Consider the following 57,143-nt stretch of genomic DNA (forward strand, 5'->3'; position numbering starts at 1 on the left):
GCCTACCTGGCGGCCGCCACCTGGCGCACCGGGTGGGACCTGCGCTCCGCCGTGTAGATCTTCCCCGGGGGCGGGCCCGGGGCCCCCCGCGGGCGCCGGGCCGGCCCTCCCGCCTCTTCGCCCCCCATCTCCACCCCCCATCTCCTCCCCCTCCTGAACTCCCACCGAGAGGTGAACACATGAGCAGCGCGGTGCCGCCCGGCGGGGCGGGCCCCGGCCTCGACGACCCGCGCGGGACGGTCGAGGCCCAGGCCGCCCGACTGGCCGCGTCCGGCCTCGACACGCCCGGCCCCTACCTGATCGGGGTGCGCCACCACGCGCCCTCGCTCAGCGCCGTCGTGCCCGCCCTGCTCGACGCCGCCGCACCCGAGGTGCTGCTGGTCGAGCTCCCCGCCGAGTTCCAGCCCTGGCTCGGCCTGCTCGCCGACGAGGCCACCACGGCCCCGGTCGCCCTCGCCGCGGCTCCCGCCGCCGACCGCTCGAACGAGGACGCCGACGGGATCGGCGCCGAGGCCGGCCACGGCACCGGCCTCGCCTTCTACCCCTTCGCCGACTTCTCGCCCGAACTGGCCGCCCTGCGCTGGGCGCGCCGCCACGGCGTCGAGACCATCGCCTGCGACCTCCCCCTCGCCGTCCGCGACCGGTACCGCGAGCGCGAGCACCACCACCCCGACGGCGAGGCCCGCCCCGGTGTCGCCGACGCGCTGCGTCACCGCCTCACCGGGCGCGACGACGACGAGGACCTCTGGGACCGCCTCGTCGAGACCGCCGCCCCCGGCTCCACCCCGGAGGCCGTCCGGCGCGCCGCCCTGCTGGTCGGCTGGGCGATGCGCCAGGACGCCGAGGACGGCCGCGGCGTCGACCCCTACGACCTGCGGCGCGAGGCCTGGATGCGCGAGCGCATCCGGGAGGCGGGCGCCGGCGGCCGCCGGGTCGCCGCCGTCATCGGCGCCTTCCACGCCCCCGCGTTCACCGGGGACGGGCCCGCCGCGCCGGCCGAGCACCCGGCCGAGGCCGCCCCTGACGCCCGGCACGTGGTCTCCCTGATCCCGTACACCTATCCGCTGCTCGACGCCCGCTCCGGCTACCCGGCCGGCATCCGCGACCCCGAGTGGCAGCACACCGTGCTCGACGCCGGGGGCGATCCGGACCGGCTCGCCGAGGCGCTCGTCCGCACCGCCGTGCGCATCTGCGAGGCGCTGCGCTCCCAGGACCACCCCTCCGGCCCGGCCGACGCGCGCGAGATCGTCCGGCTCGCCGGTGACCTCTCCCGGCTGCGCGGCCTCGCCGCCCCCGGGCGCGGCGAACTCGTCGAGGCGGTGCAGACCGTCCTCGCCCAGGGCGAACCCCTCGGCCGCGGCCGGGCGGTGGCCCGCGCGCTGGAGAAGGTCCTGATCGGCACCCGCACCGGCGAGCCCACCCCGGCCGCCCCGCGCAGCGGGCTCGCCCCCGCCGTCGAGCGGCTGCTCGCCGAGCTCGGCCTCCCCGGCCCCGGCGACACCGCCGAGTCCGCCCCCCGTGAACTCCGCCTCGACCCGCTCCGCTCGCCCCTCGACCGGCGCCGCGAACTGCTCCTCCACCGCCTCGGCGCGTGCGGCGTCCCCTACGCCGAGTCCGTCGAGACCACCGGCGCGGGCGGCACCGAGACCCTCACCACCCGTTGGCGCGTCCGCTGGACCCCGGCCGTCGCCGCCATGCTCACCGTCGCCGGAACCCGGGGTGTCACCCCGGCCCAGGCCGCCGAGGGCGTCCTGCGCGAACGGCTCCGCCGCGAACAGCAGGCGGACGGCCCCACCGCCCGCGAAGTCCTCCGAGGCCTCGCCGACGCCGCCGCCTGCGGCCTCCCCGCCCTCACCGGCACCCGCCTCACCCAACTCACCGCCGTCCTCCCCGCGAGCGGCACCCTCCCCGACCTCCTCGACGCCCTCGCCCTCCTCGACCGCCTCACCGCCACCCACCACTCCACCCACCCCGACACCCCCACCAGGACCGCCCTGCCCACCGGCACCGGAGCCGCCACCTCGTCCGCCGTGCCGCAGGTCCGGGCGGGCCTGTCCGCCGGTTCGGGGGCCGGCGACACGTCGGCTGCGTTGCAGGTCGGGACGGACCCGCTTGCCGGTTCGATCCCGTCCTCGGGTGGCGCGTCGTCCGCCGTGCCGCACGTTCGGACGGCCCCGTCCGCCGGTTCGGGGGCTGCTTCTGCCGCGTCCTCCGGCGGGGTGCCGCCGGGCGAGGTTGCCGCGTCCTCCGGGGGAGGGGCTGCGGGGATGGCCGGCGAGGGATTCCCGGACGGGGCCGGTGGCCCCTCCGCGCAGCCGGGCCCGGACGAGGACCCGGCGCTCGCCGTGCTGGCGGCGGCGGCCGAGGTGGTGACGGTGGCGGCGGTTCGTCAGCTGGAGGGACTGGGCGGGTCCGACGAGGCGGACGACGCCCGGGCGCTGGTGGAGCTGGCGCGGCGGGCGGACCTCTCGGGAGGCGTGCGCCTGCGGCACACGCTCACCGAACTCGCCGACGGCGGAAGCCCCTTGGTGCGCGGTGCGGCCGGGGCGGTGCGGGTGCTGCTGCGGCAGGAGGATCCGGCGGTGTTCGGCGACCGGACCGCCTCCTGGGTCGACGGCGCCACCGGGCCCGAGGCCCGGCACGCCCTCGGGCGGTCCCTGGTCGGGCTGCTCACGGCGGCGGAGGGACTGTTCTCGACCGCCCCCGAGGTGCTCGAACCGGTGCTGGAGCGGGTGGTCGGCCTCCCCGACACCGCTTTCCTGGACCGCCTGCCGGCACTGCGCGGCGGGTTCGACACGCTCAGCCCGGCCGCCCGCGACCGGTTGCTGCACCTGGTCGAGGAACGCCTCGGCACCCGGTTGGACACCCTCCCCGCGGAGCTGCCGCCCGCGCTGCTCGCCGACTGGTCCCGCGCCGACCTGGCCGCCCGCGCCGCGCTCGCCCGCCGCGGACTGCTGCCCGCGCCGCTCCCGGCGCCCACGACGGACGCGCCCACGACGGACGCGCCCACGACGGACGCGCCCACGACGGACGCGCCCACGACGGACGCGCCCACCACGGACGCGCCCACGACGGACGCGCCAGCCCACACCCACGAGCACACCGGCACCCACGCCCTCGGCCCGGCCGAGCGCTGGCGGCTGCTGCTCGGCCGACCGGGCAGCGGCGGCCTCGGCGGCCGGGCCTCGCGCCTGGCGATCGCGCTCGACGAGCTGTACGGCACGGGCCACGGCGAGGGCTCCGGCCCGGGTCTGGACGGCCGCGGCGGTGCGGGCGGCAACCGGGGCGGGCGCGAGGCGCCGTACCCGGGCGTGCGCGAGTGGTCCGAGGAACTGGAGGCGCTGTTCGGGCCGGGCCTCCGCGAGGAGGTGCTCGCGGCCGCCGTCGCCCAGGGCCGCGGGGACGTGCTGGAGGCGGTCGACCCGGACGCCGTCCGCCCGTCGGTCGACCTGCTGCGGGCCGTCCTGGAGCACGCGGGCGGCCTGCCCGAGGCCCGGTTGGCGGCGCTGCGTCCGCTGGTCCGGCGCCTGGTCGACGAGCTGAGCCGGGAGCTGGCGACCAGGCTGCGCCCCGCCCTCACCGGAATCAGCGTGCCGCGCCCGAGCCGCCGCCCCGGCGGTGGTCTGGACCTGCACCGGACCATTCGCGCCAATCTCGCCACCGCCCGCCCGGTCGACGGTGACCCGGGCGCGATGACGATCGTGCCGGAGCGCCCGGTCTTCCGGACCAGGGCCCGGCAGGCGTCCGACTGGCGGATGATCCTGGTCGTGGACGTCTCCGGCTCGATGGAGGCGTCGACCATCTGGGCGGCGCTGACCGCCTCCATCCTGGCCGGGGTGCCCTCGCTGAGCACCCACTTCGTCGCCTTCTCCACCGAGGTGGTCGACCTGACCGACCGGGTGACGGACCCGCTGGGCCTGCTCCTGGAGGTCCAGGTGGGCGGCGGCACGGACATCGCGGGCGGACTGCGGTACGCGCGGAGCCTGGTGACCGTGCCGTCCCGCACGCTGATCGCGGTGGTCAGCGACTTCGAGGAGGGCGGTCCGGTCGGCGGGCTGCTCGCGCAGACCCGGGCACTGGTCGGCTCCGGCTGCCACCTGCTGGGCTGCGCCGCACTGGACGACACCGGGAACGCCCGGTACTCGAAGGCGGTCGCGGGCCAACTGGTCGCGGCCGGGATGCCGGTGGCGGCGCTCAGCCCGCAGGAACTGGCCCGCTGGGTGGGGGAGAAGGTCCGATGACGGAGGTGGCAGGGGCAGTGACGGTGACGGGCACGGACGCGCAGTGGCCGGCGGTGCGGCCGGAGGTGGTCGCCGAGGTGGTGGCCGGGCTGTCGGCACGGTTGCAGAAGCGCCTGGACGGCGCCGCCGCCAAGCTGGCCGGGCGGCCGGTGGAACGGGACGGCGAGGACTGGCGGATCGCCGTCGACGAGGAGACGGTGCTCGTGCTGCACGCACCGGGTGGGGTGCTCGCCGACCAGGCGGACGTGCGCTGCGGCTGTCTGCTGGCGCCCGCCTGTGTGCACCGGGCCGCGGCGGTCACGGTCTGCCCGCTCGCGGACGACGAGCCGCCCACCGAGCCGCCCGCCGAGCTGCCCACCGAGGCGCCGTCGCCCGACCGGACGGACCGGGAGAGCTCGACGGACCGGACGGCCACGGCACCCGAGCCCGGCCCCGCCCGGCCCGCCGGGGCCGCGACCGCCGAGGCCCCCACCCCCGCCGAACGGGCCGCCGCCGAGCACCTGCACCGGGTGGGCGCCGCCGTGCTGGCGGCGGGCGTCGGCGGCGCGGGCGCGGTGCTCCAGGCGGAGCTGCTGCGGGCGGCCCACCGGGCCCGGCTGGCGGGCCTGTACCGGCCGGCGGCCGCGGCGGTGGCCGTGGTCACCCGGATCCGCGCCGCCCGCTCGGGCGAGCCGGACCACCGGCTCGCCGACCTGGTGGCCGGTCTGCGCGAACTCCTCGGTCTCAGCACGGCGCTGGCCCTCGCCGCCACCCCGGACGCCGGGCCGGCCGTCGCGGAGCTGCGCGGCACGGCCCGCCAGAGCTATGCGCCGGCGGGCGGCCTGCGGCTCTACGGGTTGTTCTCCGAGCCGGTGCTGACGGCCACCCACGCGGGGGTGCTCACCTGGGCGGTGGACGCGGGCGGCGGGCTGCACACGATGGCGGAGATCATGCCGCACAGCGACGCCGCGGCGGCGGCGCCGCAGGCCGTGGGCGCCGGGAACCGCACGGTGCGGCTGGGGGACGCGATGCTCAGCCACCGCGAGTTCACCCGGGCCGGGCTGGCCGTGCAGGGGGCGACCAGGTCGCCGGCCGGACGGCTCGGGGCGGGCGCCTCGGTCCGGGCGGTCCGCGCGGCGGGCGCGGCCTGGACGGCGGAGCCGCTCGCGGGGCTCTGGGGCGAGCCGCGGGCCGCCCAGGTGGCCCGGGCCCTCGCGGCGGGGGCGCTGCCGCCGGAGGCCCGGCCGGCCGGGAGCGAGCTGCTGTTCCTGGACGTCACGCTGCTCGGCGCGGTGCCGTACGGGCCGGGGGGAGAGGCGCGGCTGCTGGCGGAGTGCGAGGGGGTGGTGCTGGCGCTGCGCGCCGCGCACGACCACCCGGGGCTGGCGCACCGGGGCAACCTGGCGCTGCTCGCCACCGCCCCCGGCCTGCGGCTGCGGGTGATCGGCCGGCTGGAGCGCTCGGCCCGCCCGGAGCTGCGGCTGCTGGCCGTCGGTCTGCCGCCCGCGTCCGCGACCCCGGAGGAGCCCTCCCTCGCGCTGCCCGCCGACCGCGCGGGCCGGGTCAACCTGGGCCTGGAGCGGCTCCAGACGGCGGACCTCGTCCTTCCGCCCGCCACCGGCCCCGCCGACACCGGCCTGCCCGCCACCGGCCCGACCGGGTCCGTACCGCCGGCGCCGTCCGGGGTGCCGGCGGCCGGTGAGGCCCCGACCACCCCCGTGCACCTGCTCGCCCGCCGGGTGGAGCAGGCGGTGACCGGCGGCCGGGCCGCGCTGGCGCTCGGCTCCCGGGCGACCGGGGGCGACCGGGCCCGGCTGCGTTCGGCGGGGCTGGCCACCGGTGCGGCGCTGCTGGACGGGCTGCTCGCGGCGGCGGCGGACCAGCCGCGCGACGTGTTCGGCCGGGTGGTCACGGACGACCACGGCGCCTTCGCGGCCGCCTGGCTGGCGGCGGCCTGGTACGAGGAGGAACTGGCCTCGGCGCTCTGCGTGACCGGTTGGGAGCCCGGAGAAAACTAATTGCACAAGCAGGTAAGCCGCGCTGAGTGGCATAATCGGGCAGAGAAGGACGTTCCACCGCGTGAGCGGAACCGACCACAGAGAGGCGAGCCATGGGGATCCAGGACGACGCCGCCGAGATCCGCGCCGGCGGCTGGCGGACGCTCGCCGCGCTTCACGGGCTGATCGACTCGGCGCTGGAGAAGACGCTGCAGGCGGAGCACCGGCTCTCGGTGGTCGAGTACACCGTGCTGGAGGCGCTGTCGCGGCAGGACGGCTGGCACATGCGGATGCAGCAGCTGGCCCGCGCGGCCGCGCTGAGCAGCAGCGCGACCACCCGGCTGGTGAGCCGGCTGGAGGAACGGGGGCTGCTCAGCCGCTACCTCTGTGCGGACGACCGGCGCGGCATCTACACCGAGCTGACCCCGCAGGGGCGCGAACTGCTGGCGGCGGCCCGTCCGACGCACGACGCGACCCTGGAGGCGACGCTCACCGAGGCCGCCGACCTCCCCGAGCTGGCGCCGCTGGTCCGGGCCCTGTACGAGCTGGAGCTGGCCCCGACGGTCCCGGCCACGTCCTGACGGGCCGGCCCTCCCCGGGGCCCCGGCCCGTCCGGGTCGCCCGGGTCGCCCGGTTTCACCGGTGCGCGGCGAGCGCGTCCCGGTGGACCCGGTCGAGCAGGGCGAGCAGCAGTTCCTTGCTGGACGCGCGCTCCCGGACGTCGCAGAGCACCACGGGGACGTCCGGGTCCAGGTCCAGCGCGCGTCGGACGTCCTCGGGGGCACAGTCGCGGCGCCCGTAGAAGCAGTTGACTCCGACGGCGAAGGGGATGCCGCGCTGCTCGAAGAAGTCCACGGCGGCGAAGCTGGACTCCAGCCGCCGGGTGTCGGCCAGCACGATGGCACCGAGCGCGCCGAGCGCCAGGTCGTCCCACATGAACCAGAAGCGGAACTGTCCCGGGGTGCCGAACAGGTAGAGCACCAGGTCCTCGCGGACGGTGATCCGCCCGAAGTCCATCGCCACGGTGGTGGTCGACTTCTCCTGGACGCCGTCGAGGCTGTCGACCCCGATGCTGGCGCGGGTCATCCGCTCCTCGGTCTGCAACGGCTCGATCTCGCTGACCGAGCCGACCATGGTGGTCTTGCCGACGCCGAAGCCGCCGGCGACGAGGATCTTGACCGCGCCCGGCACCAGGCTCTGGGTCGTCACGTCGGGTCTCCTGAAAGGGGGAACGGGGCGGGGCGAGGGGTAGCGGGGGCGGCCGAGCGGGGCGGCTCAGAGCCGCCGCACGCCCTCGATCACGGCCTGGATGAGCGCGATGTCCGGCGCCTCGGCGAGCTCGACGGGCGCCCGGGTGAGGATCATCCGGGCCTCGGCGAGGTCGTCGAGCAGCACCTTGACCACGCTCACCGGGAGATCCAGGACGGCCGCGATCTCGGCCACCGCGAGCGGGCGTTCGCGGCAGAGGTCCAGGATCGCGGCCGGCTCGGGCGTCATCCGGCTGGTGTCCGTGCGCGGGTCGGCGGTGACGACCAGGGTGATCAGCGCGAAGCCGTCACGGACCGGGCCGGTGCGCCCGTTGGTGATGGCGTAGGGGCGGACCAGGTGGCCGGCCTCCTTGTCGAAGAACCAGGCCTCGGCGGCGTCGACGGTCACGCACCGCCACCCGCATCCGGTTGGCCGGCGTCGCTGCGCGGCGCTGCGGTGAGGTACTGGCCGACCTGCTTGACCAGCATGTTGATCTCGTAGGCCATCAGCCCGGCGTCGACCGCCTCGCTGGTGAGCACGGCGAGCCGGGCGCCCTGGCCGGCGGTCGTGACGAACAGGAACAGCTGGTCCATCTCGATCACGGTCTGCCGCACCCGCCCGCCGCCGAACCGCTGGCCGGCGCCGCGCGCGAGGCTCTGCAGACCGGAGGCGACGGCCGACAGGTGCTCGGCGTCGGCCCGGTCGAGGCCCTGGGAGAGTCCGACCAGCAGGCCGTCCTCGGAGAGCACGATGGCGTGCCGGGTCTCCGGGACGCGTGCCACCAGCTGGTCCAGCAGCCAGTTGAGGTCGCGCTCGGTGTCGGTGTGCTGCGTCGTCATCGCTGTTCCTTAGCTGTGGGGGGCGCGTCCGGGTCGGGTGTGGCGGCACGGGCCGTGCGGGTGCCGTGCTGGATGGCGGCCATGGTGGCCCGTGAGCGCTGCGGCGAGGGGTCCTCGCCGGGCTGCGCGGGGGAGCCGGGCGGTCCGTACGGGGCGGTGGGGGACGCCTGGGACTCGCGCAACTGTTCGGCGAGGCTGGCGTTGCGGACCCGCCGGGGCAGGACGCGCGGGGTGCGCAGCTCGCCCTCGGGCCCGTACTCCGCCAGGGCCTCCTCGGGACGCTGGTGCGTGGGAGCGGGAGTGGGTGCCGGCGTGGGTGCCGGCGATCCGGTCTGTGCGGCCGACGGCTCGCCGGTCCCGCCCCAGAACCCGGCCCCGCCCCCGAGGACGTCCGGGCCGGGCTCGCCCGCCGGGTCCTGGAACGGCCGGGGCCGTCCGGGCCGGGCCACGACCACCGCGCCCGGCAGGCCGGGGATCGGGGAGCCCACCGGCAGACCGCCGTTGACCGCCGGATCGCCCTCGTCCTGCGCGCCGCCGTCCCGTGCACCGCCGTTCGCGGGGTAGTGCGCGACCAGCTCGCCGATCACGACACCGCCGTCGACCGCCCCGCCACCACCGACCCCTCCGACCCCTCCGACCCCTCCGGCCTCGGGGGAGACGGCCGGCCCGGGAACGGCCACCCGGCCCGATGCCGCCACCGGCTCCGCCACCGGCCCGGGCAGCCCGTCGCGCACCCCGGAGAGCGCACCCGGCACCTCCCGGCCGCCCGCACGCCCGCCCGGCGCGAGGCCCGCGCCCGAGCCGCCGTCCGTCCCGGCGCCCGTGCGGCCCGTTCCGACGCCCGTCCCGGCCCCCGTCCCGATCCCGGCCCCCGCCACCGTGTCCGCCCCGGCCCCCGGCCGCAGGTCCGGCACCGGCGAGCGGGTGACCCGGGCGCCCGCCGGCAGTCCGCTGAAGGCGCACGGCGGCTCGGCCTGCTGCAGCAGCACCGCCGGTACCAGCACCACGGCCCGCGTCCCGCCGTACGGCGAGGGCCGCAGGGTGACCTGGACGTCGTGCCGGGCGGCCAGCCGGGCAACCACGAAGAGCCCGAGCCGCAGGTCGTCGCCGAGCGCGGAGACGTCCAGCTCGGGCGGGTTGGCCAGGTAGTCGTTGAGCCGCTGGTACTCCTCCTCGACCATGCCGAGGCCGCGGTCCTCGACCTCCACCACCAGGCCCTTGGGCACCTCCTGCGCGGAGACCTGCACCTGGGTGTAGGGCGGGGAGAAGGTGGTGCCGTTCTCGATCAGCTCGGCGACGAGGTGGATCACGTCGGCGACCGCCTGACCGCTGAGCGAGGTGCGGGGCACGCCCTGGACGACGACCCGCGAGTAGTTCTCGGTCTCGGAGACGGCGCTGCGCAGCACGTTGACCATCGGCACGGCGTTGCGCCAGCGCCGGGCGGGCAGCGCGCCGCCGAGGATGACCAGGTTCTCCGCGTTGCGCCGCATCCGGGTGGCGAGGTGGTCGACGGCGAACAGCTCGCGCAGCAGGTCGGGTTCCTCGTGCTCGCGCTCCAGCGCGTCCAGCATGCTGATCTGGCGGTGGATCAGGATCTGGGTGCGGCGCGCGATGTTGAGGAAGACCTTCTTCGTCCCCTCGCGCCCCTGGGCCTGGTGGACGATGGCGGCGACGGCGGCCTGCCGGATGCCGGCGAGGCTGTCCGCGGCCTGCTGGAGTTCGTCGCCGCCCCGCCGCGGCGGGGTCCGGGCGGGGGGCGGCACGGGGACCGACTCGCCCGCCCGCAGCCGGCCGACGACCCCCGGGATCTCGTGCTGGGCGAGCGCCAGGGCGTCGACGTGCAGGGCGGCGATCCGGGCCGGCAGGGTGCGGGCGGTGCGCAGACCGCGCACCAGGCTCCAGAGCAGGACCACGCCGACCGCCGCGCTGCCGGCGTACAGGGCGGTGCGCTCCCCGGCGTCGCGCAGCAGGTAGGCGGCGTAGCCCCAGACGGCGGCGAGGCCGAGGCCCGGGACCAGGGCGAGGGCGAGGAGCGAGCTGCGTAGGGAGCCGGACCGGCCGGCGCGGTGGCCCGTCCGGGGGGCCGATATGCCTGGCATCTGATTCCTTGTAGCAGGGCGAACGGCGGGGTGTCCGTGTGCGGTCCGGCCGGGGCTGCTGGGGTGCCACGGCCGACGGTGCCCGGAGGGTTGCCGGAGGTGGTGACCCGTGGGGTCACCGTCCGGACGGATGCAGCACGGCCGCCGACTTCAGGCACGCTACCAGCCCCGGGTGCCCTTCGGGCAACATCAACTGACCATATGTGAACGCCTGATGACAGCGTGTCGGGAACACCGGAGGGTGTCCCTCCGGGCATTCGCACTGGTCAGCGAAGTGCGGCGACTGCCGGGGGAGCGCCTGACGGCTTTCCGGCGGCCGGATCCGGCCGCCGGAAAGCCGTCAGGGACAGGTCAAGGAATGGAATCCCGCGGTCAGCCCGCCAGCGGCATCCGCAGCACGGCCGCCGACCCGGCCTGGAGCTCCGCCTCCGCGTGCGCCTCGCGTTCGGCCGCCTCGCTCCACGCCCAGCCCGCCAGGCCGGCGAGTTCGGCCGACCACTGCTTGCCGTAGGTGCCCGAGGCCACCTGGCCGAGCCGCAGCCGCTGGACGTCCGAGGTGCCGGCCGGCGGGTAGGTGTGGGTGGCGTCGCGCAGGTAGCGCTCGATGTGGAACTCCGCCTGCAGCCCGCGGGCCGCGTGGATCTCCATGGCGTTGCGCGCCGAGTCCATCGCGTACTCGGTGTTGATCAGCTTGGCGTTCATCAGTTCGGCGTCGCAGGCCTTGCCGTGGTCCAGCAGGTGCGAGGCGTGGTACGCGGCGAGCTTGGCGGTCATCAGCCGGGACTGCATCTCGCCCAGCTTCAGTGCGATGTTGGGCAGTTGGGAGAGCGGCTTGCCGTAGAGCATCCGCGCCTCGGCGAACCGCACGGTGTCCTCCACGATCGCCACGTGGAGGCCGAGGGCGACCGCCGCCAGGTTCAGCCGCCCGTACAGCGTGGACGAGGAGTAGGCGACGTCCAGGCCCTGGCCCTCCCGGCCGAGCAGGTTGCCGGCCGGGATCCGGCAGCCCTCGAATACCAGTTCGCCGAAGCTGAAGCCGTGCAGGCCGCTCTGCGAGCCGAGGGCGCCGGTGCGGAAGCCCGGGCGGTCGCTCTCCACCAGGAAGGCGGACAGGCCCCGGCTGCCCTGGCCGGTGCGCAGCACCACGCCGTGCACGTCGCCGATGTGGGAGTTCCCCACGAACCACTTGCGGCCGTCGAGCACGTACTCGTCGCCCTCGCGCCGGGCGGTGCCGCTCATGCCGAGCACATGACCGCCGGACTCCGGTTCGGTGACGGCGATCGTGGGCAGCGCCGCTCCGGAGGCGAACCTGGGCAGCCAGTAGCGGCGTTGGGCGTCGTTGCCGAAGTGGATGACCTTGGCGACGCCGAGCTGCGAGGCCTGCGCCACCGCCCCCATGGCGCCGCTGACGCGGGACAGCTCCTCGACGATGACGGTCTTGGCAAGATGCCCCAGCCCCAGCCCGCCGAACTCGCGCGGGATGGTCACTCCGATCCAGCCCCGGCGGGCGATCTCCCGCGCGAGTGCGAACTCGACCTGGCGCTCGGCCTCCATTCTGGCCACCTGCGGGCGCACTTCCTTCTCCGCGAACTCGCGCACCTCCGCACGGAGGTGCTCGTGTCGTTCGTCGGTGAAGTAGTCCATCGCCATGCCCCGGTCCTCTCGGGTTCGGTTCGTTCGGTGGAAGTGCCTCCGTCCGTGCAGCCGATCCGCTCGGCCGCCGAGGGCGTGGGGGAGGTGACGGTGGCGGCCGGGTGCCCCGTTGCATCCGGGTGCGCGCGGAGTGCCGGCGGTGGCCCACGCTGCCCATGGGGACCGCCGATTTTCGGCAGGGCTCATTGTCATATGTGTGTCGAAAGTGCTCTACGGAGGATCTTGGATTGGCGCGATCGGGTCGTTCGGGGACTGCCGAGGGTTGAAACGCCGGAAGAAGGGGATACGACGTTCCCCCGATTCCCGGATCCGCCGGAGCCGAGGGTTCCGCTTCCGGTTCCCCTCCCGTTCCCGTCCGGAGGTCCGCCCGCCGTCTCGCCGTCCGCCGTGTGGCTTTGACGGAGCATCAACAGACGCGGTGGCGCGGACGGAGAAAGCCGAAGGTGCCGGATGTCTGATTACATGTGCGCCATGACTGATGTGATGAGCACTCAAGGCCAGTTCCCGGGTGCCGCCGGGGAGTCGGAGCGGGCCCGCAGGCTTCGCAGCCTGGGCCTCGACGAGCCCACCGCGGACGAGGCCTTCGACCGCTTCGCCCACCTGGCCGCCAGCATCACCCGCGCCCCCATCGCGATGGTCAACTTCATCAACGACGAGCGCCAGATGTTCCGGGGGCTCTACATTCCGCCAACCTCCCCCGACATTCCGGCCGACGAGGGCTCCTCCTGGGCCGACCGGGGCATCGCTTTCGACCTGCCGACCCGTCAGATGCCGCTGAGCCACGGCTTCTGCCCCCACGTCGTCGCCCAGCGCTCCCCCCTCGCGCTGGACGACATCCTCGCCTACCCCCGGTTCTCCGGGAATCCGGTCGTCGACGAGCTGGGCGTGCGCGCGTACCTCGGCGCCCCGCTGGTCGACGACACCAACACCGTCATCGGCACCGTCTGCGTCCTCGACCGCGAACCCCGCCAGTGGGGCCGCGAGCGCCTGCGCGACATCCAGCACCTCGCCGAGGCGCTGCTCTCCGAGATCCGGCTGCGTGACAACCTGCTCGCCCAGCAGCAGGAGATGTTCGCGGCCTTCGACGGCTCGCCCTTCCCGATCATGCTCACCGACGGCCCCGGCCAGGAGATCCGCTACGCCAACGCCCAGCACGCCGAGGTCTTCGGCGCCCCGGCGGCGTACGGCACCATCGGCCAGGCCTACCCCCAGCTCGGCGCCGCCGGCCTCCAGCAGGCGGTCTCCGAGGCCTACCGCACCGGCCGCGCCACCGTCCTCAACGACGTGCGCGTCCAGTCCCTGCGCCCCGATGCCCAGCGCGGCCAGCAGATCTTCAGCTTCACCAGCAGCCCGCTGCGCGCCGTCCGCACCGGCCAGGTCAGCGGCGTGCTGACGGTCGGCATGGACGTCACCGCGCAGTCCCGCACCGAGGAGGAGCTCGGCACCCTGGCCGCGCTCCTGGTCGACCGCCTCCAGCAGAGCGGCGGCGCCTCCGCCGTCCGCCCGGGCACCGGCGGCGGCGACACCGGGCTCGTCCTGCCGGCCTGAGCACGGGCCGCCCGGACCACCCGGTCCGGTCTCCCACCCGTTCTCGTGGTACCGCTCGACCCTGCACCACCCGGCACGACCCAGCACCACCCAGTACCGCCCAGCACCACCCGGTACCGCCCAGCACCACTCGGAACCACCCGCTCCACCCGCTCCACCGCGTCCGCGACGGCTCCCGCCACCGCGGCGGGGCGCCTCTCACCCCCGAGGAGAGGCCCCCCGCCACGGTGCAGTCCCGCCGGACGCCGTCCGCGTCGAACGCCGTCCGCGTCGACGCCCATCGGGTGAACGCCCGCCGTCGCTCCGCCGTCCGGGTGAAAGCCGTCCGGGTGAACCGCCGGGCGCCCTCCCGCCGCACCCGCCCGCACGGCACGGCCGGTGGTAGGCATGGGCCGCATGCAGTGGTTCGCCGCCCCCGAGTACTGGCTCAGCAGACTGCTCGTGCAACGGCTGCTGGCCGCCCTCTACCTCACCGGCTTCCTCGCCGCGGCCCTCCAGTTCCGCGCCCTCCTCGGCAGCCGCGGCATGCTCCCCGTCCCCCGCTTCACCGCCCGGGTCCCGTTCCGCCACGCCCCCGGCCTCTTCCACCTCCACTACAGCGACCGCTTCTTCGCCGCCGTCGCCTGGAGCGGCGCCGCCCTCTCCGCCGCCCTCGTCGGCGGCCTCGGCGACGTAGTCCCGCTGTGGACGGCCATGCTCTGGTGGGCGGCGCTGTGGGCCCTCTACCTCTCGATCGTCAACGTCGGACAGACGTGGTACTCGTTCGGCTGGGAGTCGCTGCTGCTGGAGGCGGGCTTCCTGGCCGTCTTCCTCGGCAACGCCGACACCGCCCCGCCCGCCCCCGTGCTCTGGCTGCTGCGCTGGCTGGTCTTCCGGGTCGAGTTCGGCGCCGGGCTGATCAAACTGCGCGGCGACAGCTGCTGGCGCGACCTGACCTGTCTGCGCTACCACCACGAGACCCAGCCGATGCCCGGCCCGCTCAGCTGGTTCTTCCACCACCTGCCCGACCCGCTGCACCGCGTCGAGGCGGCCGCCAACCACCTCACCCAACTCCTCGTGCCGGTCGGCCTGCTGCTCCCGCAGCCGGTCGCCACCTACGCCGCCTGCGTCGTCGTCGCCACCCAGCTCTGGCTGGTCGCCTCCGGCAACTTCGCCTGGCTCAACTGGCTCACCATCGCCCTCGCCCTCGCCGCCGTCGACCCCGCCCGCCTCGGCCTGCCCGTCCACCCGCGCGCCTACGCCGCCACCCCCGTCTGGTTCGAGGCCCTGGCGCTCGCCCTCACCGCCGCCGTCCTCGTCCTCAGCTACTGGCCGGTGCGCAACATGGTCTCCCGCCGCCAGGTCATGAACCGCTCCTTCAACCGCCTCCACCTGGTCAACACCTACGGCGCGTTCGGCAGCGTCAACCGGACCCGTCAGGAGGTCGTCGTCGAGGGCACCGACGACGCGGTGGTCACCCGGCACAGCGTGTGGAAGGAGTACGGGTTCAAGGGCAAGCCCGGCGACGTGCGCCGCCTGCCGCGCCAGTACGCCCCGTACCACCTGCGGCTCGACTGGCTGATGTGGTTCGCCGGCATCTCGCCCGGCTACGCCCGGCCGTGGTTCCTGCCGTTCGCCGCCCGGCTGCTGGTCAACGACCCGGACACGCTGCGCCTGCTGCGCCACAACCCCTTCCCGGACGGCCCGCCGACCCACGTCCGGGCGACCCTGCACCTGTACCGGTTCACCGATTGGCGCGAACTGCGGCAAACCGGCGCCTGGTGGCACCGCACGGCGCTCTACGAATACCTCGCGCCGGTCGACCTCGCGACCCTGGCCCGCGCCGGCCACCGGCCGCCGCCCGCGCAATAGGCGTACGGCGACCGCCGGTGTACGGCGACCGGCCCACGGACGACCACCCGACCGGCCCTCCCGGGTGGCGTCCGGGCGGGCGGTACGGCACGCCACACCGGCCCGAGGGGCGGTGGGTGCGTGCATGGCTCGAACGGGCACCCGTATTCTTGGCCTCCGACCGGCAGCCCGACCGCGCGCCCCCCGGCCCTCGCTCCGAGACCCACCGCGCACCCGGACCGCCACCCCCTCGCCGCCCGTCCACGCCCCCGCCGCAGCCGCCCAGAACCGGACCTCACATGACAGTGCTTCACTCCCGCAACGCCGACGCGGCCGACGCAGCCGGCTCCGCAGACGTCAAGGACACCACGGACACGGACACGGACACCAAGGCAGCCACGGAGACCGCCGACACCACGGACACCTCGGACACGACGGACACGACGATGGACACCACGCACACGACGGACGTCGCGGACACCGCGGCCGCGGCCGACACCGACCTCCGCGAGGACCTCGGCCGCTACGCCGAACTCGGCGCCTTCACGCTCACCACCGAGGCCCACCCCTGGTACGCGGCCCTCGACACCGTCGCCACCCCCGAGGACGCCCGCGCCGCGTCCACCGTCCTCGCCGAACTGCGCGGCCACGACCTCCAGCAGGTCTGGGAGGACGTCACCACGCTCGCCGCCGACGTCAAGCTCGACGCACCGGACACCGTCGGCAAGACCGCCGTACTGGTCGAGATGCTCCAGCTCGTCCGCCGCACCTCGGCCGTCCTCGCTCCCGCCGCGTACGACGCCGACCTCGAATCCCTGATCGCCGCCACCGCCGACCGCAACTGGCGGCGCGAGCGCGGCGTCAAGCTCTCCTGGCTGCGCGGCCGCTCCCTGCGCAAGCAGGCCGCCGCCCTCGCCGCCACCAGCACCGGCCGCCCCCGCGCGCAGGACCTCCACGAGGCCCTTGCCTCCGCCGAGGTCGAGCGCCGCGCCTGGACCGCCCTGGCGCCCTCCGGCACGCTGCCCACCGCGCCGTCCGACGCCGACCTGGCCCACCGTACGGCGCAGACCTTCGAGGCCGTCAACACCGGAGTGCGCGAACTCGCCCGCCTGCTGCCCGGCCAGGACCTCGACGCGCTGTCCTTCCCGGACCTGATCGACCTGGTCGAGCGCCTCGCCGCCGACGAGGGCACCCTCTACCGCCTGCCCACCCTCCGCGGCCTGCGCACCACCCTGGAGGAGGCCGGCCTCGCCGAGCTCCTCACCGAACTCGCCGCCTCCCACGCCGACCGCCGCGCCGCCGAGGCCGCCTACACGGCCCGCCAGGCCCTGGCGGGCGGACAGCGCGACGGCCTGACGCCGGAGACGGCGGAGGAGCCGGAGGCGGTCGCCACCGGGACGCCGGCCGAGGCGGAGGAGGAGCCCGAGGCGAAGGCCGAGGCGAAGGCGGAGCCGGAGACGGCGGACGCGGAGACGGCGGCGGAGAACCCGGCCGAGGAGCAGCCGCTCACCGTCACCCTCCCCGCCCCCTCGCCGGCCGCCGACGACCTGGTCGGCATCACCACCGCCCCGCCGGCCCAGCCCTCCGCCCCGGACGCCGAGACCATCGACCCCGCCGAAGCGGAGGCCGAGGAGACCCTCGAGCCGGCCGTCGCCGCCGTCGCCGTCACCGCCGAGGACGACAGCGCGCCGGAGCCGGTGGCCGCTGCTGCCGAGGTGGAGGCGGAGCCTGCCGCGAAGGCCGAGGCCGAGCCGGTTGCCGAGGTTGCGGTCGAGGTTGTTGCGGAGCCGGTGGCGGAGGCGGTCGTCGAGACCGAGCCCGCCGCGAAGGCCGAGGCCGAGGTCGTTGAGGATGTTGTGCCCGAGACGGTCACCGAGGCACCCGTCGAGGCCGAGCCGGTGACCGAGGTTGCCGTCGAGGATCTTGCGGAGCCCGTTGCGGAGGAGACCCCCGAGCCGGTGGCCGCTGCTGCCGAGGTGGAGGCGGAGCCTGCCGCGAAGGCCGAGGTCGAGCCCGAGGTCGAGCCGGTTGCCGAGGTGGCGGTCGAGGTTGTTGCGGAGCCGGTGGCGGAGGCGGTCGTCGAGACCGAGCCCGCCGCGAAGGCCGAGGCCGAGGCCGAGGTCGTTGAGGGTGTTGTGCCCGAGGCGGTCACCGAGGCGCCGGTCGAGGTCGAGCCGGTGACCGAGGCTGCCGTCGAGGATGTTGTAGAGGCCCCGGTCGAGGAGCCGGCCGAGCCGGTGGCCCTTGCCGCCGAGGTGGAGCCGGAGCCCGTTGCGAAGGTCGAGGCCGAGCCCGAGGCGTCGGTCGAGCCGGTTGCCGAGGTTGCGGCCGAGGTTGCTGCGGAGCCCGTCGCGGAGGCCCCGGCCGAGGATGACACCGCGCCGGAGCCGGTGGCGGAGGTCCCGGCCGCCAAGGCCGAGGCCGAGCCCGAGCCCGAGCCCGAGCCGGTGGCCGAGGCCGTCGTCGAGTCGTCGGCCGAGCCGGTCACCGAGGACGCCGTCGAGGTCGCTGCGGAGCCCGCCCCCGAGGCCCCGGCGGCAGCCGAGACCCCCGAGCCGGCCGTCGGGACCGCCCCCGGGGCCGGTGGGCGGACGGAGAAGCCGGACTTCACGCCGGGGCGGCCGGTGACCGCGTACTCGGCGGAGGAACTGCTCGCGATCGTGCGCTGGGTCGACGGCGACGGGGTCGAGCGGAGTGACGAGGAGCTGCTGCGCGCGGCGATGAAGGAGCTCGGCTTCGCCCGCCTCGGGCCGCGCATCAAGGAGGCGCTCGGCGGCGCCGTCGCGGCCGCACGCGGCTGACACGCACGACGGAAGGCTCCGGGTGGCACGGTCGTTCACCGGCCGCGCCGCCCGGGGCCTTCCCGCGTGTCCACCCACCGAAATCCGATTGCCGCACAACCGTGGGCCGTTGAGACTCGGCGAGGGTCGGCCGGTCGGACGGGCGATCCGACCGACCCCGACCGAGCGGAGCCCGCCCGTGCCCGACGTCCTGCGCCCCCGCGCCCTCGCCCCGGGCGACCTCGTCGCCGTCGCGGCGCCCGCCGGACCGCTGGAGGCCGACGCCGTCCCGCTGCTGGAGCGCGGCGTCGCCACGCTCACGGCCATGGGGTTCCGGGTGCGCCGCACACCGCTGACGGAGCCGGGGCGCCGCCGCTGGTGGGCGGCGGACGGGCCCGACGCGCAGGCCGAGGAGTTCAACCGGCTGCTGCGCGACCCCGAGGTCCGGGCGGTCGTCGCGCACACCGGCGGGCAGGCCACCGCCGGCTGGCTGGACCGGGTGGACGTCGACGCCGTGCGCGCCGACCCCAAGCCGGTGCTCGGGTGCAGCGACGTCTCGCTGCTCCTGCTCGCGCTGCACGCCCGCACCGGCCTCGCCGCTCTGCACGGCGACATGGCGACCTACGGCCTCGGCGGTTCGTGGCACGCCGCCCCCGGACCGACCGCCGCCACGCTCACCGGTCTCTACCGCCGCGCCCTCACCGACCCGGCGGTGCCGCTCGGACCGCTCCCGGAACTCCGCACGTCCGGCGACGGCCGGGAGTGCTGGCGGCCGGGACGGGCCTCCGGGCCGCTGCTCGGCGGCCTGCTCGGGCGGCTGGTCGCGCTCCAGGCGACGCCCTGCGCGCTGCCCGCCGAACGCTTCGACGGGGCAGTGCTGTTCTGGGAGGAGGTGGAGCGTCCGCTCTCCGCCGTCTGGCAGGACCTCCACCTGCTCCGGATGTCCGGCGTGTTCGACCGGATCGCCGCCATGGTCGTCGGTGTCCCGCACCTGGTCACCACGGCCGGCTGCGCGGACGACGCACCGGCGCCGTCGCTGCGCGAGGTCGTGCTCGACGTGCTCGGCGACCGGCCGCTGCCGGTGCTCGGCCGGCTGGAGCTCGGGCACGCCGGCCCCAACCTGCCCCTGCCGCTCGGCGTCCGCGCCACCGTCGACGCCACCGCCCGCACCCTGAGCCTGGACGAGCCGGCCGTCGCCCCGCGCCGACCGAGCCACCGGGGGCTGTCCGGACTGTCCTGAAGGCGTGGCGGTCTGGGAGCATGGGGCGATGGATCACGATCGACAGACGATCTCCTCGGGCTCGCCGCTCGAACCTCGGATCGGATTCTCCCGGGCGGTCCGCAAAGGGGCGCACGTCGCGGTCGCCGGGACCGCTCCCCTCGGGGACGACGGGACGACCGTGGGGCCGGGCGACGTCCACGCCCAGACCGTCAGGTGTCTCGACATCGCGGAAGCCGCGCTGAAGGCGGCGGGCGCCTCGCTGGGGGACGTCGTGCGGACCCGCATCATGCTCACCGACGTGACCCGCTGGAGGGAAGCCGCGCGGGCGCACGGCGAGCGGTTCGCGTCCGTCCGCCCGGCCTGCACCTTCGTCGAGGTCTCACGCTTCATCGATCCCGAGTGGCTCGTCGAGGTGGAGCTCGACGCCATCCTCGACTGACTCCCGATCACGCCTGCCCCGATCACGTCTGCCCCGATCACGCCTGCCCCGACCCCGAGCCGCCCCGCCCCACCCCGAGCTGCGCCGCCAGCACCGTCGGGGCCTCCACCAGCGACGGCCCGTACCAGGTGAGGTGGCGGCCGCTCACCAGGGCCGCCGGGACGCCGGGGAAGGCCTCGGGGCCGTCGTCGGCGGTGAAGCGGTAGGGCTCGTCCGGCAGGACGACCAACTCCGGCCGGGCGGCGAGCAGTTCGGGAAGCGGGACGGCAGGGTAGCGCTCCGGGCGGGCCGGGTCCTCGGCGTGCGGCAGGTGCAGGCCGAGGCGGCGCAGCAGGTCGCCGGCGAAGGTGTCGTGGCCGAGCACCATCCAGGGGCGGCGCCAGATCGGCACCACCGCCCGCCGGGCCGGACCGGGCAGCGGGCGGACCGCGGCCCAGGCGGCCTCGGCGGCGTCCAGCCAGGGCGGGCGGGGCAGGCCGCAGCCCGCGGTGAGCAGCCGGTCCAGTGAGCGGACCGCCTGGTCGAGGGTGCGGACGTCGGTGACCCAGACCGGCAGGCCGGCCGCCCGCAGGGCGTCCAGGTCGGGGCGGCGGTTCTCCTCGTCGTTGGCGATCACGAGGTCCGGGGCGAGTGCCACGATCCGGGCGACGTCCGGGTTCTTGGTGCCGCCGATCCGGGGCACGTCCAGGTCGGCGGGGTGGCTGCACCAGTCGGTGGCCCCGGCCAGCAGCCCGGGGGCGGTGGCGGCGACCGCCTCGGTGAGCGAGGGCACCAGCGACACCACCCGGCGCACCGGCCCCGGGCCGAGCGGCACCGCCGACCCGAGGTCGTCGACCGCCGGGGGACCGCCGGGCGCGTGGAGGGACGTCATCGCACCACCCTAACCACCCCGGCCGTCATCGCACCGTCACCCGACCGCTTCCCGGATGCCGCCCGTACGGGCAAACTCACGGGAACCGGCCGGGCACAGTGGCCGACTACTGGTCCGGGTTCACCGGACGGACCCGAGCACAACCATTGACCAGGAGAGTTTCTGATGCGCCCTCGCGTCTTCTGCGGTATCGCGGCCGCCGTCGCCCTGTTCACGACGGCCTGCTCCGGCGGTGGTGACGGGGCCGGGGACGCCGCGGGGGGCGGCGGGAGCACGCAGCAGGCGGGGGCCGGCGGCGCGTTCCCGGTCAAGGTGGCCGACTGCGCCGGCAAGGAGACCGGCGTCAAGCAGGCACCGCAGCGGATCGTCACCAGTGACGCGGCCGGGCTGGAGATGCTGCTCCAACTCGGCGTCGGCGACCGGGTCATCGGCACCGGGTTCCCGCCCGGGAAGGGCAGCCTGCCGGCCGCCGTGGCCGACCAGGGCGCCAAGGTGCCGGTGCTGGGCGACACGCTGATCCCGAAGGAGAAGCTGCTCGGCTCCGGCGCCGATCTGTACGTGGACACCTTCGGGCCGATGCCGGGGATGGGCGCGGCGGGCGCCGGGCCGAGCGAGGAGGAGCTGAAGGCGGTCGGCATCCAGCACGTGCTGCTGCTCTCCACGGCCTGTGCCACCGGCCCCAAGGCCGCCCAGGGCCCGCGCACCGACCTCGCCGCGGTGGAGGAGGACGTCCGCCGCCTCGGCGCGGTCACCGGGACGGCCGCCCGGGCCGAGGAACTGGTCGGTGCGATGGAGAAGCAGATCACGGACGTCAAGAACGCCACCGCGGGCGTACCGGAGGCGCAGCGTCCCGGGTACTTCCTCTTCGACTTCGATGCCGGTACAAAGCAACCGATGGCCGTCTGCGGCAAGCAGGTCGCCAACGCCGTGATCACCCTGGCCGGGGCTCGCAACGTGTTCGCCGACTGCGACGCCGACTTCCGGCCCGTCTCCTGGGAGGACGTGGTGGCCAAGAACCCGGACTGGATCCAGCTCGCGGTGCGCAACCGCGGCAGCGAGGAGGCGACCCGCAAGGCGTTCGACGAGGCCGAGGCGTTCCTCAAGGGATTCCCGGCCACCCAGGGGCTGAAGGCCGTGCAGGAGGGGCACCTGCTGCGGATCGGTTCCGAGGCCACCACGATCGCCGGGACCCGCACCGCCGACACGGTGCGGCAGATCGCCGCGGCGGTCCACCCGACGCTCGTCAAGAACGGGCAGTAGCCGATGGCCGGGGCCACCACCGCCACCACCGGTGCCGCGGGCACCGCCGTGCGGCGCACACGCGTCCGGGCGCTGCCGGCCGGACCGCTCGCCGCCCTGCTCACCGTCGCCCTGGTCGTGGCCCTGACCGCCGCCGTGTCGCTCGGCGCGGTGGACATCCCGCCCGGCGAGGTGTGGGAGGTGGTCGGGCGCCGGATCACCGGGCAGCGGCCGGCGGCCGGCACCCGGGACCTCATCGTCTGGCAGCTGCGGGTGCCACGCGCCCTGCTGGCGGCCGTCGTGGGGGCCGGACTCGGTGTGGTCGGCACCGCCGTGCAGGCGCTGGTCCGCAATCCGCTCGCCGACCCGTTCCTGCTCGGCATCTCCTCCGGGGCCTCGCTCGGCGCGGTCGGCGTGATCGTGCTCGGGGCCGGCCTCGGCCTGGAGCTGACCATCGGCGGGATCGCCGGGATCACCGTCTCGGTGGCGGCCTTCCTCGGCGCGCTGGCCGCGTTCTCGCTGGTGTGGCTGCTGGCCCGGCGCGGCGGCGGGTTCTCCCCGTTACGCCTGGTGCTGGCCGGCATCGGCATCGGCCAGTTCCTCACCGGCCTCACCAGCTACCTGGTGCTGCAGACCGGCGACGAGCAGCAGACCCGGGGCGTGCTGTTCTGGCTGATGGGCAGCCTGAGCGGGGCCACCTGGGGTCAACTCGCCGTGCCCGCGGTGGCCGTGGTCCTCGGCACGGTCCTGCTCCAGGGCCGCGCCCGGGGGCTGAACGCGATGCTGATGGGCGACGAGACGGCGGCCGGCCTCGGTGTGGACGTGGCCCGGCTGCGCCGCGAGATCTTCGCCGTCACCAGCGTGCTCACCGGTGTGCTGGTCGCCGTCTCCGGGGCGATCGGCTTCGTCGGACTGATGGTCCCGCACGTGTGCCGGATGCTGGTCGGCGGCGACCACCGCCGGCTGCTGCCGCTGTCCGCCCTCACCGGCGCGGTCCTGCTGGTGGTCGTCGACCTGCTCGCCCGCACCGCGCTGGACGGCCAGGAGGTGCCGATCGGCGTGGTGACCGCCCTGCTCGGCGCGCCCACCCTGCTCTACCTGCTGGACCGACGACTGGAGCGGAATTGAGAATCGCCGTCGAAGACGTGAGCGTCGCCCTGGCCGGGCGGACCGTGGTCGCCGGGGTCCATCTGGTGGCCAAGGAGGGCGAGATCGCCGGCCTGGTCGGTCCCAACGGCAGTGGCAAGTCCAGCCTGCTGCGCACCGTGTACCGGCATCTGCGGCCGAGTGCGGGGCGGGTGCTGCTGGCGGGGCGGGAGCTGTCCGGGCTGAGCCCCGCGCAGTCCGCCCGGCACATCGGAGCGCTGCCCCAGGAGCGCGGCGGGGACTTCGAGTTGACCGTCCGCGAGGTGGTCGCGATGGGCCGCACCCCGTACAAGCGGGCGTTCGCCAAGGACGACGCCGAGGACCACCGGCTGGTCGCCGAGGCGCTGGAGCGGGTCGGCATGGCGCACGCGCCGGACCGCCGGTTCGCCCAGCTCTCCGGCGGCGAGCGCCAGCGGGTGCTGCTGGCGCGGGCGTTGGCCCAGCAGCCGGACGTCCTGGTGCTGGACGAGCCGACCAACCACCTGGACGTCCGGCACCAGGTGGAGCTGCTGGCGCTGCTGCGCGAGCAACGGCGCACCACGCTGGTCGCGCTGCACGACCTGAACGCGGCCGCCTCGGTGTGCGACCGGCTGCACGTGCTGCACCGCGGCACGCTGGTCGCCTCGGGGGAGCCGCGCGAGGTGCTGACCGCGGAGCTGCTCGCCGAGGTGTTCGGGGTGCGGGCGGCGGTGGTCGACCACCCGTTGACGGGTGACCCGTTGATCGCGTTCGACCACCGCACGCCGGCCGGGGCGCCGGAACCGGTGAACACCCCCGGTCCCGGCGGCCCCGGGGCGGGGGACCGGGTGTTCACCGAACTCCCGGTCGCCGCCGCCCCGGTCCGTACCGAGTGTCAGGAGGTCTCGTAGTGGCTCGGGCGGCCGTTGCGCTCGACCAGCCGGCCGGTCTTCGCGGCCTCCTCGCTGCGCAGCAGCTCCCAGCCGCCGTCCTGGCGGTGCAGCACCGAGGAGTGCCACGGCGTCATCCACATGTCCGCGTGCTCCAGCAGCCGGATGCCGAACTTCAGCACACCGACCTTCTGCGGGTGGATGGAGAGCCGGAAGGAGCGGGGGTGCTGCTCGGCGATGAGGTCGCCCCAGGCGCGGCTGCGCTGGATGACGCCGTAGGCGCGCTGGCGGCAGTCCTTCTGCAGGGCGGACTTGGTGCCGGTCCAGCCGAAGGTGTCCTCGGTGAGGAAGCGGGTGATGCCGCGATAGAGCTTGGCGGTCTCCTCGTCGGTCAGCACCTGCTCGCGCAGCTCCTCCTTGGTGGGCGCGTACTGGGCGTGCACCCGGGCGCGCTTCTCGTCGAAGGGCAGGTCGCCGAGGACGGCCCGCAGGTCGAAGGTGTCGAGGTGGGTCAGGCCCTCGCGCTCGATCAGCGCGGACAGCTCGTCGGAGTACTGGTCGATGTGGTCGTCGGGGACGTGGATGAGGTCGCCGAAGATGTGGCCGTCGGAGCAGATCAGGATCTTGGCGCCGGGCTCGTAGATCTTGCCGATCTGCTGGGCGAGGCCGTTGAGGAAGGTGAGCGAGAGCCGCTCGCCCTCGTCGGGCAGGTGGCCGAGCACCTTGGCGAGGTTGGGGGACTTGCAGGGGAACCCCGGCAGGGTGAACAGGATCGGGTCGCCGGCCGTGATGAAGTCCGCCAGCTGCTCCATCTGGAGCGGGAAGTCGGCGGGCACGGCGTCGACCTCGGGGTCGGAGGCGCGGCGGTGCGGGAGCAGCAGGTCGAGGATCTCGGCCGAGAGCCGGGTGACGGTCTGCTGGTCGGGCACGGTGTACCCGGTGGTGCTGTGCGCGGTGGTCACGTTGCTCTCGTGGCTGTCGGCCTGGGAGTTGCTGGAGTCGGTGGTGACGGTGCCGGCGCGCGGCATGGTGGTCCTCCATGGAACGTCGAACGGGCTTCGGGCAGGCGGAGCCACGCCCCGGCGGTGTTCGCCGGGACGCTGTGGTGGGTGCAGGGAGAGGCGTGGTCGGCCCTTCGGAGGTGCTCAGACCCGCCGGTCGTAGGCGACCGGGAGCCGGTTCACCCCGCGGGCCAGGACGGCGGGCACCCAGGCGAGCGCGTCGATGCGCTCGTCGTCGGCGACCGAGGGCCGCAGCCCGGGCAGCCGGGTGAGCAGGGTGCCGATGGCGATCTGGAGTTCGGCCCGGGCCAGGGCGGCGCCGGGGCAGAAGTGGATGCCGTGGCCGAAGGCCAGGTGGGCGTTGGGGGAGCGGTCGAAGTCCAGGACGTCGGTGTCCGTGAACTGCTCCTCGTCCCGGTTGGCGGCGCCGAGCGAGACGATCACCGAGTCGCCGGCCGGGACGGTGGTGCCGTGAAGGTCGCTGTCGGTGGCGAAGAAGCGCCAGGTGGTCAGCTCGAACGCGCCGTCGTAGCGGAGCAGTTCCTCGATCGCCCGGGTGAGCAGGCCCGGCTCGGCGCCGGGGTTCTCGGGGTCGAGGGAGGCGCGCAGCCGGTCGAGCTGCTCCGGGTGGCGCAGCAGGGTGATCAGCATGGTGGTGATCTGGTTGGTGACCGGCTCCTGGCCGGCGACCAGCAGCTGGAACACCATCGAGTCGAGCTCCTCGGGGCTCAACTCGCCGGCGTCGCAGGCCGCGACGAGCCGGCCGAGCAGGTCCACGCCCGGCCCGGCGGGGTCGTGGGTGGCGCGCTTGTGGGCGACCACGTCGGCGATGTAGGTCTGCAGGCCGCGCAGCCGGCCCTCGTACGCCGGTCGGCCCGGGTCCTGCGGGCCGACCGGTTGCACCACCTTGCCCCAGTCGCGGTCGAACTTGACCGCCAGCTCCTGCGGGAGGCCGATCACCTCGGCCAGCACCCGGAAGGGGTAGTGGGCCGCGAATCCGGCGACCAGGTCGCTGCCGCCGGCCGGGGCGGTCGGCGGAAGCTCGTCGACCAGGGCGTCGGCGAGCTCCTGGATGCGCGGGCGCAGGGCCTCCACCCGGCGCGGTGAGAAGGCCTCCAGGACGAGCTTGCGCATCGTGGTGTGCTTCGGCGGGTCCTGGTGCAGCAGGTGGACCTGGAGCTGGGAGTGCTGCGGCTCGGGCATGATCGAGGCGAGCCGGCGCCACTCGTCGTTGCCGAGTTCGTGGTTCTTGCCGAGCCGGGGGTCGTTGAGCGCCTCGTGGGCGGCCTTGTAGCCGGTGACCAGCCAGGCGCCGACGCCGCTCGGGAAGGTCACCCGGTGGACGGGGCCCGCCGCCCGCATCCGCCGGTACAGGGGGTAGGGGTCGCTCTTGTACTCCGGGCCGAACAGCGGCACGGGGTCGGGGAGTTCGTCGTAGCCGAACGGGCAGCGGGGCCCGTCGGGGGCCTCGCCGGACGCGGTCGGCTCGTGGACGGTGTCGGTCATTGCGGATGTTCCTCCGGTGTGGATCTGTGGTGTGCAGGCCCGGTCGTGACGCTGCGTCAGGCCGGGCTGCCGATCGTCCGGTCGTTCTCTTCGTTCGCCGGCGTGCTCCCGGCGGTGCCGGTGGTGCCGGTGGTGCGGTCGGTGGGCTTGGCGCCCCGGTCGGTGCGGTGGTGCAGGGTCAGCAGGGCCACGGCGAGGGCGGCGGCGGCCGCGGCGAGGGCGAGGCCGGCCCGGACGCCGGCGATGTCGGTGGTGCCGTACAGGGTGGCGGCGGTGGCCAGCGCGGGGCCGAGCGCGAAGCCGAGGCTGCGCGACAGCTGGACGGCCGAGCCCGCGGTGGCGAGCTGGTCCGGCGGGGCCGAGGTCATCACCAGGGCCTGGACCGGGCCGCCGTTGAGGCCCATGCCGACGCCGGCCACCGCGAGCCGCCAGGCGATGTCGGGCGAGGACCAGTCGGTGTCCACCGGGATCAGCAGCAGCATGCCGAGGGCGGTCACGGCGGCGCCGGTGAGCGCGGTCGGACGGGCGCCCCAGCGGTCCGCGAGCCGTCCGCCGAAGCGGCCGGCCACCACCATGCCGAGCGGGAACGCCAGCATGGTGAGGGCGGTGGCGGTCGCGCTCTCGCCGTCCTCCCGGCGCAGGTACTGGGCGAGCAGGAAGTGGTTGGCCGCGAAGCCGGCGGCGAGCGCCAGCACCGAGCCGTTCACGGCGGCGGTGCCGGAGGTGCGCAGCACGGTGGCGACCGGGCGCCCGCCGGGGCGGCGCAGCCAGAACAGCAGCAGCGGCACGGAGGGCAGCGCGAGCAGCAGCCACAGCGGGGCGTCGGGGGCGAGGGTGAGGCCGAGCAGCACGGCGGCGATCGCCGAGCCGATCAGCGCGGCGTCACCGAGCGACCCGCGGTCGGGCAGCCTCAGCCGCCCGCCGCCGCGCGGGGCGTCGCGGTGGGCGATCAGCCAGGCGGCCAGGCAGATCGGCAGCTTGACCAGGAAGATCGCCCGCCAGCCGACGTGGTCCAGCAGCAGGCCGCCGATCACCGGGCCGAGCACCGCGCCGAGCGGGCCCAGGGTGGCGGGCACGCTCATCGCCCGTCCGCGCAGCTCCGGGCGGACGGCGGTGGCGGCGAGCACCGGCATCAGGACGAACAGCACGGCGCCGAACGCGCCCTGGGCGAGGCGGGCGGCGATCAGCCAGCTCGCCCAGGGCGCCGCCGCGGCCAGCGCGCTGCAGAGCGCGAAGCAGCCGACGGACAGCAGCAGGGCGGCGCGCAGGCCGACCTGGTCCAGCCACCGCCCGGCGGGCAGCAGCAGGGCGACCAGGGGGAGCTGGTAGCCGAGCACGGCCCACTGGGCAGTGGTGGGGGAGACGTCGAGGGCGTTCGCGATGTCCGTGAGCGCGAGGTTGACGACGTTCATGTCGAGCATCGCGACGAAGGAGATCAGGCCTGCGGCGAAGACCAGACTCCACCGGTCCACCACCCCGGCCGAGTCGTCACCCGGTGTGCCGGTCGCGGGCGACTGCTGCGTTGCCATGGGTCATCCTCCGTTCCCCCGTGCTGTCCGGACGCCACCTCGGCGGCGGCGTCCGGTACAGCAGTCGGAGGCACTCGGGCCCCGGTTCCGAACAGGTGGGGGATTTTTACGGCTTGGCCGGATCATGACGACGGTGGCCGATCTTGCCCGCCCGCCCGGAGCGCCCGTCGCGGGCCCCGGGCGGGCGGGGCCGCCGGGGTGACGACCGCCCGGCGGGTCTCAGCCGACGGCCGCCAGTTCGGCCGCCGAGGCCGCTGCCGGCTCCCCGGCCTCGGCCGCCCGCAGCCGGGCTATCAGCTCCTCGCGCGCCCGGGCCACCCGGGAGCGGACGGTGCCGACCGGGCAGCCGGCCACCTCGGCGGCCTCGGCGTAGCTCAGCCCGACGACCTGGGTGAGCACGAAGGCCTCGCGGCGCTGGGCGGGCACCCGGTCCAGCAGGTCGCCGAGCGCCACACCGTCCTCGAAGCCCGCGGCGGGCGCGGTGCCCTGCCGCTCGGCGGCCTCCTGCCAGTCCGGCAGTGCGGCGCAGCGCGGCCGGGCGGCGGCGGTGCGGTAGCGGTCGATGACGGTCCGCCGGGCGATGGAGAGCAGCCAGGTGCGGGCGGAGGAGCGTCCGGCGAACCCGGGCAGGCTGCGCAGGGCCCGCAGGAAGGTCTCCTGGGCGAGGTCGTCGGCGGACTGCACGTCGGTGAGGTGGGCGACGAACCGCCAGACGTCCCGCTGGGTGGCCCGGACGAAGGCCTCGACGTCGGCGGACCGGCCCTCGCGGGCGGCCAGCGCGAGCGCGGTCAGCTGGTCGTCATCCACGACGGCCCCCCACCCGGTCGGTCCCAGCTCGGAGAAGGTGCGGGACGATGGTCATATGAGATGCGCGCAACTCCGTACCGCTCTGTCCGCCCGCCTCGACGGCGAACCGGCCGGTGTGCCGGACCGCCGGCTGGACAAGCACGTCGCGCGGTGCGCGGCCTGCCGGGAGTGGCTGGAGCGGGCGGAGCGACTGCGCGCCCCGCTGCTCGCGGACGGGGCCGACGAGCCGTCGGCGGAGTGGACGGCCGGGCTCCTCGCGCGCATCGGGGGCCTCGGCGGGGAGGACGCCGGCGCGGTCGAGGACGGTGGAGCCGAGGAGGGCCGCCCCGGGCAGGGGGGCGGCGGGCGGACGCGGTAGGACGGTGGCGCCGGGCGAGGCCGGTGCGCCGTCGAAGTCAGGCATGAAGAGGTCCTGAGAAGAAGACGGGGTGCGGTGCCGCTGCGGGCGGCACCGGCGGCGTCGGTGGGCGGCCGCGCGGCTCCCGGCCCCGGCCGGCAGGGCGGCGGGGACGGTCGGCACGCGCGGGCCCGGGCCCCGGCGGCAGCGGCCTCCGTCGGCACCGGCGGCTGTCCCGCTCCCGGCGCACCGGCCGCCCGTGGCGGCCCCGGCCTTCCCGGCGCACGGCACGGGAGGGCGGGGAGCACGGTCGGCCGGCGCTCGTCCGGGGCGGGCGGCGGTACCCGGCGGCGCGGCTGCGGCGCGGGGCGACCTGCCCACCGCGCGGCGGACACCGGCGGTGTCCGCGGACGGCGGCGGGCGCGTCAGCGGGCGAACGCGGCCACGGGAGGTCCACGGCGGGCCAGGGCGTGCGCGAGCAGCACCGACCGCGGCAGCCGGGCCCGGTGGCCGACGGGTCTGGGCGCGTCGGGCGGCCGGAAGCCGGTCGAACGGGTGAACAGCACGAGCAGCGGCGTCAGCAGCGCCCCCGCCAGCACCGAACCCAGCGCGCCGAGCAGGTCGAACAGCCGCACCAGCGCGGTCTCACCGCGCCACAGCAGCAGCGCGCAGGCCAGTGCGGCGACCACGTGCGCGGTGATCATGCCGGTGGACATGCCGTGCGCGGCCATGTCGTGGCCGCCCATGCCGTTCGACCCGCCGGCTCCGGTCATGCCGGTCATCCCGCTCATCCCGTGCCCGGCCATCCCGGACGCGGACGCGGAGCCGGAGCCCGGCACCGGCGTGCCCGCGGCGGCCGTGAGGTCGGCGGCGGGCGCCGCCCCGTGGGTGTGGGCGACGGCGGCGGCGCCGGTCGGCGGGACGTCCGGGTCCAGCCCGGCCATCAACGCCAGGTCGTCCGAGGACAGCCCGGTGGGCGTCGCGTCCGGATTGCACAGCAGCAGCGAGGCCCAGTCCGTCGCCGGGGCGCCGGCGAGGCCACCGCCCCCGAACAGCGAGCCCGCCTGTTCGAACGTCAGGTGCAGCCCGGTCTGCGCGGCCACCATCCAGCAGCTGATCACCGTGAGCCCCCGGCGCCGGCCGGCCAGCAGCCAGGTGAGGCCTAGGGTGAGACCGAACGCGCCCGCCAGGACCGGGGCCGAGACCCCGGAACCGGCCATGGTGACGTGCGCCGTGGCGGCCAGCGCCACGCAGAGCGCGGCGAAGACCACGGCGCGCAGCGAGCGGATCCGGTCGGTCATCACGATGACACTCATCGTCGCACCCGCCTCCGCCGACCTGTACCGCACCCTCCGGTATTGGCCGGTTCCGCCCCTGTCGGGGCATGTCCGGGCACCTGGGGGCCGCTCCGTCCGGGCAAGCCGTTCGGGCACCCGCCCCGCCCCGGGGCCGGTGGGGGCGCTGGTGGGAGCGGTGACGGCGCGGTGGCCGGATCCCGACGGTGCGCGGGCGACCACGGTGCGCAGCGTGCCGGACTGGTCCCGGAAGAGATGTTCTTCATGCCGTCATATCGGTTTGACACCTCCGTGCAGATACGTACTGAATGTGACGCCCCGAATGTGACGGCGCACACACAGGACGGGTGCCGACGACGACAGGCGACAGGCGACAGGAGACGGACCCGGCATGGACACCACCGCACCCGAGGCCGGCACCGCACCCGGGGCCGCCGTGCCCCCGGCACCCGGAGCCGCGGACGTCGATCTCGCCGACCCCGCGTTCTGGGGGCTGCCCGACCGGGACCGCGCCGCCGCCTTCACCGTGCTGCGCCGCCTGCCCGCCCCGGCCCGCTTCGGCGACGCCCCGGGCTTCCACGCCCTCGTCCGGCACGCCGACGTCGTCGAGGCCAGCCGCAATCCCGCCGTCTTCCTCAGCGGACCCGGCGTCACCACCCCCGAACCGGCCCGCTGGGTGCGCCTGCTGTTCGGCGACTCGATGGTGAACCTGGACGACCCCCGGCACGCCCAGCTGCGCCGCATCGTCTCCCGCGCCTTCACCCCGCGCCTGATCTCCCGGGTGGAGGACGACATCCGCCTGGTCGCCGCCGAACTGGTCGACCGCGTCGAGCGCGAGCGCCCGGCGGACTTCGTCAAGGCGGTCGCCGCCGAACTCCCCTTCCGGGTGATCTGCAACATGATGGGCATCCCCGAGGAGCCCCGTCGCGCCGTCCTCGACCAGATCGACCACGCCTCCGAGCACACCGGCGTCCGGCGCCCGCTGCTCCGGCGGATCCGGATCCCCGGCCGCGGACTGCGGGCCCTGGCCCGGATGCAGGGCATGGTCGCCGAGCTCGGCCGCGAACGCCGCCGCCGGCCCACCGACGACCTGATCTCCGCCCTGGTCACCGCCGACGTCGACGGCCGCCGCCTCACCGGCCGCGAACTCGGCGCCTTCTTCTCCCTGCTGCTCGTCGCCGGCGTCGAGACCACCCGCAACGCCCTCGCGCACGGCCTGCACCTGCTCACCACCCACCCCGACCAGCGCGCCCTGCTCCTCGGCGACCTCGACGGGCGGCTCGGGGGCGCGGTCGACGAGATCGTCCGCCACTCCACGCCGATCATCCAGTTCCGCCGCACCCTGGCCGTCGACCACCGGCTCGGCGGCCCCGACGGGCCGCTGCTGCGGGCGGGGGAGAAGGTGGTGCTCTACTACGGCTCCGCCAACCGCGACGAGACCGTCTTCACCGACCCCGAGGCCTTCGACATCACCCGCAGCCCCAACCCCCACCTCGGCTTCGGCGGTGGCGGGCCGCACTACTGCCTCGGCGCGCACCTCGCCCGGCAGGAGATGAAGGTGCTCTACCGGGAGCTGTTCACCCGGCTCCCCGAGGTCCGCTCGCTCGGCGAACCGGAGTTCGTCCCGTCCAGCTTCGACCACCGGATCCGCTCGCTCCGGTTCACCTTCTGACCCCCGCCCCGGCCCCTCACCCCTCCGCAGCCGGCTCCCAGACGGCGTGGTCGTGCGCGAACAGCACCCGGCGCGGCCCGAACTGCGCCAGCCGGTCCAGCCAGGCCGGGTACCCGGGCAGCGGCGCGCCGACCACCCCCTCCCGGGCCGCCCGCCGCGCCAGCGCGGCCGCACCGAACGCGGACGCCGTGTCGAACGCCTGGCCGGCCAGCACCGTGCAGCCGTCCGGACCGGTCACCACCAGCGACTGGTGGCCCGCGGTGTGACCGGGCGTCGGCACCACCCGCACACCCGGCCACACCTCCGCCTCCCCGTCCAGCTCCCGGTGGCGCACGCCCGGCGGGTCCACCAGCGCGTCGATCGTGTAGCCGCCCGCCCGGGCCTGGGCCAGCTCCACCGCCTGCGTCCACACCGGCACCCCGGCCAGCAGCGGGTTGCCGCCGCAGTGGTCGAAGTGCAGATGGCAGTTGACGACCGCGGCCACGTCCCTCGGTGCCGCACCCGCCGCCGCCAGCGCCGCCGTCAGCGGCCGCCGCACCGGGCGGTAGTGCGCGTCCGCCTCCGGATCGCCCTCGCCGAGACCGGTGTCGAACAGCAGCAGCCCCTCCGGCCGGCGCACCAGGTACGCCAGCACCGGCTCCACCCGGGGCTCCGGATTGTCCGCCTCCCTCGCCGGGCGGACGAAGTAGCCGAGGTCGAGCCGCCGGATCGCGGACGCCGGGCCGGGGCGGGACCCGTTCATGCTGCTCCTCCTGAGGGGCGCGGTGGCGGACGTCACTGCGTCTACCCACCACGCGGAGCACAATGCCGACATGACCGACCGTCCGCTCCCCGCACCGTCCGGCCCCGACGACCCGCTCCCGCCGCAGGCCGACCTCCCCACCGCCGACGCCTGGCGCGCCCTCGGCGGGCCGGCCGCGCTGCTGGAGCGGGTCTCCTTCCACGGCCCCGACGCCGTGCTGCCCTCCCGGCTGCCCGTCCGGCGCCTCGCCCGGGCCACCGTCGCCGCCTGCTCGCTGGCCGCCGCCGAACTCGCCGCGCTGCGCTGCGGCGGCGCCGTGCCCCGGGTGCGGATCGACCAGGGCGCCGTCGCCACGGCCTTCGTCAGCGAGCGCCACCTGCGGATCGACGGCCGCGCCCCGGTCTCCTTCGCGCCGCTCTCCGGCTTCTGGCCGGCCGTCGACGGCTGGCTGCGCACCCACGCCAACTACCCCCACCACCGTGACCGGCTGCTCACCGCCCTCGGCCTGCCCGGTGACACCGGGCCCGAACGGCTCGCCGCCGTGCTGCGCGAGCTCCCGGCCGCGGCCGTCCAGGAGCGCGCGTACGCGGCGGGGGCGCTCGCCGTCGCGGTCGCGCCGGTCCGGGACACCGTGCTGCCGCTGGTCGACGTCCGCGCCGTCGACGAGACCGCGCCCCGCCCGCTCGCCGCCGCCCCCGTCCCGGCCTCCGCCTCCGTCGGGCAGCCCGCCGCAGGGATCCGCGTCCTCGACCTCACCCGGGTGATCGCCGGCCCGGTCGCCACCCGCACCCTCGCCCTGCTCGGCGCCGAGGTGCTGCGCCTCGACCCGCCGCGCCTGCCCGAGGCCGACGACGCCCACGCCGACACCGGCTTCGGCAAGCGCTCCGCCCGGCTCGACCTCGCCGACGGCGCCGGGCGGGCCGCCTTCGAGGAGCTGCTCGCCACCGCCGACGTCGTGGTCACCGGCTACCGCCCCGGCGCGCTCGACGCGTACGGGCTGGCCGCCGGGGCCCTGCTCGCCCGCCGGCCGGGCCTGGTCGTCGCCGAGCTGAACGCCTGGGGCTGGACCGGCCCGTGGGCCGGGCGGCGCGGCTTCGACAGCCTGGTCCAGGCCGGTTGCGGCATCGCCGCGACCGAGGCCGGCGCCGACGGCCGCCCCGGCGCCCTGCCCGCCCAGGCCCTCGACCACGGCACCGGCTACCTGGTCGCGGCCGGTGTGCTGCGCGCCCTCACCGAGCAGCGCACCGGCCGCCCCGGCGGGCGCCACCTGCGCTACTCCCTGGCCGGCACGGCCTCCTGGCTGCTGCACGGCATCGCGCCCACCGCCGACCCGCACCAGCCGCCCAACGAGGAGCGCCACGACCCGGCCCGGTGGCTCACCGAGACGGACGCGCCGTACGGCCGGCTCCGGTACGCGCTGCCGCCCGTCGGGTACGACGGCGCCCCGGCGGACTGGACCCGCCCACCGGGGCGCTGGGGCACGGACGCGCCGCGCTGGGCCTGAGGGCGGCCGGCCGGTTCAGACGCCGGAGGGGATCTGCTCGGCGGTGCGGTGCACCTGGAACGCCGTCACGATCTCGATCAGCCCCAGGATCACCAGCCAGCAGCCGGCCAGCACGGTCAGCGCGGTGATCGAACCGGCCGGCCAGACCATCAGCAGCACCCCGGCCAGGGTGTTCGCCGCGCCCGCGAAGGCCTGCCAGCCGCGGGCCGGCATGGCCTCGTCCGAGAGGGCGGCGGCGATCTGCGTGATGCCGCGGAACAGCCAGCCGATGCCGATCCAGATCGCGAGCAGCAGCACCGACTGCGCCGCGCTGCGGAAGCAGAGCAGGCCGAGCAGCACGCAGATCGCGCCGCTGATGAACGCCAGCACCCGCATCGCGGTGGCGGCGTGCGTGCCGAACGCGGCGACCAGCTGCACGATGCCGATGACCAGCAGGTAGAGGCCGAACAGCACGCCGACCACCAGCAGCGTCTCCTCCGGCCACACGAACACGACGATCCCGAGGCCCAGCGAGACGAGTCCGGCGACCAGCAGGACCTGCCAGGCGGCCTTGGCGAGCAGCCCGAGCGGGCCCCGGACCGGGGAGCCGTCGGGGGTGATGATCGGGGAGACCACAGGGCGTCCTCCAGGGGAGCGGACGCCCCGGCGTGTGCGCGGGCGCCCTCGGCGTGCGGGTTTCGGGCGCTCCTCACAATCGCCCCACGCGCCCGCGTCCGCGCGTCGGATGCACCCGTTCGGGCGACCCGGCGGGTTTCCCCCGGGATTCCCCCGGGATTCCCGGAACGCCATCTGGGCCTCATGTGCCGTCGATAGGATCCGGCGATATGACTTCTGAAGGGTGGGGGACCCCTCCGGTCGAGCCGATCAGCCAGCACTACATCGTCTGCGGCGGCAATGCGCTCGCCCACCGCCTGGCCCACGAACTCGTCGAGCACTACGACGTCCCGGTCGTCGTCCTCGTCCCGGACCGCGCCCGCGACCACGCGCCCCGGATCGAACAGCTGGAGGGCGTCGCCGCCGTCGTCGAGTACAGCAGCGTCACCGAGGAGGCCCTGCGCGCCGTCCGGGTGGAGACCGCCCGCGGCATCGCCTTCGTCGACGGCAACGACCAGGAGAACATCCACGCCGCGCTGTCCGCGCAGGGACACAACCCCGCCATCCGCATCGTCCTGCGGATGTTCAACCAGCGGCTCGGCGCCAACATCGAACGCCTGCTCAGGAACGGCACCGCGCTGTCCGGCTCCGCCACCGCCGCCCCCGCCTTCGCCGACGCCGCCCTCTCCCGCCCCAACTCCGTCCAGGTCGGCGACCGCTTCCTGCACATCGCCTACGACGACGACATCCAGTCCGACCGGCTCTGCATCGTCGCCGACCGGATCGACCGCCAGGACCTCGGCCGGATCCGGCTGCTGCCCGAGCAGGAGGGCGACTCCGCCTCCTTCGTCCGGCTGGCCAGCGAGTTCGGCGACGACGGGCCGATCCGCTCCGCCGCCGAGGCCCGCCGCGCCGCCGAGGCGTCCTCCGGCGCGTCGTCCGACCCGGCCGGGCCCGGCGGCGGCATCGCCGCGCTGCAGACCCTGCGCAGCGAGCCCGCCGTACGGATCGCCTGGTGGCGGCGGCTGCGCTGGCGGCTGCTCGACACCCTGCGCTTCTTCACCAGCGCCCGGCTCCGGGTGGTGCTGATCACCGCGCTGGCCGCGGTGCTGCTCGCCTTCGCCCTGCTCTGGCACCTGAACGGCAACTTCGCCTGGACGCTCTACACCTCGCTGCTCGACCTCGCCGGCGCCGCCCAGCCGGACCAGCCCGGCGAGGCCGGCGGAACCGGCGGCACCTGGCAGCGGGTCGCCCAGGTCGTGATCACCTTCTGCGGCATCACCTTCGCCCCGGTCGCCACCGCCATCATGGTCGAGGTGCTCGCCTCCGGCCGCCGCGGCCAGCACCGCAACCCGGGCGCCGGCACCCGCGACCACGTCGTCGTGGTCGGCCTCGGCAACGTCGGCACCCGGGTGGTCAGCCGGCTGCACGGCCTCGGCGTGCCGGTGGTCGGCCTGGAGAGCGACCCCCAGGCGCGCGGCATCTCCGCCGTGCGCGCGCTCGGCGTCCCGGTGGTCGTCGACGACGGACCGCTCGCCGAACAGCTGCGCCGGGCCCGGCTCAAGCACAGCCGCGCGGTGGTCGCGGTCAGCGGCGACGACGCCACCAACCTGGAGGCGGCCCTGGAGGCGCGCGCCGGACGCCCCGACGTCCGGGTGGTGCTGCGGCTCTTCGACGACAGCTTCGCGAGCCACGTGTACGCCACGCTGGACAACGTGGCCTCGCGGTCCACCTCCTACCTCTCCGCCCCGGCCTTCGCCGCCGCGCTGATGGGCCGTGAGGTGCTCGGCACGCTCTCGGTGTTCCGGCACGTGCTGCTGATCGCCGAACTGCCGGCCGAGCTCGGCAGCGGCCTGATCGGCCTCAACCGCCACGACCTGGAGGACGGCGGCGGCGTGCGGGTCCTCGCCGTCCGGCTGGCCCGCAGTCCCCGGATCTACCAGTGGCGGTACGCCGACCGCAGCCGCGTCCTGGAGCCCGGCGACAGCGTCGTGGTCGCCGCCACCCGCAGCGGCCTGGCCCGGCTCAACACGGCGCTGGTGGCGGGCAACTGAGCCTCCGTTGGGGGCGGTGACGCCATCACGTCGCATTCCGGTTGTGAATGGACGGAAACGGTCGTCATCCGTCATCCTTTGGGCCGTCGGCGTGCGTGAGGATCCCGCGCTCCGACGCCGCCCGGCCGGGGGCCGGGCGTATCCGAACCCGCGGAGAGGCGGAGCACGTGGCACTGGTACTGCGGGGAGGAAGGGCGGCGACCGTGACGGCCAAGTGCTGGGCAGCCTGGGCGTGGTCGTCCCGGCCGCGACCGGACGAAGCCTCGCCGACACCGGGACCACCGCGTTCACCACGGCGACGATCAGCGCCGCCCTGCTGATCCTCGGCGGCCTCGCCGTCGCCCTCGGCCGCCGCCGTCGCCGGCACGGCTGATGAGCCGGTAGGGCCGCACGGGTGGGGTGGTCGTGGCATCCGGCCACGACCGCCCCACCAGCGTTACCCTGCCTCCTGGAGCCGTCCGCGGAGCGGAAGGGGTGCAGGCGGTGCCTCTTGAGGGCGAGTACGACCCGAGTCCGGCGCAGTGGATCCGCGAGCAGGTCGAGCTGTACGAGAGCTCGGGCGGCACACGGGGCACGACGCTGTGGGACACCGGTCTGCCGGTCGTCATCGTCACGATGCGCGGCGCGAGGAGCGGCCGGATCCGCAAGATCCCGCTGATGCGCGTGGAACACGGGGGACGGTACGCGGCGGTGGCCTCGAAGGGCGGCTTCCCGAGCCACCCGGACTGGTACTTCAACCTCAGGGCCAACCCCGAGGTGGATCTCCAGGACGGCCCGGAGGTCCGGAGCATGACGGCCCGTGAGCTCACCGGCGACGAGCGGGACCGGTGGTGGGAGCGCGCGGTCGCCGCGTACCCGACCTACGCCGAGTACCAGGAGAAGACCGACCGCGTGATCCCGGTCTTCGTCCTCGAACCGACCGGCACCTGAGCGACGGCCCCCGCCCGGCGGCCCCACCTCAGCTCGCCGGCCCGATCCCCTCGGGCAGGGCGGCCACCACCAGGGCGACGGCCTCCTCCGCGGTCCCGGTGCGGGCCACCACGTCGCCCCCCTTCCCCACTGAGTACGGCCCGTCGTGGTCCACGGCGATCACATAGCCGACGTTCGCCGTCCAGGGCCGCTCGATCCTGGTGGAGAACCAGAGGTCGAAGTGACTGTTGACCGGCATCAACCGGCGGAGCGCCGGCTGGGCGTACGCGGCCGCCAGCAGGGCGTGGGCCCGCGGGTGCCGGTCGTAGGGCGGCATGTGGACGCGGTCGAGCTTGATGCGCCACGTCAACTCCACGCCCACGAAGGGCTCCCGCTCATGGTCGAGGGCCCAGGGCCGGAACCGGACGAACGGGGCGCGCGCCCTGGTCCGCTCCAGGCCCTCTCCGCCCAGCCACGCCGTCGTCGCCCCGACCACCTCGGCCAGGTCCGAGGTCCGCCCGTAGGCCAGGCGCGTGCGGCGGTCCTGCAGACTCACCTCGAAGGTCCGCCGCCTCCCGGCGGGCGGATCCACCTGCACTCGCCGCCCGCTCCCCGCGTCGACGTACGTCGCGCGCTCACCCGGCAGCTCCTCCGCCCCGGGCAACACGAGCCCGAGCCCCTCCGCCGTCCGGCTCAACGCCGCCCGAAGAGCCCGGCCCCCGCCACCATCATCCCGATCACCCATCCCTCCAGTATCGGGCTCCGGATGGCCCCTGCGGAGGCTCCGGCTCACGGACCGGAGCCGCTGATCCCTGCCCGCGCCACCGTCGCAGCGGCGGCGCGGGCAGGGCCTTCCGGCGGGGTGTCAGCGGTGCTTGAAGACCGCCGGGCGCTTCTCGGCGAAGGCGGTCATGCCTTCCTTCTGGTCGGCGGTGGCGAAGGCGGCGTGGAAGAGGCGGCGTTCGAAGCGGACGCCCTCGGCGAGGGTGGTCTCGAAGGCGCGGTTGACGCTCTCCTTCATCATGATCGCGGCCGGGGTGGACATCTCGGCGACCTTCTCGGCGGTGGCGAGGGCCTCGGCGAGGAGGTCGTCGGCGGGGACGATGCGGGAGACCAGGCCGGCGCGTTCGGCCTCCTCGGCGCCCATCATCCGGCCGGTGAGGCACAGTTCCATGGCCTTGGCCTTGCCGACCGCCCGGGTGAGGCGCTGGGAGCCGCCGATGCCCGGGATCACGCCGAGCTTGATCTCCGGCTGGCCGAACTTGGCGGTGTCGGCGGCGATCAGGATGTCGCAGAGCATCGCCAGCTCGCAGCCGCCGCCGAGCGCGAAGCCGGCCACCGCCGCGACGACCGGCTTGCGCAGCTCGCCCAGGCGGTCCCACGGGCCCAGCCAGTCGTCCAGGTAGACGTCCGGGAACCGGTTGCCCTGCATCTCCTTGATGTCGGCGCCCGCCGCGAAGGCCTTCGCCGATCCGGTGATCACCAGACAGCCGATCTCCGGGTCCCGGTCGAAGGCGGTGGCCGCGGCCACGACCTCGTTCATCAGCCGGTTGTTGAGCGCGTTGAGCGCCTCCGGCCGGTTGAGCGTGATCAGCCCGACCCGGCCCTTGCGGTCCACCAGGATCGTCTCGTAGGTCTCGGTCATCGCCGTTGACTCCCATTCCGTTGTGCTCCGACGGACCCAACGATCTCCGAACCGGACCGCCTCGCGCCAGTCTCGATCCGCGAGACGGTCGTCACCCGAGCCGCAGGTCACCACCGTGCGGCGGCTCGAAGAACGCGGCCACCGTCCGCGGGCCGACCTCGGCGAGGGTGGCCGGCGACCAGTGCGGGTCGCGGTCCTTGTCGACGACCTGGGCGCGGATGCCCTCGACCAGGTCGTGGTGGCCGAGCGCGGCGCAGGACACCCGGTACTCCTGCGTCAGGCCCTCCTCCAGGGAACCGTGCGTCCGGGCCCGGCGCAGGGCGGCCAGCGTGACCTTCAGCATCGTCGGCGAGCGCTCGGCGAGCTCCTCGGCGGCCTGCTTGGCCTCGGGCACGCCGCTCGCCGTCAGCCGCGCGACGATCTCCTCGACGGAGTCGGCCGCGTAGCAGGCGTCGATCCAGGCGCGACGGTCGGCGAGCGGCGCGGCCGGGGCGGGCTCCGCGTACCGGCGCAGGACCTCGTCGACGGGCGCGCCGGCCAGGTCGGCCAGCAGCGCGGGCAGCTTCTCCGACGGCACGAAGTGGTCGGCGAACCCGCACAGCAGCGCGTCCCCGGCGGTCATCGAGGCGGCGGTGAGCCCGAGGTGGGTGCCCAGCTCGCCCGGCGCGCGCGACAGCAGCCACGTCCCGCCGACGTCCGGCACCAGGCCGATCCGGGTCTCCGGCATGGCCACCACCGAGCGCTCGGTGACGATCCGCACCGACCCGTGGGCGGAGACCCCGACGCCGCCGCCCATGGTGATGCCGTCCATCACCGCGACGTAGGGCTTGGGGTAGCGGGAGACCAGCGCGTTCAGCCGGTACTCGTCCCGGAAGAACGCGCGCGTCCCGGCCCCGCCCGCCTTGGCGTCGTCGTGCATCGTCCGGATGTCGCCGCCCGCGCACAGCCCGCGCTCCCCGGCCCCGGTCAGCACCACCACCCGCACCGCGTCGTCCCCGGCCCACTCCTCCAGCACCGTCCGCATCCGCACCACCATCCCGTGCGTCAGCGAGTTGAGCGCCCTCGGCCGGTCGAGCACGATCCGCCCCACCCCGCCGTCCCGCGACGCCCGCACCTCGTCAGCCATCGTCCCCACTCCCGTTCGTCCTCGACCGGCCGTACTCGCGTCAAGACTTCAAGACTTCAAGAATTCAAGGCTCCAAGGCTTCACGATTCCAGGGTTTCAAGCCAAGCACGAAGGGCGGCTCCGGTGGTGACCGGGGCCGCCCTTCGTCCGGCGGGGGAAAATGGTTCGGGGGGTCCTCAGGGGAGGATGCGGCCGGTGACGTCGCCGAAGCCGACGACGGTGCCGTCGGGGCCGGGGGCGGTGGCGGTGATGGTCACCTCGTCGTCGTTCTCCAGGAAGGCGCGGGTCGTGCCGTCCGGGAGCTTGAGCGGGTTCTCGCCGTTCCAGGTGAGTTCGATGAGGGCGCCGCGGGTCTCGACGTCGGGGCCGCTGACGGTGCCGGAGGCGAAGAGGTCGCCGGTGCGCAGGGAGGCGCCGTTGACCGTCATGTGGGTGAGCTGCTGGGCCGCCGTCCAGTACATGGAGGCGAACGGCGGGCGGGAGACGGTGTGGCCGTTGAGGCGGATCTCCATCGCGAGGTCCAGGCCCCACGGCTCGCCGTCGCGGTCGTCGAGGTAGGGGAGCGGCTCGACGTCGCGGGCGGGCGGGGCGACCCGGGCGTGCTCCAGGGCGTCCAGCGGCACGATCCACGGCGAGACGGAGGTGGCGAAGGACTTGCCGAGGAACGGGCCGAGCGGCACGTACTCCCAGCCCTGGATGTCGCGCGCGGACCAGTCGTTGACCAGGCAGACGCCGAAGACGTGCTCGCGGAAGGCGTCCAGGGCGACGGGCTCGCCGAGCGCGGAGGGCGTGCCGACGACGAAGCCGACCTCGGCCTCGATGTCCAGCCGGCGGGTCGGGCCGAAGGACGGAACGGCGTCCGCCGGGGCCTTGCGCTGGCCGTGCGGGCGGACCACCGGCGTGCCGGAGACCACGACGGTGCCGGAGCGGCCGTGGTAACCGATCGGCAGGTGTTTCCAGTTGGGGGTGAGCGGCTCGGAGCCGGGGCGCAGGATCCGGCCCAGGTTGGTGGCGTGGTGCTCGGAGGCGTAGAAGTCGACGTAGTCGGCGACCTCGAACGGCAGGTGGAGTTCCACCTCGGCGAGCGGCAGCAGCAGCGGGGTGAGGGCCTCGCGGTGGGACTCCTCGGTCAGCCAGCGGGTGAGCGAGGCCCGCACCTCGGTCCACACCGGGCGGCCGGCGGCCAGCAGCGGGTTGAGCGAGTCCGCGTCGAGGAGCACCGACGGCTTCCCGGCGGCGCGGGCGGCGGCGCCGGCGTCCAGGACGAAGTCGCCGACGCGCACGCCGATCCGCCGCTGCCCCGGCCGGTCGCCGGCCGTGAAGACGCCGTACGGCAGGTTGTGCACGCCGAACGGCGAGTCGTTCGCGGGGGCGAGCCAGCTGCGGGGGGTGGTCAACGGTCCTCCTGGGGCTTCGGGTCGGGCGACAGCAGGCCGAGGGCGGCCAGGTCGTCCAGGGGCTCGGCGATGCTACAGGTGCCGAACGCGGTGAACGAGTTGCGGATCACCGTGACCTGACGGTCGCTCAGGGTCTGCACGGCCTTGGCGAGCACCTCGCCGGAGCGTTCGGCGAGCACCTCGGCGGCCGCGGCCGGGTCGGTCTCCTGGGCGGCCAGCAGGACGTTCAGGAAACCGTGGTGCTCGAAGCCGGTCACCGGGTCGGTGTGCCGGACGGCGTGGTGCAGCCCGGCCGTGCACTTGTACGGCAGGCCGCGCTGGGCGCACCCGGTGAGGAAGCCGGCCAGCTCCCGCTCGTCCGGGAAGGCTCCGGCGACGATCCCGCCGGTGCGGAACTTGGCCCGGTAGGGGCTGTCGACCAGCACGTCCAGGACCTCGTCCAGGCCGTCGCCGCGCAGCAGTTCGCGCGGCAGCTCGACGGCCGCCGGCACGTCGGCCGGCAGCAGCAGGTCGAGCGCGGCGACCGCCTCCCGGGCGTCCCGGGTGGCGAGTTCGACGCCGGCCACCTCGAAGGGGGCGGCGGCGGCCAGTGCCGGGCCGAGCTCGGAGCTGCCCCCCGGCAGCACCAGCCCGACCCGGAGGGCGGGGGCGGGGTCCTGCGCCGCGGCGGGGCCGGCGCCCTGCGCCGCGGCCGCCAACTCGCCCAGCCGGCCCGCCCCGCAGAGCAACGGGCCGACCGCGTCGGCGTACCAGGCGGTGCGGTGCGCGCGGTGCGCGGGCACCGCGTCGGCGACCGGCAGGTTCCCGGGCGGGAACACCGCCGCGTCGTCGAAGAGCCCCTGGAACAGCGGCGGGATCACGGGGGTGGTGCTCACTGCTGCGGCCCCCGACCGGACCAGGTCCAGGCGTAGCCGGAGTCCTCCGAGGCGCGGCCGCCCTCGCCCAGCTCCAGCGGGCGGAAGGTGTCCACCATGACCGCGAGCTCGTCGAAGAACTCCACGCCGATGGACCGCTCGTACGCGCCCGGCTGCGGGCCGTGGGTGTGGCCGCCCGGGTGCAGCGAGATCGAGCCCTGGCCGATGCCCGAACCCTTGCGCGCCGCGTAGTCGCCGCCGCAGTAGAACATGACCTCGTCGCTGTCCACGTTGGCGTGGTAGTACGGCACCGGGATCGACAGCGGGTGGTAGTCCACCTTGCGGGGAACGAAGTTGCAGATCACGAACCCGTTGCCCTCGAACACCTGGTGGGCCGGCGGCGGCTGGTGGATCCGCCCGGTGATCGGCTCGAAGTCCCGGATGTTGAACGCGTACGGGTACAGGCAGCCGTCCCAGCCGACCACGTCGAACGGGTGGTGCGGCACGGTGTACCGGGTGCCGGAGATCCCGTTCGGGCCGCGGTGCTTGACCAGGACGTCGACGTCGCCGCCGTCGACGAGCAGCGGGCCGGACGGGCCGCGGAGGTCCCGCTCGCAGTACGGCGCGTGCTCCAGCAGCTGGCCGTACTTGGAGAGGTAGCGCTTGACCGGGGTGATGTGGCTGTTCGCCTCGATGCAGTAGGCGCGCAGCGGTTCGTCGCCGGACGGCACCCAGCGGTGGGTGGTCGCCCGGGGGATGACCACGTAGTCGCCCTGGCCGACCTCCAGCGCGCCGAAGACCGTCTCCACGGTGCCGGAGCCGGACTCCACGTACACGCACTCGTCGCCGAGCCCGTTGCGGTACAGCTCGCTCGGCGCCCCGGCGGCGACGTAGGAGATCCGCACGTCGCCGTTGCCGAGGACGAGCCGGCGCGAGGCCACGACGTCCGCGGACTTCCACTCCTGGCCCGCGAACAGCTCGTGCAGCTTGAGGTGGCGGGGGAGCAGGGGATGGTTGGGCACCGTCGACTGGTCGGGCAGCTCCCACGGCACGGCGTTCACGACGGCCGAGGGGATGCCCCGGTGGTAGAGCAGCGAGGAGTCCGAGGAGAACCCCTCCTCGCCCATCAACTCCTCGTAGTACAGCCCGCCCTCGGGCGTGCGGTGCTGCGTGTGCCGCTTGGGCGGGATGCTGCCCAGCTGCCGGTAGTACGCCATCGTCCCTGCTCCTCCCGGACCTTCCTGTGGCCCAGCGCTTCCTACGGCTCCAGCGGTGGCTGCGTGCCCCGGAGATCGCCGGCCCCGGAGACCGGCGGCCTCCGGGGCGGCCCGCCTCAGAGGTTGCCGCGGCGCTCCTGCTCGCGCTCGATGGCCTCGAAGAGCGCCTTGAAGTTGCCCTTCCCGAAGCCCAGCGAACCATGCCGCTCGATGAACTCGTAGAAGACGGTCGGGCGGTCGCCGATCGGCTTGGTGAAGATCTGCAGCAGGTAGCCGTCCTCGTCGCGGTCGACCAGGATGCCGCGGCTCTTCAGCTCCTCGATCGGCACCCGGACCTTGCCGATCCGCTCGCGCAGCTCCGGGTCGTCGTAGTACGAGTCGGGGGTGTTGAGGAACTCGACGCCGCGCGAGCGCAGCACGTCGACGGTGGTGAGGATGTCGTTGGTGGCCAGCGCCATGTGCTGGCAGCCCGCGCCGGTGTAGAACTCCAGGTACTCGTCGATCTGGGACTTCTTCTTGGCGACGGCCGGCTCGTTGAGCGGGAACTTCACCCGGTGGTTGCCGCTGGCGACGACCTTCGACATCAGCGCCGAGTAGTCGGTGGCGATGTCGTCGCCCACGAACTCGGCCATGTTCACGAAGCCCATGACCTTGTTGTAGAAGGTGACCCACTCGTCCATCTTGCCGAGCTCGACGTTGCCGACCGCGTGGTCCAGGGCCTGGAACAGGCGGCGCGGCGAGCCCTCCGGGTGCTGCACCTTGCTCCGGGCGGTGATGTAGCCGGGCAGGTACGGGCCGGTGTAGCGGGAGCGGTCGATCAGGGTGTGGCGGGTCTCGCCGTAGGTGGCGATCGCGGCGCGGCGCACGGTGCCGTTCTCGTCGGAGACGTCGTTCGGCTCCTCCAGGACGGTGGCGCCCTGGGCGCGGGCGTGCGCGATGCACTTGTCGACGTCCGGGACCTCCAGGGCCAGGTCGACGACGCCGTCGCCGTGGCGGCGGTGGTGGTCCAGCAGCGGGCTGTCGGGGGAGACACCGCCCTTGATCACGAAGCGGCAGGAGCCGGAGCGCAGCACGAAGGCCTTGCGGTCGCGGCGGCCGGTCTCCGGGCCGGAGTAGGCGACCAGCTCCATGCCGAAGACGGCCTGGTAGAACTGGGCCGTCTGGGTGGCGTTGCCGACCACGAACACGACGGCGTCCTGCGCGGTGACCGGGAACGGGTCGCTGGCGGGGTCGTGCTCGACGAGGCCGACGAGGCGGCGCAGCTGCTCGGCGTCGAGACCGGCCTCGCGCTCCTCGGGGGTCAGCTCAAGGGCGTGGGACTGCGGGGTCATCGGTCGTTCCTCCACATTGAGGCCTCGGCATTGAGGCATCCGCTTGAGGCTGCCGCTCCGCGGGGTTGGGGTGGGGGCGGATGCGGGCGGCTGAGCGGAGAGCTTGCTCCAGTCGGGCGGATTGGGCAACAGATCGGGTTTTCACTGTTCAATGTGTACAAGGTGATCAGGAAATCGCTGGTCATGCTGTGCAGAATGCTCGGTGGATCCGGGGGGTTTCACGAGTTCTGCGCATCGGCCCCGATCGGGCGAGTGCGCTGGTCAGGGCGGTGGAGCGGGGTGGAGGGAGGTGGAGGGGGGAGGGGCGGTGGGAGCGGCTCAGGGCGGGGGAGCGCAGGGGACGAGGTGGCCGTCGAACCAGTCGCGGGCCAGCTCGGCGACCCGGTCCAGCGTCCCGGGCTCCTCGAACAGGTGCCCGGCGTGCGGGACGACGGCCAGCTCACTCTCGCAGCGCAGCCGCTCGCGCGCCCGCCGGTTGAGGTCGATCACCACCTCGTCCCGGCCGCCGACGATCAGCAGCGTCGGCGCGAGCACCGTGCCCAGCGCCTCCTCCCCGGCGAGGTCCGGCCGCCCGCCCCGGGAGACCACCGCGCCCACCCCGTGCCCGAGCCGGGCGGCCGTCCACAGCGCGGCGGCGGCGCCGGTGCTCGCACCGAACAGCCCGAGCGGCAGGAACGCGCCCCCGGCCGCGCGGGCCTGCTCGGCGGGCAGCGCGCGGGCCACGTCGGTCAGCCGGGCGCCCAGCAGCTCGACGTCGAAGACGTTGCGCCGGTCCTCCTCCTCGTCCTCGGTGAGCAGGTCGAACAGGAAGGTGGCCAGCCCGGCGTCGTTCAGGCGGGCGGCCACGTGGCGGTTGCGCGGGCTGTGCCGGCCGCTGCCGCTGCCGTGCGCGAACACCACGATGCCGCGGGCGCCGGCGGGCACCGTCAGCCGGCCGGTCAGCCGGGCGCCGGCGGCGGGCAGCGTCACCTCGCGGTCGGACGCCGGAACCCCGTCGTCGTCGGCTCCCGGTGGGTCGGTGGACCCCGCCCCACCGCCGGACCCCGCTTCGCCGCCGGACCCCGCTTCGCCGGCGCGGGCCGCGGCGAGGTGGCGCAGCACCTCCGCGTCCTCGGTCTGCGAGAAGTCCGCGTAGAACTCGCCGATCGCGAAGAACGGCGACGGCGTGCCCACGCACACCAGCTCGTCGGCGACCCCGCTCAGCCGCTCCGTCCACTCCCGCGGCGCCACCGGCACGGCGAGCACCACCCGCTCCGCCCCGCGCGCCCGCACGATCAGGCAGGCGGCCCGGGCGGTCGAGCCGGTCGCGATGCCGTCGTCGACCACGACCACCGTCCGCCCGCGCAGGTCCACCGGCGGGCGCCCGCCCCGGTAGCGGTGCGCCCGGCGTTCCAGCTCGGTCCGCTCACGGGCCTCCACCGCGGCCAGCTGCTCCGGCGTCACCCCGGCGGGCCGCAGCACGTGGTCGTTGATCACCCGCACCCCGTCCTCGCCGATCGCCCCCATGCCCAGCTCCGGCTGGTACGGGACGCCCAGCTTGCGGATCACGCAGATGTCCAGCGGCGCGCCGAGCGCGGCGGCCACCTCGGCGGCCACCGGGACGCCGCCGCGCGGCAGGGCCACCACCACGGTGCGGGGGCCGCGCAGGTGGCCCAGCAGGGCGGCCAGCCGGCGTCCCGCGTCGGTGCGGTCGGTGAAGTGGGTACCGGTGGCGTGCATGGTGTCGGCCTCCGGTTCCACCGTACGTCGCCGGGGTGGCGCGCGGCGCGACCGGGAGGCCCGGGGCCCGGCCTGCCCTGTCACGTCCCGGGCGGGGCCGGGACGGTCCGGGACGCGGATGGGGCCGGCCGCCCGTGCGTCCGGGACGACGGGCGGTCCAGCGTGGTGCACACCGGTCCGGTGGGCCCTCCCTCACCCGCCGGGCCGTCCGATCCGCCGACCCCGCCGAAGGAGCCGACCCGTGTCCTTCCCCCACCCGCAGCACCACCCCGTCCCCGACGTCGCCGCCGCGCCCGTCCCCGCACACGCCCCCGCATACGTCCCCGCGCCGCACGACCCCGCCGCGCACGTCCCCGGCCTGCACGCCACCGGCGACCCGGTGAACGGCGCCCCCGCCACCGGCTGGACCGTCGCCACCGCGCTGCCCGTCAGCTACCGGGTCCGCTTCACCCCCGGGGTGCTGGACCCGCGCAACCCGGCGCTCGCCCGGGCCGGCGGCCCGCCCGGGCGCCGGCTCGTCGTCGTCGACGCCCGCGTCCACGACCTGCACGGCGAACACCTGCGCCGCTACCTGGCCGCCCAGGGCGTCGAGCACGAGACGCACGTCCTGCTCGCCCACGAGCAGGTGAAGACCATGGACGCGGTCTTCCAGGTCGCCGACCGGATGGACTCCTTCGGGATCTCCCGCCGCGGCGAGCCGGTGATCGCGGTCGGCGGGGGCGTGCTCACCGACGTCGTCGGCCTCGCCTGCAGCCTCTACCGCCGCTCCACGCCCTTCGTGCGCGTCCCCACCACGCTGATCGGCCTGGTCGACGCGGGCGTCGGCGCCAAGACCGGGGTGAACCACGGCCGTCACAAGAACCGCCTCGGCACCTACCACCCCGCCGTCGACACCTTGCTCGACCCGGCCTTCCTCGCCACCCTGGACCGGCGCCACATCGGCAACGGGCTCGCCGAGATCCTCAAGGTCGCGCTGATCAAGGACGCCGACCTCTTCGTCCTGCTGGAACGCCACGGGCGCGACCTGCTCGACACCGGCTTCCAGTCCCCGGGCGCCGGCGCCGCCGTGCTCGGCCGCGCCGTGCACGGCATGCTCCAGGAGCTCCAGCCCAACCTCTGGGAACACCGCCTGGAACGCCTGATGGACTACGGCCACTCGTTCAGCCCGACCGTCGAGATGCGCGCGCTGCCCGAGCTCCTGCACGGCGAGGCGGTCTGCGCCGACATGGCGCTCACCACCGTCGTCGCCCGGCGCCGCGGCCTGGTCGACACCGAGCAGGCCGAACGGATCCTGCGGCTGATGCGGCGGCTCGAACTGCCCGTCTGGCACCCGCTGATGGAGCCCGTCACGCTCGGCGAGGCGCTCGCCGACACCGTCCGCCACCGCGACGGGCGGCAACGGCTGCCGCTGCCCCGCGGGATCGGGGCGGGCGTCTTCGTGGACGACCTCGACGGGGCCGAACTCGCCGACGCGGCCGGGTGGCTGCGCGCCTGGTCGGCCGGGGACGGTGCCGGTGCCGGTGCGGGGGCTGCGGAGGGGAGGGGGACGCGTGCGTAGCGCCGTCGTGATCGCCGACACCACCGCACCGGCCGACGTCCACGGGGTGCACGGCGCCCCCGGGACCACCCGGTGGACCTGCCTCGCGCGCCGCGCCGGACTCGCCGGGGACTGGGAAGCCGTCGAATGGGCGAGCATCCCGGCGGGCGGCGTCAGCGGCGAACACCTCCACACCCGCACCCGCGAGGTGTACGTCCTGCTCGCCGGGGAGGGCGAGGTCACCCTCGACGGCCGTCCGCACACCGTCCGCGCGGGCGACGCCGTCCTGACGGCGGTCGGCACCCGGCACGGGCTGCGCAACACCGGGACCGGGCCGCTGGACTGGCTGGTGATCGAACTGCCCGCCGATCCGCCCGCCGACCCGGCGGCCGCCGCCCCGGTGGGCAGCACCGTGGTCCGCGACCTGAGACGCACCGGTCCGATCGACCCCTCCGCCGTCGTCGGCGGACCGCTGCGCCTGCTGCGGCACGTCGAACTCGCTACCGGGGAGCGCGACTTCCTGCTCGCCGACGGCGTCGAGCACACCGCCTTCGTCCTCGGCGGCAACGGGCGGGCGGGCGCCGGGGACGTCCGGGTGCCGCTGCGCCCGGGCACCGCGTTCACCCTGCCGCTCGGCACCGACCTCCACCTCGCGGCCGGCCCCGGCGGCCTCGTCTACCTGCACGCGGAACTCGTGCCGAAGAGCGGGGGGCGGCGATGATCGTCACCCGGACGGCCGCACCCCGCCTGCTCCTCGGCCCCGGCACCCAGCGGATCCGCACCCGCTGCCTCGCCCGCCGCGGCATGCTGCACAGCGAGTGCGAGGCCTTCGAACACATCAGCCTCGGGCCGGGTGCCTGTTACGACCTCACCGGCCGTGACTCCACCGAGGCGGCCTGGTACGTGCTGCGTGGCCCGGTCGTCCTGGTCGACTGCCCGGACCACCCGCTGCGTCTGCTCGACCGTGGCGCCCTCCTGCTCGCTCCGCACGGCGGGACCGTCCATCTGCACGGTGGCCCGCTCGGCGCGGAACTGCTCTGTCTCACGGTTCTGCCGGCCGAGGTGAGCGCCGCCCTGCCGGACCGCCGGCCGCAGCTCGTGCGCGGCCCGGTGTCCGACGGCGACAGCGGCCGGCCGCCGGCCGTGCGGGCGCGGGTCGGGGCGGACCGCCCGGGCGCGTGCTGAGGGGTGGGTGGCGCCGGTTGGTGGCCGTGGGGTGGGGTGGGGCCTGCTTCCGACGTGGGTGTCGCTCGGTGGGGTTCGGGGGTTCGGGGCCGGGTCGTCCCGGGACCTGCCCGGCGGCTCCGGCCGGTGGTCGTGGGTGGGGTGGGGCTTGTTCCCGACGTGGGTGTCGCTCGGTGGGGTTCGGGGGTTCGGGGCCGGGCCGTCCCGGGACCTGTCCGGCAGCCCCGGCCGGTGACCGGTGGGTGGCCGTGGGTGGGGTGGGGCCTGTTCCTGACCTGGCGTCGCCCGGCGAGGTCCGGGGGCCTGAGCCGCGCCCTCCCGGCGCGGGTCGGGGCGGATCACCGGGGTTCCTTCCGGGGCGTGGGTGGCGCCGGCCGGTGTCCATGGGGGTGCGGGTGGGGCCGGCTCCGGCCGTGGGCGTCGCCCGGTGGGGGTGCGGGGCCGGGGCCCGCCGCCGTGTACAGGCGGGCCGCCGGCCATCCCGGGGCCGGGCCCGTTCCGGCGCGGGTCGGGGCGGACCATCCGGGCCCGTGTTGAGGGGGGCTGCGCCAGCCGGTCGGTGGCTGCGGACGTGAGTGTCGGCCGGTCGAGGCCGGCCCAGGTCAGGGGCTGGGGCCGGGCCCGGCCGTCGTGGACAGGTGGGCCGTCCCGGGCTCGTTCCGGCGCGGGTCGGGGCGGACCATCCGGGCCCGTGGTGAGGGGTGGGCTGCGCTGGCCGGTCGGTGGCCGCGGACGGTGTCCGTGGGGCGTGCGTGGGGCCACTCCGGACATGGGTGACGCCCGGCGGGGGCGGCGAGGTCCGTTCCGGCGCGGGTCGGGGCGGAGCGCTCGGGCCCGTGGTGGCGCCGGTTGGTGGCTGGTGGGTGTCCGTGGGGTGCGGGTGAGGTCGGCTCGGGACGTGGGTGTCGCCCGGTGAGGTTCGGGGCTCGGAGCTGGGCCGTCCCGGGGCCCGTCCGGCGGCCCCGGCCGGTGTTCGTGGGGCGCGGGTGGGGCCGGCGCGGGTCGGGGCGGACCATCCGGGCCCGTGGTGAGGGGTGGGCTGGGCTGGCCGGTCGGTGGTCGCGGACGGTGTCCGTGGGGCGTGCGTGGGGCCGCTCCGGACATGGGTGACGCCCGGCGGGGGCGGCGAGGTCCGTTCCGGCGCGGGTCGGGGCGGAGCGCTCGGGCCCGTGGTGGCGCCGGTTGGTGGCTGGTGGGTGTCCGTGGGGTGCGGGTGAGGTCGGCTCGGGACGTGGCGTCGCCCGGTGAGGTTCGGGGCTCGGAGCTGGGCCGTCCCGGGGCCCGTCCGGCGGCCCCGGCCGGTGTCGGCGGGGCGCAGGTGGGGCCGGCTCGGGACGTGGCGCCGCCCGGTCCGGGTGCAGGGGCCGGGGCCCTCCGCCATGGACCGGCGGGGTCGGGGCGGACTCGGTGAGGGGTGGGCGGCCCCGGCCGGTGTCCGTGGGGCGCGGCCGGGGCCGGTTCCCGCCCCGGGGCGTCCCGGGCGGGGGTGCGGGGCGTGGTGGGGGCCGGGGGCTCAGGTGGGCGGGGCGGTGGGTGGCGCAGCGTGGAGGCCGTGGTCCGGAGCCGTCCGGACGGGAGGAGGCCGCCATGCGTCGAGGCGTCCGGCTCGATCGCCGCATCCAGGCCGGTGCCGCACAGCTCTCCCTGGCGGTGCGCAGCGGCGAGGCGTCGTGGGCCGAACTCGGGGCGCGGCTGGACGGGTTCGGGGCCGGCCGGTTCGTCGTGGTGACGGACGGCACGGCGCCCGCCGGTCCGCTGGGCCGGGTCCGCGCACTCGCCGCCGGCCTGGCGCCCACCACCGTGCACGACCTGCGCGACGGACCGCTGCCCGCCGCCCCTGCCGGGGCCGTCGTGGTCGCCGTCGGCGGTGAACGCGCCTGTGGGTACCCGGCCGACGTCCGGGTGCCCACCGACCTGGCCGCCGCGTGCGGTCCGGCACTGGCCCTGTACCGGCCGGTCCCGGCCGCGGCGCTGGCCTGGGTGCGGGCCGACGTGCTCGCCGAGCGCCCCGCCGCGTGGACCCGCGCCGGGATGGTCGCCGTCGTGCGCCACGTGCTCGCCGTCTGCCCGGCCCACTACTCGACGCTCGCCGCCCTCCTCCACCCCGGCGCGCGGTACGACGAGCCGACGCTCACCGCCCTGCTCGCCCTGTGCGCCGACGCGCGGGCCGCCCTGGTCTGCTTCGACCCCGAGGAGACCGGCCCCGCGCTGGCCCTCGGCTACGGCCGCGGCCTCGCGAGTGCCGTGCGGGCCGTCGCCGGCCCCGCCCTCGCGCCCGGCGACGCCGGGGCGCTGGGCCTGCTGCTCGCCGCCCGGGTGGCGGCGCGGCTCGGGCTGGCGGACGGTGCCACCGGCTGGGCCCACCGGGAGCTGCTGGCCCGCAACGGTTCGGCGACCGCCCTGCCCGGCGGGGTCGACCCGGACCGGCTGACCGCCGCGCTCGCCGCCGCGAGCGCGCCCGGGCTGCTGCTCCTCGCCGAGCTCGGCCGCCCGTACTGCGCCGGTGGCAGGCTGCTGACCCCGGTGGACGGCACGGTGCTGAGGGCCGCGGTCGACGGTCTGGCCGACGGCGCGGGGGCGGGCGTCCCGCGCAGCCGCACCGGCAGCCCGGAGCCCGCCCGGGCCGTCGCGCTGCGGGCCGCCGGACCGGTCCCGGGCACGCCGTGAGGACGCGGGACCCGGGCACGGGGGCCGCCCGGGCACCGTCCGGGAGCGGGCCGGGAGCGGGCCGGGCGCAGGCCGGGAGCGGGCCGGGAGCGGGACAGGACCCGGCTCCCGTGCGACCGGGACGACAGGCGCCACATCGTGGACAACGGAAGCGGCCCCGTACGGACCGCAGGAGACCAGAAGGAGTTCCCGTCATGCCGGGCACCGTCATCACCGACCTCCGCCGACGCGGCGCCGTCGACCCCAGCCGGGTGCTGACCGGACCGCTGCGCGCCGTCGGACTGCAGTGGCTCGACCCCGGCCGCAGCGTCGAGGTCACCGCCGAGGGCGTCGAGCGCGCCCTGTACATCACGGCCGGCTCGGGCACCGCCACGGTGCCGGGGGCCGAGGCCGACGCCGGGTCCGAGGCCGGGAACGAGCCGTCGGCGGCCGGCGACTCCGGGATCCCGCTGGTCGAGGGCACCGCCGTGACCCTGCCGCTCGGCGCGCGCACCGTGTTCACGGCCGGCACCGCCGGTCTGGAGTTCTTCCACGCGGTGCTCGCCGTGGCCGGCCACCCGGGCCGGGCCCTCGCCCACCCGGCGGCGGACCGGCCGAGCACCGAACGCCCGGTGGACGGCCACCCGGCCGCCGGACGACCGGAGACCGACCACCCCGACGCCGACCACCCCGACGCCGGACATCCCGACGCCGACCACCCGGCCGCCGAACGTCCCACGACCGGCCGCCCCGACCCCCGACGTCCCGCGACCGGCCGTCCCGCGACCGGCCGTCCCGCGACCGGCCGTCCCGCGACCGGCCGTCCCGCGACCGGCCGTCCCGCGACCGGCCGTCCCGCGACCGGACACCCCACCGCCGGCCGCCCCGACCACCCCGACACCCCTCCGAGCCCGAAGGGAGGCGAGCCCCGGTGATCGTCACCACCGCCACGGCCTCGGCCGCCGTCATCCTCGGCCCGAACGGCGAGCGCGTGCGCCTGCGCTGCCTCGCGCGCCGCTCCATGCTCGCCAGTGCCTGCGAGAGCTTCGACCACCTGCGGCTGAGCCCCGGCGCCCACCACCTGATGGCGGGGCGGCCCGAGACCGAGACCGTCCTGTTCGTGGTGCGCGGCTCCCTGCTCGTCGGCCGGACCGCCGACGAGCCGGACCACCTGGCCGCCGACGGCGATCTGCTGCTGGCGACCCGGGGCCGGGAACTGCTCCTGGAGGCCGGTCCGCTCGGCGCCGAGGTGCTCTGCCTCGCCCTGGCCGCGCCCCGCCGCACCACCGCGACCAGGCGCTCCCTGGCCCGGCGGCGCGCCGAACGGCGGAGCCGGCCGTGACCGGCCCCGCCACGGCCGCCGCGGCCCGTACCTCCGACCGCGTCCCGGATCGCACCGAGGCCCCCGCCCGTACGGCGGGGGCCGCCGGTGCCACGGCCGACGCCGCGACCATGGCGGCGCTGCGCTTCGAGGCACCGCACCGGGTCGTGCTCGCCCGGGTGCCCCGGCCCGCGCCGCCGGGGCCGGACGCGGTCACCGTGCGCACCTCCCTGGTCGGCCTTTGCGGAACCGACCTCGAACTCCTCCACGGCACCGCCGCCTACCTGCGCGACGGGCGGGCCCGCTTCCCGCTCGTCCCGGGGCACGAGTGGTGCGGCACGGTCGCCGAAGTCGGCCGTGCGGTCACCGAGTTCGCGCCCGGCGACCGGGTGGTCGGCCACACCATGGTGCACTGCGGCCTGTGCCGGATGTGCCGGCGCGGCCGCCGCCCGCTGTGCGAACGCCTCACCGAGGTCGGCCTCTACGGTCGCCAGGGCGCCGCCGCCGAGTACGTGGTGCTGCCGGAACGCTCGCTGTCCCGGATCCCCGCCCGGGTGCCGGACCGGGCCGCCGTGCTGACCGAACCGGCGGTGACGGTGGTGGCCGGGCTGGAACGGTCCGGATGCGGGCTCGGCGACCGGGTGGTCGTCCTCGGCACCGGCACCATCGGCCTGCTCGCCGTCCAACTCGCCGCCCGGCTGGGCGAGTCGGTGGATGCGGTGGGCATCGACCCGGCCGGGCGGCGGCTCGCGCTGCGCTGCGGTGCGCGCCGCGCGCTGAGCCCCGAGCAGGCCCGGGCCGCCGGCCCCGGCCGCTACGCGCTCGCGGTCGAGGCGTCGGGCGCGGGCCCGGCGTTCGCGCTCGGCCTCGACCTGCTCGAACCGGGCGGCCGGCTCGCCGTGATCGGCGTGGCCAGCGGCCCGTGCCCGGACTTCGACCCGGGCCGACTCGCCCTGCGCGGACTGGAGGTGATCGGTGTCCGGCACGGCCTGGACCACTACGACCGCACACTGCGGCTGTTCCGCGACGGCGTGCTGACGGCCGAGCCGCTGATCGCCGCCGTGCTGCCGCCGGCCGCCGGGCCGGAGGCGTTCCGCCTGCTTGCGGGCGGCCGCAGCGGCCCGCCCAAGGTGCTCCTCGACTTCGGCCGCGTCGGCGACGCGGCGCCCGTCCCTCCCCCCGAAGGAGATCCCGCGTGATCCTCGTACCCGCCGCCGTCCCCCGGACGGCCCCCGCGTTCCGGCGGCTGATCGACCCGCAGCACCTGCCGTCCGCGCACGGCGGTCTGACCGTCGAGACCCTGCCGCCTGGTGTCCGCGTCGAGCACCACCCCTCCCGGGTGGGCGAATCCGTGACGCTGGTGCTCTCCGGCGGGATCCGCTCGGCCGGGCGCGTGCTCGGCCCGGGCGAGGGCCTCTACCACCCGCCCGGCAGCGTCTGCGGACTCACCGCCCTGCCCGGCGCGCCCGCCGCCGTGCTGACCGTCCGGCCGCTCGCGGTGCCCGGCGACCGGCCCGCGCCGCGCCCCCACCCCGTCCCGCTCGCGCCGCCGAGGCCCGGCCTCCGCTCCCACGGCGACGTTCCGGACCCGCCCGCCCCCGACCCGCCCGCCGCGGCGGTGCCCGCCGCACGCAGCAGCGACACCGACGTCGGCGCCGGAACCGGAACCGGCACCGGCAGCGCGCCGATCGCCGGCTCGGCCGGCATGACGGTGCACTGGCTCGCCACCGACGAGACGGTCGGCGCCCTGCGGCTCACCGTCGCCGCCTCGCGGTTCGGCGCCGGCGGCAGCCACGACCTGCACCGGCACCCGCACGCCGACGAGTTCTTCCTCGTCCTCTCCGGCGGCGGCACCCACCTCACGGAGACCACCGGGATCCCGGTCCGCGCCGGGGACCTGGTGTTCGTCCCGGCCGGTGAGTGGCACGGCTTCCGCACCGGCCCGGCCGGTCCGACCGACGCCCTCTACGGCTACCTGGGCGCGCCGAGCCTCGCCCGGGCCGGCTACCGGGTCCGCCCCGCCGCCGCGGCGGAGGTGACCCGATGAGCGTCCCCGGACCGCACGACCGGCACCCCGACGGCGGTGCGCGGCCGCCCACGGTGGCCGTCGTCACCGGGGCCAGCTCCGGCATCGGCCGGGCCACCGCCGTCGCCCTGGCCCGGGCCGGGCACGCGGTGGCGATCGGCTACCGCACCGACCGCGCCGCCGCCCGCCGGACCGCCGAACTGGGGGGCGGGCGGACCGTGCTGCTGCCGCTGGACCTCGCCGACCCGGGGGGCGCGGCGCGGGCCGTGCACGGCGCCGCCGAGCAGCTCGGCGGCATCGACATCCTGGTCAACTCGGCCGGGATCAACCATCGTTCACCGGCCCTGGAAGAGAACCTGGACGACTGGTGGCGGATCCTCGCGGTGGACCTCACCGGCCCCTTCGCCTGCGCCCAGGCGGCCGCCCGCCGGATGGTCGGCCAGGGGCGCGGCGGGCGGATCGTCAACGTCACCTCCGTCCACGAGTTCACCCCGATCCTGGGCGGCTCCGCCTACTGCGCGGCCAAGGGCGCGCTCGGCGCGCTCACCCGGGTGATGGCCCTGGAGCTGGCGCCGTACGGGATCACCGTGAACGCGGTCAGCCCCGGCGAGACCGCCACCCGGATGAACGGCGTCGTCGACGACCGCGTCCTCGACGGCCGCGCCCTGGACGGCCGTGACCTCGGCGCCCTCGCCCGGCCCGCCATCCCGGTGGGCCGGCCCGGCCGGGCGGCCGAGGTCGCGGCGGCCGTCGTCCACCTGACCGGCCCGGACGCCGGGTACACCACCGGCGTGTCGCTCACCGTCGACGGCGGCCTCAGCCTGATGAGCGCGATCGCCAACCAGCGCGACGCCGCCCACGAACGGGCCCTCCGCCCCGAGCGGCCCGACGCCCCGGAAGCCCCGGAAGCGGAAGCCCCGGAAGCCCCGGAAGCCTCCGGATTCCCGAACGCCCCCGGAAGGAGCGCCCGATGACCGGCATTCCCGGCGCGCGCGCCGTGCACCACGTCGCCTACACCGTCCCCGACCTCGACCAGGCGGTGGCGTTCTTCACCGAGGTCCTCGGCGCCCGCCTGCTCTACCGCCTCGGACCGGTCGCCGCGCCGCCCGGGGACGAGGACTGGATGCACCGCCAACTCGGCGTCCACCGCTCGGCGGTGGCGCACATCGCGATGCTGCGCCTGGGCCCGGTCAGCAACCTGGAGCTGTTC

At 75.8% G+C, this 57,143-nt stretch carries 48 protein-coding genes (1 of these 48 running past the window's edge); 27 read left to right on the forward strand and 21 right to left on the reverse strand.

Annotated features, from left to right (window positions below):
* Positions 1-179 precede the first annotated feature (179 nt).
* The 3 genes from ACFXAM_RS10675 (at position 180) to ACFXAM_RS10685 (ending at position 6,798) form a co-directional block, all read left to right on the forward strand.
* Positions 180-4,241, forward strand: a complete 4,062-nt coding sequence (locus ACFXAM_RS10675) for a DUF5682 family protein (RefSeq protein WP_380289567.1) — start codon at positions 180-182, stop codon at positions 4,239-4,241.
* A gap of 5 nt (positions 4,242-4,246) precedes the next feature.
* Positions 4,247-6,238 carry a hypothetical protein gene (locus ACFXAM_RS10680; RefSeq protein WP_380289569.1) on the forward strand — a complete coding sequence of 664 codons (1,992 nt, stop codon included), beginning with the start codon at positions 4,247-4,249 and terminating at the stop codon, positions 6,236-6,238.
* 92 nt (positions 6,239-6,330) lie between these two features.
* Positions 6,331-6,798 carry a MarR family winged helix-turn-helix transcriptional regulator gene (locus ACFXAM_RS10685; protein ID WP_380289571.1) on the forward strand — a complete coding sequence of 156 codons (468 nt, stop codon included), beginning with the start codon at positions 6,331-6,333 and terminating at the stop codon, positions 6,796-6,798.
* Between the two features lie 55 nt (positions 6,799-6,853).
* Here the strand turns inward: ACFXAM_RS10685 and ACFXAM_RS10690 are convergent, their stop codons facing one another.
* The 5 genes from ACFXAM_RS10690 to ACFXAM_RS10710 form a co-directional block, all read right to left on the reverse strand.
* On the reverse strand, positions 6,854-7,426 hold the full coding sequence (locus ACFXAM_RS10690) for an ATP/GTP-binding protein (protein WP_380289573.1): 573 nt from the start codon (positions 7,424-7,426) through the stop codon (positions 6,854-6,856).
* A gap of 66 nt (positions 7,427-7,492) precedes the next feature.
* Positions 7,493-7,873: a DUF742 domain-containing protein gene (locus ACFXAM_RS10695; protein WP_380289575.1), complete on the reverse strand. Its 381-nt coding sequence runs from the start codon at positions 7,871-7,873 to the stop codon at positions 7,493-7,495.
* Entirely contained in the window at positions 7,870-8,304 is a 435-nt protein-coding gene (locus tag ACFXAM_RS10700; protein ID WP_380289577.1) for a roadblock/LC7 domain-containing protein, read from the reverse strand. Before ACFXAM_RS10700 ends, ACFXAM_RS10695 begins: the two co-directional genes overlap by 4 nt.
* Positions 8,301-10,403: an ATP-binding protein gene (locus ACFXAM_RS10705; protein ID WP_380289579.1), complete on the reverse strand. Its 2,103-nt coding sequence runs from the start codon at positions 10,401-10,403 to the stop codon at positions 8,301-8,303. Before ACFXAM_RS10705 ends, ACFXAM_RS10700 begins: the two co-directional genes overlap by 4 nt.
* A 372-nt stretch (positions 10,404-10,775) precedes the next feature.
* Entirely contained in the window at positions 10,776-12,053 is a 1,278-nt protein-coding gene (locus ACFXAM_RS10710; RefSeq protein WP_380289581.1) for an acyl-CoA dehydrogenase family protein, read from the reverse strand.
* A gap of 474 nt (positions 12,054-12,527) precedes the next feature.
* Between ACFXAM_RS10710 and ACFXAM_RS10715 the strand changes: the two genes are divergently transcribed.
* The 5 genes from ACFXAM_RS10715 to ACFXAM_RS10735 all read left to right on the forward strand — a co-directional run bounded on the left by ACFXAM_RS10715 (position 12,528) and on the right by ACFXAM_RS10735 (position 19,875).
* Complete coding sequence (locus ACFXAM_RS10715) at positions 12,528-13,604, forward strand: GAF domain-containing protein (RefSeq protein WP_380289583.1); 1,077 nt, start codon at positions 12,528-12,530, stop codon at positions 13,602-13,604.
* Positions 13,605-14,000: 396 nt separating this feature from the next.
* Positions 14,001-15,455, forward strand: coding sequence for a lipase maturation factor family protein (locus tag ACFXAM_RS10720; protein WP_380289664.1), 1,455 nt, complete (start codon positions 14,001-14,003; stop codon positions 15,453-15,455).
* 278 nt (positions 15,456-15,733) lie between these two features.
* Entirely contained in the window at positions 15,734-18,235 is a 2,502-nt protein-coding gene (locus ACFXAM_RS10725; protein ID WP_380289585.1) for a hypothetical protein, read from the forward strand.
* A 178-nt stretch (positions 18,236-18,413) separates the two neighbouring features.
* Positions 18,414-19,454 (forward strand): LD-carboxypeptidase, encoded by a 1,041-nt coding sequence (locus ACFXAM_RS10730; RefSeq protein ID WP_380289587.1) that lies wholly within the window; start codon positions 18,414-18,416, stop codon positions 19,452-19,454.
* Positions 19,455-19,482: 28 nt separating this feature from the next.
* The gene (locus ACFXAM_RS10735; protein WP_380289589.1) at positions 19,483-19,875 is read left to right on the forward strand and encodes a RidA family protein; all 393 of its coding nucleotides are present in this window, start codon (positions 19,483-19,485) and stop codon (positions 19,873-19,875) included.
* Positions 19,876-19,912: 37 nt separating this feature from the next.
* On the opposite strand, the gene ACFXAM_RS10740 is transcribed toward ACFXAM_RS10735, so the two are convergent.
* Entirely contained in the window at positions 19,913-20,746 is an 834-nt protein-coding gene (locus ACFXAM_RS10740; RefSeq protein WP_380289590.1) for a helical backbone metal receptor, read from the reverse strand.
* Positions 20,747-20,911: 165 nt separating this feature from the next.
* On the opposite strand from ACFXAM_RS10740, the gene ACFXAM_RS10745 reads away from it, so the two are divergent.
* Genes ACFXAM_RS10745 through ACFXAM_RS10755 form a run of 3 tightly spaced genes read left to right on the forward strand, consistent with a single transcriptional unit; the run spans position 20,912 to position 24,000 of the window.
* The gene (locus ACFXAM_RS10745; protein WP_380289592.1) at positions 20,912-22,006 is read left to right on the forward strand and encodes an ABC transporter substrate-binding protein; all 1,095 of its coding nucleotides are present in this window, start codon (positions 20,912-20,914) and stop codon (positions 22,004-22,006) included.
* 3 nt (positions 22,007-22,009) lie between these two features.
* Positions 22,010-23,113 carry a FecCD family ABC transporter permease gene (locus ACFXAM_RS10750; protein WP_380289594.1) on the forward strand — a complete coding sequence of 368 codons (1,104 nt, stop codon included), beginning with the start codon at positions 22,010-22,012 and terminating at the stop codon, positions 23,111-23,113.
* Positions 23,110-24,000 (forward strand): ABC transporter ATP-binding protein, encoded by an 891-nt coding sequence (locus ACFXAM_RS10755; RefSeq protein WP_380289596.1) that lies wholly within the window; start codon positions 23,110-23,112, stop codon positions 23,998-24,000. The genes ACFXAM_RS10750 and ACFXAM_RS10755 overlap by 4 nt, the downstream gene beginning before the upstream one ends.
* Here the strand turns inward: ACFXAM_RS10755 and ACFXAM_RS10760 are convergent.
* The 4 genes from ACFXAM_RS10760 to ACFXAM_RS10775 form a co-directional block, all read right to left on the reverse strand.
* Positions 23,985-25,007 (reverse strand): L-tyrosine/L-tryptophan isonitrile synthase family protein, encoded by a 1,023-nt coding sequence (locus ACFXAM_RS10760; RefSeq protein ID WP_380289598.1) that lies wholly within the window; start codon positions 25,005-25,007, stop codon positions 23,985-23,987. The two genes, ACFXAM_RS10755 and ACFXAM_RS10760, sit on opposite strands and share 16 nt — an antisense overlap.
* Before the next feature lie 117 nt (positions 25,008-25,124).
* Entirely contained in the window at positions 25,125-26,486 is a 1,362-nt protein-coding gene (locus ACFXAM_RS10765; RefSeq protein WP_380289600.1) for a cytochrome P450, read from the reverse strand.
* A gap of 56 nt (positions 26,487-26,542) precedes the next feature.
* Complete coding sequence (locus tag ACFXAM_RS10770) at positions 26,543-28,015, reverse strand: MFS transporter (protein WP_380289602.1); 1,473 nt, start codon at positions 28,013-28,015, stop codon at positions 26,543-26,545.
* 219 nt (positions 28,016-28,234) lie between these two features.
* The gene (locus ACFXAM_RS10775; protein WP_380289604.1) at positions 28,235-28,822 is read right to left on the reverse strand and encodes a sigma-70 family RNA polymerase sigma factor; all 588 of its coding nucleotides are present in this window, start codon (positions 28,820-28,822) and stop codon (positions 28,235-28,237) included.
* Positions 28,823-28,877: 55 nt separating this feature from the next.
* On the opposite strand from ACFXAM_RS10775, the gene ACFXAM_RS10780 reads away from it, so the two are divergent.
* Positions 28,878-29,180 (forward strand): zf-HC2 domain-containing protein, encoded by a 303-nt coding sequence (locus tag ACFXAM_RS10780; RefSeq protein ID WP_380289606.1) that lies wholly within the window; start codon positions 28,878-28,880, stop codon positions 29,178-29,180.
* A 404-nt stretch (positions 29,181-29,584) separates the two neighbouring features.
* Here ACFXAM_RS10780 and ACFXAM_RS10785 read toward each other — a convergent pair whose 3' ends face one another.
* Positions 29,585-30,475, reverse strand: coding sequence for a hypothetical protein (locus ACFXAM_RS10785; RefSeq protein ID WP_380289608.1), 891 nt, complete (start codon positions 30,473-30,475; stop codon positions 29,585-29,587).
* Positions 30,476-30,845: 370 nt separating this feature from the next.
* Between ACFXAM_RS10785 and ACFXAM_RS10790 the strand changes: the two genes are divergently transcribed.
* A complete protein-coding gene (locus tag ACFXAM_RS10790) occupies positions 30,846-32,126 on the forward strand; it encodes a cytochrome P450 (protein WP_380289610.1) in 1,281 nt (426 codons plus the stop codon).
* Positions 32,127-32,142: 16 nt separating this feature from the next.
* Here ACFXAM_RS10790 and ACFXAM_RS10795 read toward each other — a convergent pair whose 3' ends face one another.
* The gene (locus ACFXAM_RS10795; protein ID WP_380289612.1) at positions 32,143-32,868 is read right to left on the reverse strand and encodes an MBL fold metallo-hydrolase; all 726 of its coding nucleotides are present in this window, start codon (positions 32,866-32,868) and stop codon (positions 32,143-32,145) included.
* A gap of 70 nt (positions 32,869-32,938) precedes the next feature.
* Here ACFXAM_RS10795 and ACFXAM_RS10800 point away from each other — a divergent pair, with 70 nt between their 5' ends.
* The gene (locus ACFXAM_RS10800) at positions 32,939-34,372 is read left to right on the forward strand and encodes a CoA transferase (RefSeq protein WP_380289614.1); all 1,434 of its coding nucleotides are present in this window, start codon (positions 32,939-32,941) and stop codon (positions 34,370-34,372) included.
* A 15-nt stretch (positions 34,373-34,387) separates the two neighbouring features.
* Here ACFXAM_RS10800 and ACFXAM_RS10805 read toward each other — a convergent pair whose 3' ends face one another.
* Positions 34,388-34,987: an HdeD family acid-resistance protein gene (locus tag ACFXAM_RS10805; RefSeq protein WP_380289616.1), complete on the reverse strand. Its 600-nt coding sequence runs from the start codon at positions 34,985-34,987 to the stop codon at positions 34,388-34,390.
* Between the two features lie 209 nt (positions 34,988-35,196).
* Between ACFXAM_RS10805 and ACFXAM_RS10810 the strand changes: the two genes are divergently transcribed.
* The 3 genes from ACFXAM_RS10810 (at position 35,197) to ACFXAM_RS10820 (ending at position 37,950) form a co-directional block, all read left to right on the forward strand.
* Entirely contained in the window at positions 35,197-37,020 is a 1,824-nt protein-coding gene (locus ACFXAM_RS10810) for an NAD-binding protein (RefSeq protein ID WP_380289618.1), read from the forward strand.
* Positions 37,021-37,234: 214 nt separating this feature from the next.
* Positions 37,235-37,393 (forward strand): LPXTG cell wall anchor domain-containing protein, encoded by a 159-nt coding sequence (locus ACFXAM_RS10815; protein WP_380289620.1) that lies wholly within the window; start codon positions 37,235-37,237, stop codon positions 37,391-37,393.
* A gap of 110 nt (positions 37,394-37,503) precedes the next feature.
* Positions 37,504-37,950, forward strand: coding sequence for a nitroreductase family deazaflavin-dependent oxidoreductase (locus ACFXAM_RS10820; protein WP_380289622.1), 447 nt, complete (start codon positions 37,504-37,506; stop codon positions 37,948-37,950).
* A 28-nt stretch (positions 37,951-37,978) separates the two neighbouring features.
* Here the strand turns inward: ACFXAM_RS10820 and ACFXAM_RS10825 are convergent, their stop codons facing one another.
* From ACFXAM_RS10825 to ACFXAM_RS10860, 8 genes are all read right to left on the reverse strand, one after another.
* Positions 37,979-38,485 carry a DUF6193 family natural product biosynthesis protein gene (locus tag ACFXAM_RS10825; protein WP_380289624.1) on the reverse strand — a complete coding sequence of 169 codons (507 nt, stop codon included), beginning with the start codon at positions 38,483-38,485 and terminating at the stop codon, positions 37,979-37,981.
* A gap of 309 nt (positions 38,486-38,794) precedes the next feature.
* Complete coding sequence (locus ACFXAM_RS10830) at positions 38,795-39,574, reverse strand: enoyl-CoA hydratase (protein WP_380289626.1); 780 nt, start codon at positions 39,572-39,574, stop codon at positions 38,795-38,797.
* Positions 39,575-39,665: 91 nt separating this feature from the next.
* Positions 39,666-40,700, reverse strand: a complete 1,035-nt coding sequence (locus tag ACFXAM_RS10835; protein ID WP_380289628.1) for an enoyl-CoA hydratase/isomerase family protein — start codon at positions 40,698-40,700, stop codon at positions 39,666-39,668.
* A gap of 176 nt (positions 40,701-40,876) precedes the next feature.
* Entirely contained in the window at positions 40,877-42,097 is a 1,221-nt protein-coding gene (fahA, locus tag ACFXAM_RS10840) for a fumarylacetoacetase (RefSeq protein WP_380289630.1), read from the reverse strand.
* On the reverse strand, positions 42,094-42,972 hold the full coding sequence (locus ACFXAM_RS10845) for a hypothetical protein (RefSeq protein ID WP_380289632.1): 879 nt from the start codon (positions 42,970-42,972) through the stop codon (positions 42,094-42,096). Before ACFXAM_RS10845 ends, fahA begins: the two co-directional genes overlap by 4 nt.
* Positions 42,969-44,168, reverse strand: coding sequence for a homogentisate 1,2-dioxygenase (locus ACFXAM_RS10850; RefSeq protein WP_380289634.1), 1,200 nt, complete (start codon positions 44,166-44,168; stop codon positions 42,969-42,971). The genes ACFXAM_RS10845 and ACFXAM_RS10850 overlap by 4 nt, the downstream gene beginning before the upstream one ends.
* A gap of 116 nt (positions 44,169-44,284) precedes the next feature.
* Complete coding sequence (gene hppD, locus ACFXAM_RS10855; RefSeq protein WP_380289636.1) at positions 44,285-45,499, reverse strand: 4-hydroxyphenylpyruvate dioxygenase; 1,215 nt, start codon at positions 45,497-45,499, stop codon at positions 44,285-44,287.
* A 318-nt stretch (positions 45,500-45,817) separates the two neighbouring features.
* Positions 45,818-47,218, reverse strand: coding sequence for a phosphoribosyltransferase family protein (locus tag ACFXAM_RS10860; protein ID WP_380289638.1), 1,401 nt, complete (start codon positions 47,216-47,218; stop codon positions 45,818-45,820).
* A 358-nt stretch (positions 47,219-47,576) separates the two neighbouring features.
* Here ACFXAM_RS10860 and ACFXAM_RS10865 point away from each other — a divergent pair, with 358 nt between their 5' ends.
* The 10 genes from ACFXAM_RS10865 to ACFXAM_RS10910 form a co-directional block, all read left to right on the forward strand.
* Complete coding sequence (locus ACFXAM_RS10865) at positions 47,577-48,776, forward strand: sedoheptulose 7-phosphate cyclase (protein WP_380289665.1); 1,200 nt, start codon at positions 47,577-47,579, stop codon at positions 48,774-48,776.
* Positions 48,769-49,476 carry a cupin domain-containing protein gene (locus ACFXAM_RS10870; protein WP_380289640.1) on the forward strand — a complete coding sequence of 236 codons (708 nt, stop codon included), beginning with the start codon at positions 48,769-48,771 and terminating at the stop codon, positions 49,474-49,476. Before ACFXAM_RS10865 ends, ACFXAM_RS10870 begins: the two co-directional genes overlap by 8 nt.
* Complete coding sequence (locus ACFXAM_RS10875; protein WP_380289642.1) at positions 49,473-49,940, forward strand: hypothetical protein; 468 nt, start codon at positions 49,473-49,475, stop codon at positions 49,938-49,940. The genes ACFXAM_RS10870 and ACFXAM_RS10875 overlap by 4 nt, the downstream gene beginning before the upstream one ends.
* Before the next feature lie 1,587 nt (positions 49,941-51,527).
* The gene (locus ACFXAM_RS10880) at positions 51,528-52,607 is read left to right on the forward strand and encodes a hypothetical protein (RefSeq protein ID WP_380289644.1); all 1,080 of its coding nucleotides are present in this window, start codon (positions 51,528-51,530) and stop codon (positions 52,605-52,607) included.
* A 194-nt stretch (positions 52,608-52,801) separates the two neighbouring features.
* Positions 52,802-53,521: a hypothetical protein gene (locus tag ACFXAM_RS10885; protein ID WP_380289646.1), complete on the forward strand. Its 720-nt coding sequence runs from the start codon at positions 52,802-52,804 to the stop codon at positions 53,519-53,521.
* Positions 53,518-53,928, forward strand: coding sequence for a hypothetical protein (locus ACFXAM_RS10890; protein WP_380289648.1), 411 nt, complete (start codon positions 53,518-53,520; stop codon positions 53,926-53,928). Before ACFXAM_RS10885 ends, ACFXAM_RS10890 begins: the two co-directional genes overlap by 4 nt.
* The gene (locus ACFXAM_RS10895; protein WP_380289650.1) at positions 53,925-55,106 is read left to right on the forward strand and encodes a zinc-binding dehydrogenase; all 1,182 of its coding nucleotides are present in this window, start codon (positions 53,925-53,927) and stop codon (positions 55,104-55,106) included. Before ACFXAM_RS10890 ends, ACFXAM_RS10895 begins: the two co-directional genes overlap by 4 nt.
* Positions 55,103-55,954 (forward strand): cupin domain-containing protein, encoded by an 852-nt coding sequence (locus ACFXAM_RS10900; RefSeq protein ID WP_380289652.1) that lies wholly within the window; start codon positions 55,103-55,105, stop codon positions 55,952-55,954. The genes ACFXAM_RS10895 and ACFXAM_RS10900 overlap by 4 nt, the downstream gene beginning before the upstream one ends.
* On the forward strand, positions 55,951-56,907 hold the full coding sequence (locus ACFXAM_RS10905; protein ID WP_380289654.1) for an SDR family oxidoreductase: 957 nt from the start codon (positions 55,951-55,953) through the stop codon (positions 56,905-56,907). The genes ACFXAM_RS10900 and ACFXAM_RS10905 overlap by 4 nt, the downstream gene beginning before the upstream one ends.
* Positions 56,904-57,143, forward strand: partial view of a VOC family protein gene (locus tag ACFXAM_RS10910; RefSeq protein WP_380289656.1) — the 5' end (the start) only. Its footprint extends 339 nt past the window's final position; the window shows 240 of its 579 coding nt (coding positions 1-240); its start codon is at positions 56,904-56,906; the stop codon falls past the right edge of the window. Before ACFXAM_RS10905 ends, ACFXAM_RS10910 begins: the two co-directional genes overlap by 4 nt.

Origin of the sequence: Kitasatospora sp. NPDC059462 (genome assembly GCF_042749955.1) — a bacterium.
GTDB lineage: Bacteria > Actinomycetota > Actinomycetes > Streptomycetales > Streptomycetaceae > Kitasatospora.

Coding starts and splice junctions, on each gene's coding strand:
- ACFXAM_RS10675 (WP_380289567.1), top strand. CDS start 180: ATGAGCAGCGCGGTGCCGCCCGGCGGGGCGGGCCCCGGCCTCGACGAC.
- ACFXAM_RS10685 (WP_380289571.1), top strand. CDS start 6,331: ATGGGGATCCAGGACGACGCCGCCGAGATCCGCGCCGGCGGCTGGCGG.
- ACFXAM_RS10700 (WP_380289577.1), bottom strand. CDS start 8,304: ATGACGACGCAGCACACCGACACCGAGCGCGACCTCAACTGGCTGCTG.
- ACFXAM_RS10705 (WP_380289579.1), bottom strand. CDS start 10,403: ATGCCAGGCATATCGGCCCCCCGGACGGGCCACCGCGCCGGCCGGTCC.
- ACFXAM_RS10710 (WP_380289581.1), bottom strand. CDS start 12,053: ATGGCGATGGACTACTTCACCGACGAACGACACGAGCACCTCCGTGCG.
- ACFXAM_RS10715 (WP_380289583.1), top strand. CDS start 12,528: ATGACTGATGTGATGAGCACTCAAGGCCAGTTCCCGGGTGCCGCCGGG.
- ACFXAM_RS10720 (WP_380289664.1), top strand. CDS start 14,001: ATGCAGTGGTTCGCCGCCCCCGAGTACTGGCTCAGCAGACTGCTCGTG.
- ACFXAM_RS10725 (WP_380289585.1), top strand. CDS start 15,734: ATGACAGTGCTTCACTCCCGCAACGCCGACGCGGCCGACGCAGCCGGC.
- ACFXAM_RS10735 (WP_380289589.1), top strand. CDS start 19,483: ATGGATCACGATCGACAGACGATCTCCTCGGGCTCGCCGCTCGAACCT.
- ACFXAM_RS10740 (WP_380289590.1), bottom strand. CDS start 20,746: ATGACGTCCCTCCACGCGCCCGGCGGTCCCCCGGCGGTCGACGACCTC.
- ACFXAM_RS10745 (WP_380289592.1), top strand. CDS start 20,912: ATGCGCCCTCGCGTCTTCTGCGGTATCGCGGCCGCCGTCGCCCTGTTC.
- ACFXAM_RS10750 (WP_380289594.1), top strand. CDS start 22,010: ATGGCCGGGGCCACCACCGCCACCACCGGTGCCGCGGGCACCGCCGTG.
- ACFXAM_RS10760 (WP_380289598.1), bottom strand. CDS start 25,007: ATGCCGCGCGCCGGCACCGTCACCACCGACTCCAGCAACTCCCAGGCC.
- ACFXAM_RS10765 (WP_380289600.1), bottom strand. CDS start 26,486: ATGACCGACACCGTCCACGAGCCGACCGCGTCCGGCGAGGCCCCCGAC.
- ACFXAM_RS10770 (WP_380289602.1), bottom strand. CDS start 28,015: ATGGCAACGCAGCAGTCGCCCGCGACCGGCACACCGGGTGACGACTCG.
- ACFXAM_RS10780 (WP_380289606.1), top strand. CDS start 28,878: ATGAGATGCGCGCAACTCCGTACCGCTCTGTCCGCCCGCCTCGACGGC.
- ACFXAM_RS10785 (WP_380289608.1), bottom strand. CDS start 30,475: ATGAGTGTCATCGTGATGACCGACCGGATCCGCTCGCTGCGCGCCGTG.
- ACFXAM_RS10790 (WP_380289610.1), top strand. CDS start 30,846: ATGGACACCACCGCACCCGAGGCCGGCACCGCACCCGGGGCCGCCGTG.
- ACFXAM_RS10795 (WP_380289612.1), bottom strand. CDS start 32,868: ATGAACGGGTCCCGCCCCGGCCCGGCGTCCGCGATCCGGCGGCTCGAC.
- ACFXAM_RS10800 (WP_380289614.1), top strand. CDS start 32,939: ATGACCGACCGTCCGCTCCCCGCACCGTCCGGCCCCGACGACCCGCTC.
- ACFXAM_RS10810 (WP_380289618.1), top strand. CDS start 35,197: ATGACTTCTGAAGGGTGGGGGACCCCTCCGGTCGAGCCGATCAGCCAG.
- ACFXAM_RS10830 (WP_380289626.1), bottom strand. CDS start 39,574: ATGACCGAGACCTACGAGACGATCCTGGTGGACCGCAAGGGCCGGGTC.
- ACFXAM_RS10835 (WP_380289628.1), bottom strand. CDS start 40,700: ATGGCTGACGAGGTGCGGGCGTCGCGGGACGGCGGGGTGGGGCGGATC.
- ACFXAM_RS10850 (WP_380289634.1), bottom strand. CDS start 44,168: ATGGCGTACTACCGGCAGCTGGGCAGCATCCCGCCCAAGCGGCACACG.
- hppD (WP_380289636.1), bottom strand. CDS start 45,499: ATGACCCCGCAGTCCCACGCCCTTGAGCTGACCCCCGAGGAGCGCGAG.
- ACFXAM_RS10860 (WP_380289638.1), bottom strand. CDS start 47,218: ATGCACGCCACCGGTACCCACTTCACCGACCGCACCGACGCGGGACGC.
- ACFXAM_RS10875 (WP_380289642.1), top strand. CDS start 49,473: ATGATCGTCACCCGGACGGCCGCACCCCGCCTGCTCCTCGGCCCCGGC.
- ACFXAM_RS10880 (WP_380289644.1), top strand. CDS start 51,528: ATGCGTCGAGGCGTCCGGCTCGATCGCCGCATCCAGGCCGGTGCCGCA.
- ACFXAM_RS10885 (WP_380289646.1), top strand. CDS start 52,802: ATGCCGGGCACCGTCATCACCGACCTCCGCCGACGCGGCGCCGTCGAC.
- ACFXAM_RS10905 (WP_380289654.1), top strand. CDS start 55,951: ATGAGCGTCCCCGGACCGCACGACCGGCACCCCGACGGCGGTGCGCGG.